The sequence below is a fragment of the Marinobacter mangrovi genome (assembly GCF_016798325.1).
GTDB classification, from domain to species: Bacteria; Pseudomonadota; Gammaproteobacteria; order Pseudomonadales; family Oleiphilaceae; genus Marinobacter_A; species Marinobacter_A mangrovi.
In genome coordinates this window covers 227,308-284,849 of sequence record NZ_JAERVO010000003.1, presented here as the reverse complement: position 1 = coordinate 284,849, position 57,542 = coordinate 227,308, and the positions used below count along the sequence as shown (strand labels likewise).

The window sequence follows — 57,542 nt, the reverse complement described above, 5'->3', positions numbered from 1 at the left end:
CATCCGCGTCTGGTTGATGACGGTGTCGTCCGTCACCGCGTACATCCAGTCATCCAGGCGCACGTCGATGGTGTCGTCGTCATAGGGCACCCGCAGCACGTAATTCATGTGAATCGCATTGCCCTGCCACTGCATCAGCCCCGGCTCCACCACATCGCCGGCGGTCGCTCGATAGCCACCCTCCACCGGCGTCAACGTCCAGGTGCGGGTCTGGATTTCGCCGTCATCAAACCGGAAGGTCTCATCCAGCGTGCCCACGCCCTGCCCGTTCCAGCTGGCCTGGATGTCCGCATCGAAGGTGCGGATCACCTCGCCGCCGAAATCCTTGACGATGCCTCGGGCCGACAGGGTGCCGTCGAAGAACGTGCGCGGCTCCAGGGTCGGCGTGCGATCGCTGTAATCGGTCAGGGACGGACCGGCGCACCCCGCCAGGATAACTCCCATCAAAATTACGCCGATCAGACCCGGGAGGCTACTGCGGGAACGCAACTTCCACCTACTTTGCATGATCTTCCTACCTGTTGTCGGTTAAAACGGGTTACCAGGCTCATACGCCCCGTCGCCACAGACGGACCAGCGCGCAGAAGTTGTCATTCAAGGCCAAGAGATTGAGGTCAACGATTGGCCGCCATGCCCCACATGACCCGGAGGCGGCGGCTCCTGACACCCTTCCGTCATTTCAGCCAATTGGCTAATCCGACAGACCCCCAGGCGCTTTTCGTCAATGGCAGCCTCTGGCGATTGTCGTACAACGTGCAGCAACTGCCGGTCATCCTGACCGTGCCGAGCTTTCGAGCTGTACCGATTCCAGAGGTGATGCTATGCCGACGTACAAGGCGCCCTTGCGCGACATGAAGTTTCTGCTCAACGACGTGTTCGACTACCCGAAGCACTACGCGTCCCTGAAGGCGGGTGAGAACGCCACGCCGGATATTGTCGACGCCATCCTGTCCGAGTGCGGCAAATTCTGTGAGGAAGTCTTGAGCCCGCTGTACCAGAGCGGCGACGAGGAAGGCTGCAAGCTGGAGGACGGCAACGTCACCACGCCCAGCGGCTATAAGGAAGCCTACCAGCAGTACATGATGGGCGGCTGGCAGGGTCTGTCCGCGCCGGAAGAACTGGGTGGCCAGGGCCTGCCCGCATCCATGGGTCTGCTCAAACAGGAAATGATGGGCACCGCCAACTGGCCGTTCAGCATGTACCCGGGTCTCTCCCTGGGCGCGATGAACACCATCCAGTTGCACGGCAGCGACGAGCAAAAGGAAACCTACCTGGTGCCGCTGACCGAAGGCCGCTGGGGCGGCACCATGTGCCTCACCGAGCCCCAGTGCGGTACCGACCTGGGCCAGGTGAAGACCAAAGCTGAGCCCCAGGCCGACGGCTCCTACAAGGTTACCGGCACCAAAATCTTCATCTCCTCCGGCGACCACGACCTGACCGAAAACATCGTCCATGTGGTCCTGGCCCGCCTGCCGGACGCGCCGAAAGGTACCCGGGGCATTTCCCTGTTCATCGTGCCCAAGTTCCTGCCGGACGCCAACGGCGGTGTGGGCGAGCGCAACGGCGTCACCTGCGGCAGTCTCGAGAAGAAGATGGGGATCAAGGCGTCGGCCACCTGCGTGATGAACTTCGACGAGGCCAAAGGCTTCCTGATCGGTCCGGAAAACGAAGGCCTGAACTGCATGTTCACCTTCATGAACACCGCCCGCATCGGCACCGCCATCCAGGGCGTCGGTCCGGCCGAGCTGTCCTATCAATGGGCGCTTGAGTACGCCAAAGAGCGGCGCTCCATGCGCGCGTTGTCCGGCAAGAAGGAACCGGACCAGGTGGCGGACAGCCTGATCCACCACGCCGACGTGCGGCGCATGCTGCTCACCCAGAAGGCCATCGCCGAGGGCGGCCGCGCCATGCTCTATTACTCGGCGCGCCTGGCCGACCATATGGTCGAGGGTCACCTGGAAGGGGACGAGAAAAAGGCCGAGACCTACGACGACAAGCTCGGCTTCCTGACCCCGATCCTCAAGGGGTTCCTGACGGAGATGGGCTACGAGGCGGCCAACCTGGGCGTGCAGGTCTTCGGTGGCCACGGTTACATTCGCGAGCACGGCATGGAACAGATCGTGCGCGACACCAAGATAGCCACGCTGTACGAGGGCACCACCGGCATCCAGGCCCTCGACCTGCTGGGCCGCAAGGTGATGCTGATGACCCAGGGCGGCGCCGTGCGCGAATTCACGCTGCGCATCTCCAACTTCGCGCGCAAGCACGTCACTAACAAGAAGCTGCGCCCCTACGCCTGGGAACTGCTGAAGCTGGCCGCCCAGTGGAACGTGCTGACGGTGCGTCTGATGCTCAACGCCCGCAAGGACCGGGACATGATCAGCGCCGCCGCCCACGACTTCCTGATGTTCAGCGGCTACGTCACCATGGCGTACATGTGGGCCCGCATGGCGGTCGTGGCGGCGGACAAGCTGGAGAACGGCGGCGAGGAATCCGAGGCCTTCTACGAGGCCAAGCTGGCCACCGCGGAGTTCTACTACGACCGTCTGCTGCCGAGAGCGCAGGCCCATGCCACCAGCATGCTCTCGCCCACCCGCAACCTGATGCAGCTGGATGCCGAGCACATGGCCTTTACCGACTGATTTATCGGCTCTTCAGGCCTTTTGATCCCGGCTTCGGCCGGGATTTTTCGTTGTGAAATAGAGAGGTGAAACCTGTTCCTGCGACCGCCGGCTCACTCCGCCCTTTTAGCCCACCTGCCTGGAGCGCCCTCTGCGGTGGTTCGACCGACGCACTCCGGTTATCCACAGCCAGCGTTCGCCCCCTCGAATAAAGCCAGGGTGGTCAGCCCCTCCCCACGCGCGCACCCCGTCCTTCCCTGCTATGCTCGAAAATGTGACCGGTGGTCACGATGGACATCGGCGAATCGCCATAATGATCCTGTAGTGATGTTGACGAGGGCTTTGCCACACCAGCCCCTCATACAGTGCCGAGAGGGATTGGCAGTGACCCGGCAGGCCGGCACAACGCAAATCACAGGATCGGTTTGGCCGGTCCGTTACCGTGCATGTAGGGATACAGACCATGACCAGACTCCGCTCTGTCGCAGCCGCATTAGTGACTCTCTGGGCAACCATTGCCCTGGTCGGCTGTGCATCCTCTCCGCCTCCATCCACCACATCCGTCACCCAGAAAAAAACCGAAGCTCATCCCGAGGGCCACTACGAGGACCTCATCACCCTGGCCGTCACGGCCAACCAGGACTACCGGGTCACCATCGAGCGCACCCTGGCGGAAAAATTGATCGATCGGGGGTTTCAGGTCTCTCGCCTGGCCGACGATGACCTGCCCTGGGGGGATGTGGATAAGTTGACGGCCACCGTCACAGACCTGGCGTCCCGGGCGGGGGCCGACGGTATCCTGGTGACCACGTTGGTGCGCAAGGACGAAGAAAAGAACTACGTGCCCACCCAGGTGATCCAGAAACCGATGGTGGTGGGCGTCGGCGCCCATGCCCAGACCTACATGGATACCACGGTGGCGCCGGGCTACTATGAGGATCGCAAGGTTTATGTGCTCAAGACCACGCTGTTCGACGTACAGAGCGGTAAAGCGGTCTGGGAACTCTACTCCAACACCGTCAACCCGGGCTCCCTGCAGCAGGCCGCCCGGGACTATGCCGTAGCGGTGGCGGAAGTCCTCAACCAAGATATCAGTCACAGCGAGTGAACCGATGATCAACCTGCGTAACGGCGTTCTTTCAATGCTGGCTGCCGGCACCCTGGCCGGCTGTTCCAGCCAGTCCCTGACCCTGGGCAGCAACGATCCCTGTACCGATCTGAAAGCGGTGGTGGCGGATTACCCCAGCGGCTTCTCCGATTTTCGTGGCAAAGCCAATCAATTCAACCTGCTCACGATCTATGCCGCCAAGCGGGAGCTCATCGAAGGCCATTGCGAAATCTGGGCCTGGAACCAGGCCGATGCCGCCTATGTGTGTACCGCCAACGCGCCTAACGTCGAAGTGGCCGACGCCCGCTGGGAGAAAGCCGATCGCGCGGTGAGTCAGTGCCTGGGAGACAGCTGGCAGCGCCAGGAGCAGGCACGTACCCGTGACGAAGACGCCGCCGGTCACCTGGTGCGCTACACCCGCGATGGGACGCCAGCGGTCATTTCCATCCACAGCATTATCCGCAAAGGCGGCCCACGGGATCGCCTCTCCACCAGCCTCTACGTCGGCAGTCCCGCCCGGGTTAATGAACTGACGCAATAAGTCAGTCTCTAAGCTTGGCGCAGCTTGTGGAAAAGTGAAGCAAACCCGCCCCTATAAAGGCGTTCATAGGGTTATCCACAGGGCCAATCGACCGGTTGCGTGCCGTAACCGACACCTCAACGCACACACAAAAAAGGCACCCGAATCGCCCCGGGTGCCTTTATCAACTATAGAGTCGGCTGATCAGAGACCGTACTTGTCCTCGATGGCCTCGTACATGCCGTTCTCGTGAATCTTCTTCAGCCCTTCCTTCATCTTTTCGACGACCGCGTCCGGCGTGGATTTGTTGATCGCCAGGTACAGGTCGGTCTTGTTGAAGGAGTACACCGGCTTCAGATCCTCCACATCCTGCTGGGATGCGAAGTAGGGGCCGGCCAGGCGGTCGGCAATCCACAGGTCGATCTGGCCCAGCTCGAGGCGTTTCGGGTTCAGGTCGTCGCTGTCCAGCTGGGACACGGTGTAACCACGCTTGAGCAGGTACTCGGTCATGACGTCACCCCGGTAGCCGCCGATGGTTTTGCCTTTGGCGTCTTCCAGGCTGTCCATCTTGATGTTGCTGTCGGCGCGGGCAAAGATCGTCCACAAGTTATGGGTGAGTGGTCCGACCCACTTGAACAGGGGCGCACGATCCTCGGTGTAGGTGGTGCAGAAAATACCGTGGTTCTTCTTCTCCAGGACGCGGTTATAGCCATAGTCCCAGTTCCGCAGCTTCATACGGTATTTCAGATCCGTCTGGGCCATCAGGGCCTTGACCATTTCGGCACAAATACCGTCGATGTCCTCACGCTTATGCTCGAAAGCACGACCCGAGGCGCTCATGTTATAGGGAGGGAAGTTCTCGGTGTAGAAATACAGCTTGTCGGGATCTGCCGCCTGGACGCCGGCGGATGACACCAGAGTCAGGGCGAACAGGCACAGGGCGAGCACGTTGCGCATCGGGGAACCTCTCCGTCGATTGTGTTTTTTGGCGAACCGCTCCCGGTCCGTCCGGATTATAAATCGGCGGAAAGTCTACCTTACTCTGGGGTTGCTCTTCGTTGGTTACGCTGTTCGTTTTTGTAAAGCAAACAGAAAATAACCCGCTGAATCAATAAGTGAATTCCGTTTCACGAATGAACCAGCAGGCAGTGCCGTCGCTACAGCCCGTACTTGTCTTCGATGGCCTGGTACATGCCGTTCTCGTGGATGGCTTTCAGGCCGTCCTGCAATTTCTGGACGACGGCATCGGAGGTGTCCGGATTCATCGCCAGGTAGAGTTCCGTCTTGTTGAAGGAATAGGCCGGAATGAGCCCCTCCACATCCTGCTGGGAGGCCACGTACGGACCCGCCAGACGGTCTCCGATCCAGACATCGATCTGCCCCAGCTCCAGGCGCTTGGGATTCAGGTCGTCGCTGTCCAGCTGCGACACTTTGAAGCCGTGCTTTTCCAGGTAGACGGTTTTGACGTCGTTGCGGTAGCCGCCAATGGTCAGACCGCGAATGTCGTCCAGACGGTTGATCTTCAGCTTCGAATTGGCCGCGGTGAAAATGGTCCACAGGTTGTTGGTCAGCGGTCCAACCCACTTGAACAGCGGTTTGCGGTCATCGGTGAGGGTGGTGCAGAACAGGCCGTGATTCTTGTGGTCGAGCACCCGCTTGTAGCCGTAGTCCCAGGTTCTCAGCTTCATGCGGTAATCCAGGTCGGTGTGCGCCATGATCGCCTTGACCATTTCGGTACACAGGCCGTCGATATGGTCCCGATCGTGCTCGAAGGCCCGTCCGGACCCACTCATGTTGTAGGGCGGGAAATTTTCAGTGTAGAGGTACAGCTTGACCGGATCCTTGTCGGCGGCCTGCAGGCCGGCCATTGGCAGGACCAGGGAAAGCAGTAGCGAGCAGAAAGCGAGTATCTTGCCCATGACGTGGTTCTCCAGGGTGCATCACATTCACAAACGCTTTGCACAGACCAAGCCACTTTCAGTGGATTGACGTAACCCCGCCCGGCCACAGGCTTTTTCCGGACACAGGGCCGGTTACACAAGATAACATATTGAATTTATGGGCAATCCTGGTGCCACCCGAGCCATTTGGGGGCACCGGATTAGGGGTCACTTGCCGATGCAGAAGCTGCTGAAAATCTTGCCCAGCAGATCGTCCGGGGTCATGGCGCCGGTGATTTCGCCGAGCGCATCCTGGGCCTGGCGCAAATCCTCGGCCAGCAGCTCGCCGGCACCATAGCCTTCCAGTTGGGCCTGGCCCTGCTGCAGGGACGCCTGGGCCTGCTCCAGCGCCACCAGGTGACGGCGCCGGGCCAGGAAACCGCCTTCAGTGGTGGTGGCGTAGCCCATGCACGCTTTCAGGTGGTCACGCAGGGCCTCGATGCCGTCACCGGACTTGGCCGCAATCCGGACCACCGGCACCGGGCCGTTTTCATCCAGGCCCGTCGCTTCCCCGGACAGGTCCACTTTGTTGCGAATCACGGTCAGGGGTGCGCCAGTGGGTAACCTGTGGATAAAGTCGGGCCAGATGGCCTCCGGATCCACAGCATCGGTGGTGGTCGCGTCCACCATCAACAGGATACGGTCGGCCTGCTCGATCTCCTCCCAGGCGCGGGCGATGCCGATTTTCTCCACTTCGTCGGGGCTGTCCCGCAAACCTGCCGTATCGATGACGTGCAAGGGCATCCCGTCGATGTGGATATGTTCGCGCAGGACATCCCGCGTGGTGCCTTCGATGGCGGTGACGATGGCGGCTTCACGGCCGGCGAGGGTGTTCAGCAGACTCGACTTGCCGGCATTGGGGCGCCCGGCAATCACCACCCGCATACCATCCCGCAGGATCGTGCCCTGCTGGGCCTCGACCAGGATGCGGTCGAGATCGTCCATGATGGTCTGCAGGTCGCCAGCCACCTTGCCGTCGGCCAGGAAATCGATCTCCTCCTCGGGGAAGTCGATCGCGGCTTCCACATAGATCCGCAGGTGGGTGAGGGCCTCGACCAGGACGTCGATCCGCTGGGAGAACGCCCCCTGCAGCGAGCGCATGGCGCAGCGCGCCGCCTGCTCCGAGCTGCTTTCGATCAGGTCGGCGATGGCCTCGGCCTGGGTCAGGTCCATCTTGTCGTTGAGGAACGCCCGTTCCGAGAATTCACCCGGCCGGGCCAGCCGCGCGCCCCGCTCACAGACTTCCCGCAACAGCAGATCGAGAATGACGGTGCCCCCATGCCCCTGCAGTTCCAGCACGTCTTCACCGGTAAACGAATGCGGGTTGGGGAAAAACAGGCCGATGCCTTCGTCGATCACCTGACCGTCGCCGCCGAGAAAGGGTCCGTAGTGGGCATAGCGGGGTTTTGGATCCAGGCCCAGCAGTTGACGGGCAATGGGCCCGGCCAACGGCCCGGAGACCCGGATGATTCCCACACCGGCCCGGCCGGGTGCGGTGGCGATTGCAGCTATGGTGTCGTTTACAGTCATCGGTGCTCTTTCGGCTGGAGACAGGGAAACCGTTTTCAGCATCCTAAACGAAAACAGGGCTCCGTGCGGAGCCCTGTCTCGGTTCAGTGGTGAAGGATCAGGACTTGTTGCCGATCCCTTCCGCCTGGATCTTGCGAGTGATGTAGTACTGCTGGGTAATCGACAGTACGTTGTTCACCAGCCAGTACAGGACCAGACCGGCCGGGAACCACAGGAAGAAGATGGTAAAGACGAACGGCATCGCCTTCATCACCTTGGCCTGCATGGGATCCGGCGGCGTCGGGTTGAGGCTCATCTGTACGAACATGCTGATGCCCATCAGGATCGGCAGCACGAAGTACGGGTCCATCACCGACAGGTCGTGGATCCACAGGAAGAACGGCGCGTGGCGCAGCTGCACACTTTCAAACAGAACCCAGTACAGCGAGATAAACACCGGCATCTGCACCAGGATCGGCAGACAGCCGCCCAACGGATTGATTTTCTCGCGTTTGTACAGCGCCATCATTTCCTGGGACATGCGCTGCCGGTCGTCGCCGTAGGTTTCCTTCAGCCGCTGCAACTGGGGACCGACCGCACGCATGCGCGCCATGGACCGGTAGCTGGTGGCAGACAGCTTGAAGAACAGCGCCTTGACGGTGCAGGTCAGCAGGATGATCGCGATACCCCAGTTGCCGAAGATGCTGTGGAACCAGTTCAGAACGACGAACAGCGGTGTGGCGATGAAGAACAGCCAGCCGAAGTCGACCGTGCGGTCCAGGTTCGGGGCCACGTTTTCCAGGCGATCGATGATCTTAGGGCCGACGTAGGCGCGCGCGCCGATTTTTGCCTGCTCGCCCGGAGCGACCGTTGTGGCGCTGCTGACAAAGCCCATCACATTCAGGTTGTTACGCTGAGTGGTCTGGTACTTGTGCTTGGTGTCCGGATCCGGAATCCAGGCGCTGAGGAAGTAATGCTGCAGGAAAGCGACCCAGCCGCCTTCGGCAGTCTGGCTGATGGGCGTCTCCTTGAGATCGTCCAGGCTGTACTTCTCGTAAGGGTCTTCGTTAGAGCTCAGCACCATACCCAGGAACGAGCGGATGCCAACGCTCTTCTGAGCCGTGGGATCCGGGCTGCTGTCCCTCACGATCTTGCCGGCAAAGTTCGCCTGCCAGGGCTTGTCGGACTGGTTGTCGACCAGGTACCGGACGTCGATCTCATAGCTGTCGCGCTTCAGGGTGTAGCGCTTGGTGATCTTGACGCCTTTGTCGCCGCTGTAGGTCAGGTCGACGGTGAGGGTGTCCGTCCCGTCGGCCAGCGTGTATTGGGTCTGCGCGGCCGAGTAGGTGGGTACCGACCCGTTGCTGGGGGAATCAATCCCGTCGCGACCAATCAGGCTGCTTTCCATCACATAGGTGCGGGTTGCGTTGTTCTGCAGCAGCTCCAGGGGATTGGGCTTGTCCAGGGATTCCTTGTACTTGAGCAGGGACGCACGGGTGATGTTACCGCCCTGGAGGTTGATGCTCAGGTCCAGGACATCGGTCCGGATATCGATCTTCTGGCCGTTATCGGCGGCCTTGACGGCGGAGCCTTCAACCTGGGTCTGGCCCTGATCTTCAGGGGTGGCGAACTCGTTGTCCGCCGCCTGGCTGTTGGCCTGCTGCTGCCCGGAATCCGAGGACAGCGAGGGGGTCGACCCGTCGGTCGCCTGCTGGCTTTGTGCCACCGGCTCAGTGGGCGTCTGGTGATAATCTTCGTTCCAGGCGAGCACCATCATGTAACTGACAATGGCAAGGCCTACCCAGAGGATCGTGCGCTGAATATCCATAGGTTAATGTGTCGGCTGTTTTGTTTGGTAAGAACAATGTGTGTGGTGCTCGTCCTGGCCGTGATCGTGGCCGCACACCGACGGTACCGGATCATATCCTCCCTCGGTCCACGGATGACAGCGCAAGAGCCGTCGAATCGTCAGGTAGCCGCCGCGCAGAATACCATGTCTTTCAATCGCTTCCAGTGCGTAAGCGGAGCAGGTGGGGTAGTGGCGGCAGTGTGATGCCATAAGGGGACTGATGGCATACCGGTAGAACCGGACCGGGAGGAGGACGAGCTGTCGTATCATGAGATCCGGTACCCCTGGTCAGCCGGAGGCAGTATCCGCTCGTTGGGCCTTGCGCCGCAAGCGCTGCCACAGCTCATTGAGAATTCGATGAGTGGCCGGGTTGTCGAGTTCAGCCAATCCCTGCCGCCCGAGGACCACGATGTCCATGGCGGGCAAATCCGTTTGCTGGCGAAACGTTTCGCGCACCAGCCGCTTGATGCGGTTGCGCTGGACGGCCAGCTTCAGGTTTTTCTTGGAAAAAATCAAACCAATCCTGGCGTGCCCGAGAGTGTTGGGCGTCGCCAGGATCAGGAAATGCCGGTGAGGCACTCGGACAGTGACCTGACTGAACACCCCGCTGTAATCACGGGGTTTGAGCAGACGGTCCTGCTTGGTAAATCGCCGGTCCGGCATCGGTACCTGTCAGTCTGAATCAGGCAGACAGGCGGGCACGACCTTTCGCACGACGACGGGCAATAACCTTGCGGCCGTTGGCAGTGGCCATACGGGCACGGAAGCCGTGAACGCGCTTACGCTTCAGGACGCTGGGTTGAAACGTTCTTTTCATGATGTCGATCTCACACTGGTGATGTATGTAAAACGGAATCCGGGTTCTGGCTGCCAATTACCGGTGGCCAGCACCGGTTCCGGGAATCGTTCGATCCCTGGAAACCTGTCAAAAAATGAACAGCCAAAATAGGAGCGGGATTTTAGACAAATGAGTCCGGGAATTCAATCGTTATGGTTCCAGGATGCGGGATTTACTGAGCTGGGTCTCGAGGAGACGGTTAAGCGGAGAGATTCCGGTGTGATCACAGGCGTCACCAACAATAACTTCATAAAGTCTTTTTCTTATTTAAAAGAATTTAAGACAGTTACTGTTACTGTTAGTCACCCGCTTTTCTGTGGAAAACCAATAAATATCCTTTTACATCAGTCAACTGTCAGCTTTAGAAGCCTGGGTGTAACCCACCCTGAGCTCTGGGGAAAACCGGTCGTTGAAATGGGGATAAGTAGTGGTTGCCCTCCGGCATGGAGTTATTCATGGATTCGGACTCAGGTTACTCACAGCGTTGCTGACGGGATAACCACAGACTCTTGTGGAAAACTTTTTTTAAGGGAATTTCTGTACACAAGCCAGTGTGTAAGTTGTTAGTTTGTTGATATTTAAATTAAAAGATATTCACAGGGTGTTTATGGCCTGGTTGGAAGGTCTTTTTTTGGTGGCCTTCAGCGCGTAAAATGAGCGGCTATTCAGGCTTTCCATACGCGTCCATTGCTGTTGCCTCTGGATAACTCGCGCTCGTGCGATGTTGTCAGGGATCGTTTTGTGCATAACAAGATGCTCCAGGTTCCGTCCGGCAACGTGATGACGCGATAAGAAGAAAGCGGTCCGTTTTTTTATCGTCCTTGAATCAGGGATTGGATACGCATTGGAGGCAGGCTTTCGTGCCGCAGAGTATCTGGCATCAGTGTCTTGACGTGCTGAGGGACGAGTTTCCCGCACAACAGTTCAATACCTGGCTTCGTCCCCTGCAGTCTGATCACCGGGAGGACCAGCTGTTGCTGTTCGCCCCGAACCGGTTCGTGATGGACTGGGTCAATGAGAAGTACCTGCGTCGGATCGAGGAGGTGCTCAAGGACCTGCAGGGCGGTCAGGCGCCACGTATCAATATGAAGGTGGGTTCGGCGCCGGTACAGAGTGAACCGGTCAAGCGAGCCGCTTCTCCGCCACCTGTTAACGGTCACGACGAGAATGCAGGTCCGGTCAGTGAAGAAGAGAAAGGTGTCGCGGCGACCGTGGTGGATCGTCCGTCGCTGTCGTCGCCGGCCAGCAGCAGGACCAGACCGGCCGCCGCGCCAACCCCGACACCGGCCGCCCCAGAACGTCGCCGGGTGCAGGTCGAAGGCGATATCAAGCACCAGAGCTTCCTGAACGAGAGCTTCACCTTCGAGACGTTTGTCGAGGGTAAGTCCAACCAGCTGGCGCGGGCGGCGTCGATGCAGGTGGCGGAGAACCCCGGTGGTGCCTACAACCCGCTGTTTCTTTATGGTGGCGTGGGCCTCGGTAAAACCCACCTGATGCATGCGGTGGGGAACGAGATCGTGCGTCGTAACCCGCGGGCCAAGGTGGCTTACCTGCGTTCCGAGCGGTTTGTGGCCGATATGGTCAAGGCGCTTCAGCTGAACGCCATCAATGAGTTCAAGCGCTACTACCGGTCGGTGGATGCGCTGCTGATCGACGATATCCAGTTCTTTGCCCGCAAGGAGCGGTCCCAGGAGGAGTTTTTCCACACCTTTAACGCGCTGCTTGAAGGCGGGCAACAGGTCATCGTCACCTGTGACCGGTTCCCCAAGGAAATTTCCGATATGGAGGAACGGCTCAAGTCGCGGTTTGGCTGGGGCCTGACGGTGATGGTCGAGCCGCCGGAGCTGGAAACCCGGGTGGCGATCCTGATGAAAAAGGCGGAACAGGCGAACGTTCGCCTCAGTAGCGAGGCCGCCTTCTTTATTGCGCAGAAAATTCGATCAAACGTACGGGAGCTTGAAGGCGCGTTGCGTTTGGTGATAGCGAATGCTCACTTCACCGGGCAGGAGATCACCCCGCCGTTTATTCGCGAAAGCCTGAAGGACCTGTTGGCACTGCATGAGAAGCAGGTCAGCATCGACAATATTCAGCGCACCGTGGCAGAGTACTACAAGATCAAGGTGGCAGATCTCCTGTCCAAGCGGCGCACCCGCTCGGTCACCCGTCCCCGTCAGGTGGCGATGTCCCTGGCCAAGGAACTGACCAACCACAGCCTGCCGGAAATCGGCGATGCCTTTGGCGGGCGCGATCACACCACGGTACTGCATGCCTGCAAGAAGATCGTTGAATTGCAGGAATCGGACGCCAATATCCGGGAAGACTACCAGAATTTCATGCGGTTACTGACAACCTGATCCCATTGCGTATCCTATAACTCTCAACCGACAAGCAGAATCCGAGTGCCATGAAACTGACGATCAGCCGAGAATCCCTTCTTACCCCGCTGCAATCCATTGCCGGCGTGGTGGAACGCAAACAGACAATGCCGGTCCTGTCCAACGTGCTGTTGGTAGCCGAGGACAACACGCTGACCCTGACCGGTACCAACATGGAAGTGGAGCTGGTTGCGCGGATTACGCCCGTGCATGTGGATCAGCCGGGGCGTATCACCGTACCCGCCCGCAAGCTCTCGGACATCTGCCGGGCATTGGGTGACGAAGCCCCGATCGAGCTGAACCTGGAAGGGGATCGGCTGCACCTGCGCGCCGGGGCCAGTCACTTCACCCTGTCCACCTTGCCGGCCGAGCACTTCCCCAACGTGGAAGACGATGAGGAAAGCTTCCGGTTGGAGCTGGCCCAGGCGGATCTGCGCAACATGCTGGACGCGACCGCGTTCGCCATGGCTCAGCAGGATGTGCGCTACTACCTCAATGGCCTGCTGCTGGAGGTGGATCCGGAGCACCTGCGGGCGGTGGCGACGGACGGGCACCGTCTGGCGCTGTCCGGGCTGGGTGTGGCCACCGGCATCAGCGAGCCGCGGCAGGTGATCGTGCCGCGCAAGGGCGTACTGGAACTGGCACGACTGCTGGACGATGTGCAGACGCCGGTAACGCTGGTCTTCGGTGACAATCACCTGCGGGCCACGGTTGGCGCTTACACCTTTACCTCCAAGCTGATCGAAGGCAAGTTCCCGGACTACAATCGCGTGATTCCGCGGGGCGGCGACAAGACCGTCATGGCCGATCGCACCACTCTGAAGAATACGCTGCAGCGGGCCGGTATCCTGTCTCACGAGAACATTCGCGGTATCCGGCTGAGTCTGGCCCCGGGTGAACTGCAGATCTTCGCCAATAACCCGGACCAGGAACAGGCCGAAGACGCCATGTCGGTGGACTACCAGGGTGAAGGTTTGCAGATCGGCTTTAATGTCGGCTACCTGGTGGACGTCCTGAACGCACTGGACGAAGAGCAGGTCAAGATCACCCTTTCCAATCCCAACAGCAGTGCCCTGATCGAGGCCCAAAATGACCCCAGCTGTCTGTATGTGGTCATGCCCATGAGGCTGTAAAGTAGAGGCTGGGCACACCGGGGGATTGCAGCCGCGATCCCCTTAGCTTATTAAAGGAGGCAGTCTGCTATGGTGTTGAACGGCATCAAGGGTGCGCTGCGCATCGGTCAGACGCTGACGGTGCTGAGTCGCACAGGCATTAACTGGCTGCGAGGGGATCGACCGCCTACGCCTCGCTTGCTGCGCCAGACGTTCGAGAATCTGGGCGCCACCTACATCAAGCTCGGCCAGTTCATCGCCAGTTCTCCCACCTTCTTTCCTGCCAGCTATGTGGAAGAGTTCCAGCAGTGTCTGGATCGCACACCGGCCCTTCCCTTCAGCGTGATGCGCCGGATCCTGCAAGACGAACTCAAGGTGCCTCTGGAATCCATCTATGCCGAGATCGACCCGGTGCCGCTGGCGTCGGCGTCCATAGCCCAGGTGCATGCGGCGAAGCTCGTTTCCGGTGAGCAGGTGGTGATCAAGATCCAGAAACCGGGTGTGGAAAACATCCTGCTGACGGATCTCAACTTCCTCTACGCGTCGGCGCGGATTCTGGAAACCATTGCGCCGAAGTTGTCCTGGACGTCGCTGTCCGGGATTGTCGAAGAGATCCAGCGCACCATGATGGAGGAATGCGACTTCATCAAGGAAGCCAACAACCTCAAGACGTTCCGTCAGTTTCTGTTGGACACCCACAATACCGATGCGACGGTACCCCAGGTTTATGAACAGTGGAGTACTCGCCGGGTCCTGACCATGGAGCGTTTCTACGGCGTGCCGCTGACGGACCTGGAAACCATCCGTACCGTGACATCGGATCCGGAACGCACATTGATCACGGCAATGAACACCTGGTTCTCCAGCCTGACCCAGTGCGAGTTCTTCCACGCGGATGTGCACGCTGGCAACCTGATGGTCCTGAAAGATGGGCGTGTCGGTTTTATTGATTTCGGTATCGTCGGGCGCATTCGTCCGGATACCTGGCAGGCGGTGTCTGATTTCATATCGGCGGTCATGGTGGGACAGTTTGAAGGGATGGCCGATGCCATGGTGCGAATCGGCGTCACTCACGAAGCCATCGATGTGAATCAGCTGGCCGACGATCTGCGCCGGTTGTACAACCAGATGGACCGGATGGTGCCGGATACGCCGTACGCGGCTGAAGAAGCCGAGGACGAGGTGAATAACATCCTGATGGACATGGTGAAGATCGGCGAATCCCACGGTCTTCATTTCCCGCGGGAATTTGCACTGCTGATCAAACAGTTCCTCTATTTTGATCGCTACGTCCATATCCTGGCGCCCGAGATGGATATGTTTATGGACGAACGACTGAATATGTTGCATTGACGTCTCGGTGCCCCGGCCCGGCCTCCAGAAGTACACAATCTGGATTGACTGATTAAAAGGTTCCACGTGGAACCTTTTTTTATGGGGTAAAGAAAAGCTGGTGATGGTCAGGCACCAGCCGAGCTTTCCCCGTGTTTCTTCGGCTTGCTGTCGGTGGGTTCTCTCAGCCGAGGCGATGCTGCTGCTAAATCCAAACGCATGCGAGAGGTCGTCGTATTCGAAGGCAGCTTTGGTGGAGATCTTTGGGATTCGGACTCGCGTTCAGTTCAGTTGTTTGATGTTGATTGTGAGGGCAAGCCAACTCTATGTGTGAGCCCTTGGAGATAGATTGCTAAGGCAAGCACGCCGACCCGAGATCCCTTAGCAGATCCAGGTCTGGTGGCGGCTCCGAGTTAACGCCGTGCCCCCTGCCCTAAGCGGGCCGTAACCGGTAGACTACTCTTCTGTCTGGCTCATTGATCAGTTGGCCGATCTTCTGAATGTGTTGATCCTGAATGTCCTTGATCGGTGTTGCTCGGTCGTCTGGATGGCATGATGACGACGGCTAAAACGGTCTACGGTTTCAGCGCAAGGATCGGACTCGCCGATTTATGAATGGCTCAGCCGGACACTTATCTCATCCTCAACGGATCCCTGTAGTGCATGGCGCTTCTTAAATTACAAACCCAGCAATTCCGAAACCTCGCACCCGTCGCCCTGTCCTTTTCCCCGTCCGTCAACTTGATTTACGGCGCCAACGGCAGCGGTAAGAGCAGTCTTTTGGAGGCGATCGCGTACCTCGGGTTGGGCCGATCGTTTCGGGTGAACCGGCACGAGGCCGTTGTACACCATGGATCGGAGAGTCTGACCGTATTCGGGGAAATTCTCGAAACGCCGACCAGTACGTCACCTGGGGCCTCGTCGGACATCCACCGGATTGGTCTGTCCCGGGATCTGACCACCAAGGAGACCCGGCTGAAGGTCGATGGGGAGCGGGTGAGGAATCTATCCGCCATTGCCCGTCACCTCCCGGTATCGGTGATCGATCCGGGCACATTTGACATAGTGACCGGCGGACCCGGTAAGCGGCGCCAGTTTTTGGACTGGTCGGTGTTCCACGTGGAACATGGCTTTGCGTCACTGTGGCAGCAGTTCCAGAGAGCGGTTTCCCAGCGGAATAAAATTCTCAGAAATGGTAGAATTGACGAATCGCTGCTCAGGATCTGGGACAGCCAATACATTGCGTTGGCGAACCAGGTGACTGAAGCCCGGCGCCGAGTGTTTGAGCAGTTCCAGCCATTGCTGGAAGCGGTCATCAGCGATGTGGAAGTGGCCTGGAGCGACGAGCTCAAGTTTGAGTTTTTCCCCGGTTGGGACCGGAAGGCGGATCTCGCGGAAGTGCTGATCAACCATCGCGAGCAGGAAGCCAAGATGGGCCATACCCTGTACGGGCCAAACCGGGCGGATGTGCGAGTGAAGTTTCAGGGCCGCCCGGTGGCGGAAACCCTGTCTCGAGGCCAGCAAAAAACCCTGGTTATTTTGATGAAGATCGCGCAGGGCCAGCTCCTTAGAGAGCACGCCCGGCAGTGCACTTTTTTACTGGACGATATCAACGCGGAGCTCGACGAGGCCCATCGACAGATGCTGGCCGGCAAGCTCCGAGACCTCGGCAGCCAGGTGTTCATCACCTCGATCGAGCCACCCCGCCCGGATTTACTGTGGCGGGATCCCATGCCCGATTTCAAAGTGTTCCACGTGGAACATGGCGACTTTACGGAAGAATAAGATCTGCGCTTTAGGAGCGTCCGAATGACTACGTCGACTTATAATTCCTCCAGCATCAAGGTCCTCAAAGGGCTGGATGCCGTCCGCAAGCGTCCCGGTATGTACATCGGCGACACGGACGACGGCACGGGCCTGCATCACATGGTCTTCGAGATCGTGGATAACTCCATCGATGAGGCCCTGGCCGGTTTCTGCAGTGAAATCGGTATTGTCATCCACGCTGACGAGTCCGTGACCGTCCGGGATAACGGGCGGGGTATCCCGGTCGACATGCACGAGGAAGAAGGGGTGTCTGCCGCCGAGGTCATCATGACCGTCCTTCACGCCGGTGGTAAATTCGACGACAACACCTACAAGGTCTCCGGTGGTCTTCACGGCGTGGGGGTTTCGGTGGTTAACGCCCTCTCCTCCCAGCTGCGCCTGACGATCCGTCGGGACGGTACCGTCTGGGAGCAGACCTACCATGACGGCGTCCCCGACGCGCCGCTGTCAGCCAAGGGCGAAACCGACAAGAGCGGCACCGAGGTCCATTTCATCCCCTCGCCCGAGACCTTTACCAACATCGTTTTCCATTACGATATCCTGGCCAAGCGCCTGCGCGAGCTGGCCTTCCTGAACAGCGGCGTCCGTATCCGCCTGCAGGACGAGCGTACCGGCAAGGAAGACCTGTTCGAATACGAGGGTGGTCTGCGGGCCTTTGTGGAGCATCTGAACAACAACAAGACCCCGATCAACCGGGTCTTCCATTTCCTCCACGAGCGTGAAGACGGCATTGCGGTGGAAGTGGCGATGCAGTGGAACGACGCCTTCCAGGAAAACATCTTCTGCTTCACCAACAACATTCCCCAGCGCGATGGCGGTACCCACCTGGCGGGCTTCCGCGCCGCGCTGACCCGCTCCCTGAACAACTACATCGAGCAGGAAGGCCTGGGTAAGAAAGCCAAGGTCTCCACCTCCGGCGACGACGCCCGTGAAGGCCTGACGGCGATTATTTCGGTGAAGGTGCCGGATCCCAAATTCTCCTCCCAGACCAAAGACAAGCTGGTTTCCTCCGAAGTGAAGACCGCGGTGGAACAGGAGATGTACCAGAATCTGGCGGCGTATCTGGTCGAGCAGCCCAACGAAGCCAAGATGATCGTCAATAAGATGCTCGAAGCGGCCCGGGCCCGTGAAGCCGCGCGCAAGGCGCGGGAAATGACCCGCCGCAAAGGCGCGCTGGATATCGCCGGCCTGCCGGGCAAACTGGCGGACTGCCAGGAAAAGGACCCTGCCCTCTCCGAACTCTACATTGTGGAGGGTGATTCTGCGGGTGGCAGCGCCAAGCAGGGTCGCGACCGGAAGACCCAGGCCATCCTGCCGCTGAAAGGTAAGATCCTGAACGTGGAGAAAGCCCGTTTCGACAAGATGCTGTCCTCAGCCGAAGTCGGCACGCTGATCACCGCGCTGGGCTGTGGTATCGGTCGCGAGGAGTTCGATCCGGACAAGCTGCGCTATCACTCCATCATCATCATGACGGACGCCGACGTTGACGGCTCGCACATCCGCACGCTGCTGCTGACCTTCCTGTTCCGTCAGATGCGGGAAATCATCGAGCGTGGCCACGTCTTCATCGCCATGCCGCCACTGTACAAGATCAAACGGGGCAAACAGGAGCAGTACATCAAGGACGAGAAGGCGAAGGAAGCCTACCTCACGCAGACCGCTCTGGAAGGCGCCCAGTTCTATGTGAACCCGGATGCGCCGCCGATCGCCGAGTCCGCGCTCGAATCCCTGGTCAAGGAATACCAGACCGTGATGACCATGGTCGACCGTCTGGCCCGCGCCTACCCGGCCAAGGTGCTGGAGCAGATGATCTACAACAGCACCCTGACAGCCGACGACCTGCACAGCCAGGACGCGGTCACCCAATGGGTCGGTCGCCTGGGCGCGAGCCTGGAGCTGGATACCCGCACCGGCACCAAGTACGTGTTCTCCGTGCATGAGGACACCGAGCGCAAACTGTTCCTGCCCAAGGTGGATGTGTACGTCCACGGCATCCCTCAAAGCCACGTGTTCAATCACGAGTTCTTTGAGTCGGCCTCCTACGCGGCGATCGCCAAGCTGGGCGAGAAGCTGGACGGTCTGATTGAGGATGGGGCCTACATCCAGCGCGGTGAGCGCAAACAGGCGGTGTTGAGCTTCGAAGGCGGCCTGCAGTGGCTGATGAAGGAAGCGCAGCGGGGCCTGAGCATCCAGCGCTATAAGGGACTGGGCGAGATGAACCCGGAACAGCTGTGGGAAACCACCATGGATCCGGAAACCCGTCGGATGATGAAGGTCACCATTGAGGACGCCATCGCGGCAGACCAGATCTTCACGACCCTGATGGGCGACGAAGTGGAACCGCGTCGCGATTTCATCCAGACCAACGCCCTGGCGGTGACCAACCTCGACGTCTGATTCGTCACCGCGCCACGCGGACCGGCTTATCGGTCCCATAAAAAAGCCCGGGTTGTCCCGGGCTTTTTTGTGTCTGGCGATCGGTCTGGGCTGCTGCTACTCACCCGATCACTGTGGGGCTACTGGCGGTTTTTCGATTCCTTTTCCTCATGGGCCGCCACCAGCGCCGGTGACAGCACCTCGTCCAGCTTGAATCCCGTAAGATTGCGGATCGCTCGCCAGAGGTAATAGAAGATGGCGATCATCATCAGCATGGAGGGGATGGCGATCATCGGATAGCTGACCAGCGTCATCTGGCCCAGCTCTTCGTTGAAGGCGGGGGTGCCGGACGGACTGGTGACGATCCATTTGGCCAGTACGTAGTTCATGATCGAGGAAAACAGGAACGTGCCGGCAAAGTAGTAGCTGGCCCGCATCAGTCGGGATTCGAAGACGCCTTCGTTGCCCTTCTCCACCAGGGCATCGTGGATCTTGTCCACATCCAGGACGGTGCGGTTATAGAGCAGGGTGCGGACCAGGGGATAGCGTGTCTTGGTGGATATCAGTACCGCCAGGCCGATGATCAGAGGCACAGCAGCTTCCTTGATGGCGAGCCACTGGGCATCCAGGTGCAGCAGACCGATACCACCGGTCAGCAGGATGCTGATCAAACCCAGCACCGCGATAAAGTTCTTCTTGCCGAACCGGATCAGTTCATACAGCCCCCAACCCAGTGGAAACGCCAGCGCGACCAGGAGTGCGTTGGCGGATCCCAGATCCTGCTCACCGCTGAACTTCATCAGGATGACGGAGGGAATGACAATACTGATCAGCAGGTCGGCCCAGGGGCGCTGTTGTTGCTGGGGCGCTGGTGCGGCGGTCGACGTGGACTTCTGGTTCATAGTGCTTCGGGCCTGATTTCTGGAAGGGAATCGACAGGTCGTTGGAACCCGGTTTGGCTATAAGCAGTATAACGAAGAATGGCCTGAGAGGCGCACGCATGCAAGCCGTAAGGTGATACGGGTGAGGTTATCGTATGAACGAGCTAACTGATTGATCAAGAAGGGAAAAGCGGGAAAATGGTCGGCGTGGCAGGACTTGAACCTGCGACCCCTTCGTCCCGAACGAAGTGCGCTACCAGACTGCGCCACACGCCGAATTTGGGCGGTATTATACTGATGATTCGGAGGATTGCCAGCCCCCTGGGATGACTTTTCGTCTTTCGGTTTCCCGAAGGTCAGTGACCTGCCCCTTCCAGGAAATGATCCACAAACGCGGACAGATTCTTCCAGACCGTTACCGGCCCCAGAGGCGCCGTCTGGAGCTCCTTTTCGGTACGCCGCCCGTTACCCGTACGAACCAGCGCCGCAGCCTGACAACCGGCTGCCAGGCCCGCCTCCAGGTCCTTGCGGCTGTCCCCGACCATTATGGCGTCGTGAAGGTCGGCCAGGCCCAGTTGATCGCGGATATCCTCCAGCAGACCGGTACGGGGTTTGCGGCAGCGGCAGTCTTCGTCGGGGTGATGGGGGCAGTAGACGATGCAGTCCACCCGGCCCCCGAGCGCTTCCACCAACCGTTCCAGCTGTGCGTGCATGGCCTCGAGAATGAGGTGATCGTAGAAACCCCGGGCGATGCCGGACTGGTTGGTGGCCACCGCCACCTGATGCCCTGCCCGGGTCAGTCGCGCGATGGCGTCGATACTGCTGGCAATGGGCAACCACTCCTCGACCGAGCAGATGTATTCTCCGTGGTAACGGTTTATCACACCGTCACGGTCGAGGATGATCAGCACCGTGCGTGCCTAGCCTGTGGGCAGCAATGAAATGTCCGCCACCTGCAGGAACAGGTTGCGCAGACGGTTGAGCAGCGCCAGGCGGTTGTTGCGGATGGCGGTATCGTCGGCCATGACCATCACGTCGTCGAAGAAGCGGTCGACGGTTTCCCGCAGGTCCGCCAGGGACGTCAGCGCCGCGCCGTAGTCACCGCGGGCAAACAGCGGCGTGACCTTGTCCGCCTGGGCGTCAACGGCCTCGGCCAGGGCTTTTTCCGCAGCGTCCTGCAGCAGGCTGCTGTCCACCTGCTCGGAGATGCCTTCACCACCCTGCTTCACCAGGATGTTGGACACCCGCTTGTTGGCGGCAGCCAGGGCCTGGGCGGCCGGCAACTGACGGAAGGCTTCTACCGCGCGGATACGCTGTTCAAAGTCCAGTGGCCGGGTCGGGCGACGGGCATGCACAGCCAGGTAGACTTCGGCCCCGATGCCCTGCTCTTCGTAATGCGCGCGGAACCGGTCGAGCATGTAATCCACCACCGGCGTGACCGGATCGGCCACGGTCAGGCTGGTGAAGTTCGCGGCGGCCCACTCGCAGCAGGTCTGCAGGTCCAGCGGCAATTCCCGCTCGACAATAATGCGCAGCACACCCAGGGCCGACCGGCGCAGGCCGAACGGATCACGCGTGCCTGAGGGCGGCTGGTCGATGCCGAACAGACCCACCAGGGAATCCAGACGATCCGCCAGGGCCACGGCACAGCCGGTCAGCGTCTGCGGTAGGTCGTCGCCGGCGAAGCGCGGCATGTACTGCTCGTTCAGGGCGGCGGCGACATCGTCCGGTTCGCCGTCATTGCGGGCGTAGTACTCGCCCATGATGCCCTGCAGGTCGGTGAACTCGAGCACCATCTCGCTGACCAGGTCGGTCTTGGCCAGCATGGCGGCGCGTTCGGCGTTCTCCGGTTTGCCGTCGATGGCTTCGGCAATCTTTTTGGCCAGCGCCGCCACCCGCACGGACTTGTCGTGCAGACTGCCCAGTTTTTCCTGGAACACGATTGGCTTGAGCGCGTCGATACGGCTTTCCAGCGTGTGCTTGCGGTCGGTGTCGTAGAAGAAGGCCGCGTCCGCCAGGCGCGGTCGGATCACCTTCTCGTTACCAGAGACGACCTGCGACGGGTCCTTGCTTTCCAGGTTGGCCACGGTAATGAACAGCGGCAGCATGCGGCCGTCCCTGTTGACCACGTGGAAATACTTCTGGTGTTCCTTCATGGAGGAAATCAGCGCCTCGGCGGGTACCTCCAGGAAGCGTTCCTCGAAATGGCCCAGCAACGGGACCGGCCATTCGTTGAGGGCGGTGACCTCGTCCAGCAGATCGTCGTCGATCACGGCCTGGGCGTCGCCCTGCTCACGAGCCAGGGCTTCGACGCCGGCGCGGATCTTGTCACGGCGCTCTTCGAAGCTGGCCAGCACGTAGCCTTCCTCGCGCAGGACCACCTCGTAGGCGTCCGGCGTGGGAATGATCAGTTCTTTCGGGCAGTGGAAACGGTGCCCGCGGGTTTCGTTGCCGGTGGGCAGACCCATGATGTTGGCGTCGATGATCTTGTTGCCCAGCAGCAGTACGATCCAGTGTACCGGGCGCACGAATTCCGCCTTGTGGGCACCCCAGCGCATCCGCTTGGGAATGGGCAGGCCGGCTAGCGATTGCTCCACCAACTCCGGGATCAGCTCGGCGGTAGCACGGCCCTGTTCAACCGTACGATACACCACCCAGGCACCCTTCTCGGTTTCCAGCGTGTCCAACTGGTCCGGGGTGACGCCTGCGGAGTTGGCAAAACCGGTGAGCGCACGGGTCGGGTTGCCGGCGTCGTCAAAAGCGGCCTTGACGGCAGGACCGCGTTTTTCCACCGCCTTGTCCGGCTGCGCATCGGCCAGTCCGTGGACGCGAATGGCCAGGCGCCGGGGAGCGGCAAACGACTCCACCTTGCCGTAGCTCAGGCCGGCATCATCCAGCCCCTTGCAGAAGCCGGACGTGAACGCGTCGGACAGTGTCTTGAGGGCCTTGGGCGGCAGCTCCTCGGTGCCGATTTCGACCAGAAAATCCTGTTTTGCCATGATCATGCGTCCCCTTTTTCCGCGTTGGCCAGCATTTCGTTACGCAGCGCTTCCGGTGCCATGGGGAAGCCCAGGGCCTGGCGGCTGTCGAAATAGGCCTTGGCCACGGCCCGGGCCAAGGTCCGGACGCGAAGGATGTAGCGCTGGCGCTCGGTAACGGAAATTGCGTGACGGGCATCCAGCAGGTTAAACGTGTGCGAGGCCTTGAGGACCTGCTCGTAGGCCGGCAGGGCCAGACCCACTTCAATCAGTCGCTGGCTCTCACGCTCGTGGACGTCGAAGCAGTGGAACAGGAACTCGGTATCGGCGTGCTCGAAGTTGTAGGTGGACATCTCCACCTCGTTCTGGTGGAACACGTCGCCGTAGGTGACGACGCCATCCGGGCCGTTGGTCCAGACCAGGTCGTAGACGCTGTCCACGCCCTGCAGGTACATGGCGATGCGTTCCAGACCGTAAGTCAGCTCACCGGTGACCGGATAGCATTCCAGGCCACCCACCTGCTGGAAGTAGGTGAACTGGGTCACTTCCATGCCATTGAGCCAGATTTCCCAACCCAGGCCCCAGGCACCCAGCGTCGGGGATTCCCAGTTGTCTTCAACGAAACGGATATCGTGGACCAGCGGATCCAGGCCCAGCGCCCGCAGGGAATCCAGGTAGAGTTCCTGGATGTTGTCCGGCGATGGTTTGAGCACCACCTGGAACTGGTAGTAATGCTGCAGGCGGTTGGGGTTTTCGCCGTAACGGCCATCGGTGGGGCGTCGGCTGGGCTGTACGTAAGCCGCGTTCCAGGTTTCGGGGCCGATTGCCCGCAGGAAGGTGGACGGGTGGAAAGTACCGGCCCCGACTTCCATATCCAGCGGCTGCTGAACGACACAGCCGTGCCGTGCCCAGAATTGCTGCAGGGCCAGGATAAGGCCCTGGAAAGTCTTGATGTCCGTGTTTGCCATTTCAGTCACGACAATTGCCTGTTGATCCGTTTGGGTGTGGCGCCACTGCGTTCGAAAAATGGGGTTTTCCGGTGGGGAAACAACCCGGGCTGGCGCACGAAGACCGGCATTATACGCTTCTCGCCACGCTATTTCGAAACCTGTTCGCGGATTGTACAAATTACTGACAGGTGCCTGGTGCGGCGGCCTAGCGACGCCAAAACGCGGGGGTAAACAACACCAGCAGGGTGAACACTTCGAGGCGCCCCAAAAGCATGGCGAAGCACAGCACCCACTTGGCCACATCGTTGAGGGTGCCATAATGGTAGGTGACCTCGCCCAGTCCGGGGCCGAGGTTGTTCATGGTGGCGCCCACGGCGGTCCAGGCGGTGACCTGGTCCAATCCGGTGGCCTGGAGAATGACCAGCAGCACCAGGAACATGAACATGTAAACCGAGAAGAAACCCCAGACGGCTTGCAGGACACGATCAGAGACCGGCCGGTTGCCCAGCTTTACCGGCATGACGGCGTTAGGGTGCAGCAGACGTTTCATCTCCCGCGAGCCCTGACGAAAAATCAGCAGCATCCGCACCACCTTGATACCGCCGCCGGTGGATGCCGCGCAGCCCCCCATGAACGACATCACGAACAACAGGAACGGCAGCATCAGCGGCCACACGGAGAAGTCGGCCGTGGCAAAGCCGGTGGTGGTGGCCAGCGAGACGACCTGGAACATCCCCTGCGTTACGGCTTCCAGCGGCGGCAGCGTGTTGGTGAAAATCAGCACCAGGATGGTTACCAGGCTCACCCCCGCCAGGGCGCCGATATAGAGCTTGAATTCGGAGTCGCCCCAGTAGAGCAACACATTGCGCTGGCGCCAGGCCATGAAGTGCAGCGCAAAGTTGGCGCCGGAGAGCACCATGAAGACCACGGCGATCAGTTCGATGGCCGGGCTGTTGAAATAGCCGATGCTGGCATCGTGGGTGGAAAACCCGCCGATGGCGACGGTGGAGAAGCTGTGTCCGATGGCGTCGAACCAGTTCATGCCGGCGATCCAGTAGGCCACCGCACAGGCGATGGTCAGCGACACGTAGATGTACCAGAGCGCCTTGGCCGTCTCGGCGATGCGGGGGGTCAGCTTGTTGTCTTTCACCGGTCCGGGCACTTCCGCCCGATACAGCTGCATGCCCCCGATGCCCAGCATGGGCAGGATGGCCACCGCCAGGACGATGATCCCCATACCACCCAGCCACTGCAGCTGCTGGCGATACCAGAGGATCGAATGCGGCAGCTGGTCAATGCCGGTGATGACCGTGGCGCCGGTGGTGGTCAGGCCGGAGACGGCTTCAAAGAGCGCATCGATGTAGGTGTGCGGGGCGTCGTTACTGAGGTAGAACGGGATGGAACCGGCGACGCTCAGCACCACCCAGAACAGCGTGGTCACCAGGAAGCCGTCGCGCACCCGCAAGTCGCCATGCTCGGAATGAAACGGGGCCCAGACGAACAGACCGCCCACAAACACGATGGCCATGGCATCGGCAAAGCGGTTCCACTGCCCGTCGTCGTAGGCCAGGGAAATCGCCAGTGGCGGCAGCATGGTGAAGCTGAACAGCATCATCAGGATGCCGAGGATCTTCAGGATGACCGGCAGTCGCATAGGATCGGATCCGTCCGATTCAGAAGAAGGTCAGACCCACCTGGAACAGGCGTTCCACGTCGCGGATGCGCGACTTGTCCACCAGGAACAGGATCACGTGGTCGTCCGGCTGCACCCGCAGGTGGTCGTGGGCGATCAGGACCTCGTTGTGGCGCACGATGGCGCCGATGGTGGTGCCTTCGGGCAGCGTGATTTCATCGAGGCGTTTGCCGACCACCTTGGAGGAGCGGTGATCCCCGTGCGCGATCGCCTCGATCGCCTCAGCAGCGCCCCGGCGCAGTGAGTGAACGTTGACGACGTCACCCCGGCGAACGTGCGTCAGCAGGCTGCCGATGGTGGTCTGCTGCGGCGAAATCGCAACATCGATCTCACCGCCCTGGATCAGGTCCACGTAATCCGGGTTGTTGATCAGAGTCAGGACCTTGCGCACGCCCAGCCGCTTGGCCAGCAGCGAGGCCATGATGTTGGCCTCGTCATCGTTGGTGACCGCGCAGAACACATCGGTGCTCTCGATGTTCTCCTCCAGAAGGAGGTCCTTGTTGGCGGCGTTGCCCTGCAGCACGATGGTCTTGCGCAGGTTTTCCGACAGCATCACGCAGCGGTCCCGGTTGCGCTCGATCAGTTTCACCTGATAGCGGTTTTCCAGGTTGTGGGCCAGACGCTGGCCGATGTTGCCGCCGCCGCAGATGAAGATGCGCTTGTAGGGTTTTTCCAGCGGCTGGAGCTCGCTCATGACCGAGCGGATGTGGTCGGTGCCGGCGATGAAGAACACCTCGTCGCCGTCCTCGATCACCGTATCCCCCTGCGGGATGATGGGCCGGTCCTTGCGGAAAATGGCGGCCACGCGGGTATCGATCTTGGGCATGTGGGTGCGCAGGTAGGACAGCTCATGCCCCACCAGCGGCCCGCCGGCGGTGGCCTGGATCGCCACCAGTCGCGCCAGGCCCTTGGAGAATTCCAGCACCTGCAGCGCGCCCGGATATTCGATCAGCCGCGTGATGTGGCGGGTGACCACCTGCTCCGGACTGATCAGCACGTCGATGGGAAAGCCTTCGGCGCTGAACAGTTCCTTGCGGGCGAGATAGGCGTTGGCGCGCACCCGGCTGATCTTGGTGGGCGTCTTGAACAGCGAGTAAGCCACCTGGCAGGCCACCATGTTGGTCTCGTCGCTGTTGGTGACGGCGATCAGCATGTCCGCATCCTCGGCACCGGCCTGGCGCAGGACGCTGGGATAGGAACCATGCCCCTGGACCGTGCGGATGTCGAGCCGGTCCTGGAGTTCCCGCAGGCGGGAGCCGTCGGCGTCGATGATGGTGATATCGTTGGCTTCGTTGGCCAGGTTTTCGGCGAGTGTGCCACCGACCTGACCGGCGCCCAGGATAATGATCTTCATGACGTAGGAGTCCGATTGGCTGCTTGGTCGTCCATCCGGGTCAGGCAGGCATAGAAAAACCCGTCGTGTGATCCGGTCTCCGGGAATAACTGACGCCCCGCCCCGGTATCCAGTCCCCAGGCCAGGTCTTCCGGCAGGGTCAGGGCGGCTTCCTCATGCGCTTTCATAAAACGCTGGATTATACGGTGATTTTCCTGCGGGAACACGGAACAGGTGGCGTATACCAACCGCCCGCCCGGTTTCAGCGTAGACCACAGGCGCTCCAGCAGGTTGAGCTGGACCTGTGCCAGCCCGGCAATGTCCTGTTCGCGGCGCAACAGCTTGATGTCGGGATGCCGTCGGATCACGCCGCTGCCGCTGCAGGGCACATCCAGCAGGATGCGATCGAACGGCTGGCCGTCCCACCAGTTGTCGAGATCGGCCGCGTCGGCAGCGGCCAACTGGGCGTTCAGGCCCAGACGGTCGAGGTTTTCCCGCACGCGATTCAGCCGGTGATCGGATTGATCCAGCGCGACCATCTCCAGGCCCTCGACCGCTTCCAGCATTGCGCAGGTCTTACCGCCCGGTGCGGCACAGGCGTCCAGCACCCGCTGTCCGGGGGCGAGATCCAGCAACTGGGTACACAGCTGGGCGGCTTCGTCCTGAACGCTCACCCGGCCCTCGTCAAACCCGGGCAACTGGTCGACGCCGCAGGGCGTTTCCAGCTGGATGCCCTGTGTCGCAAAGCGAGTGGCTTGAGCCTGGATACCGGTTTCGGCGAGCTGTTGCAGATAGTCGTCCCGGCTGATCTGGCGCCGGTTCACCCGCAGGGTCATCGGCCCCTGCACGTTATTGGCTTCCAGCGCCGCCTGCCAGTGGTCCGGCCAGTTGTGGCGCAGCTTTTCCACCATCCATTCCGGGTGGCTCAGGGCCGCGGCGTCCGACGCGGGTTCTGGCTCCCCGTCCCGCTGGGCCGCGCGCAGGATGGCGTTCACCAGTCCTGCAAGATGGGGTTTGCCGAGTGAGCGGCAGGCCTCGACGGTTTCGTTGACGATGGCGTAATCCGCCTGACCGCTGTGACGCAGCTGGAACAGCGCCACCAGCAATAACGGCACCACGATGCGGTCGCCTTTACGCAGCGGCTTGTGCAGCCGGGTCTGTAGCTCGGCCTGGAGTCGGTGATACCAGCGGCAGGTGCCAAAGCAGAACGCCTGCAGCTGGCTGCGTTCCTCATCGCTGACCTGGGCCAGCGCCGGCGGCAGCGCATCGGACAAGGACTGGCCCTCGCTCACCGCATGGATGACGCGGGCGGCGACGGCGCGAAGGGGAAGATGCTGTCGCGCCATGTCAGTGCAGGACCTCGCCGAGGGCCAGCACGTCGCGGCCGCCGTTGATCAGATCAGAGATGGACTGGGCGCGGCTGCCGGGCAGCTGTACGCGATGCAGACGCAGCACACCCTCGGCGCAGGCCACATCGATGCCGTCCCGTCCCCGGGCGATGAGGGTGCCGGGGGCCTGGTCGCTGGTTTCAGCCAATGCTTCGGCCGCGTGGATGCGCACCCGGTCGCTGTCGGTATCGACGAACGTGCCCGGCCAGGGATTGAAGGCCCGGACCAGCCGTTCCAGTGCGATGGCCGGCTGTTGCCAATCCAGGTGTCCTTCCTGCTTGTTCAGTTTATGGGCGTAACAGGCCTGGCTGTCGTCCTGCGTCTCGGCCTGTAACCCACCGTCGGCCAGTTCCTTCAGTGCGGTCAGGATCGCCTGGCCGCCTAGATCGGCCAGCCGGTCGTGCAGGCTGCCACCGGTGTCGTCACCGGTAATCGGGGTGCTCAGCTTGAGCAGCATGGCACCGGTGTCGAGGCCCGCGTCCATCTGCATGATGGTGATGCCGGTTTCCTCATCGCCGGCGGCGATGGCCCGCTGGATCGGTGCCGCACCGCGCCAGCGCGGCAGCAGGGAGGCGTGGATGTTGAGGCAGCCGCGGGCCGGGATATCCAGCACCGCCTGGGGCAGTATCAGGCCATAGGCGGCGACGATCATGACGTCCGGCTGGAAGGCGGCCAGCTCGGCCTGGGCGTCGGCGGATTTCAGGGATTCGGGCTGGCGTACGGGCAGATCCGCGTCCAGGGCCACCTGTTTGACCGGGCTGGGTGTGAGCTTGCGACCGCGACCGGCGGGCCGGTCGGGCTGGGTGTAGACGGCGACCACTTCGTGGTCCTGTTCCAGCAGCGCTTTGAGTGCGGTGGCGGCAAAATCCGGTGTTCCGGCAAAAACGATGCGCACGCAGCGCCTCCTCGAATCCGTGGTGTGACTGGAATGACCGCGATGGCCTTCTACAAACGAAAAGACCGGGCCTGTTGCCCGGTCCATCGTGTTCTATTGTAAACCACTTGGGGTGGGTCTGTGATCAGGCCCGGATTTTGTGCTGTTTTTCCAGCTTCTTGCGGATCCGCGTGCGCTTGAGCGGACTCAGGTAATCCACGAACAGCTTGCCCTTGAGGTGGTCCATCTCGTGCTGGATGCAGACCGCCAGCAGGCCCTCGGCTTCTTCCTCGAAAGGTTGGCCGTCTCGGCCGATCGCGCGGATGATCACGTGATCCGGGCGGCTGACTTCTTCATAGAAGCCGGGTACGGACAGGCAGCCTTCCTGCATGTCCTGAACATCCTGACCCAGGATTTCCACCTCCGGGTTGATAAAGACCCGTGGCTCGCTCTTGTCCTCCGACAGGTCCATGACGATGATCTGCTCGTGCCAGTTCACCTGCGTCGCCGCCAGCCCGATGCCCGGGGCATCGTACATGGTCTCGAACATGTCATCGATCAGCTTGCGCGTCTCGTCGGTGACCTCCTGGACGGGTTTGGCCACTGTGCGCAGGCGCGGATCGGGAAATTCCAGAATCTCAAGTATCATGGCTATCTATATCGTTCGTTTGACCGCGTGTGTTGATCAAAATGCGACGGCGTACCGCACATCATGATCGGCATGTTGTCTATGATCGTGGCACGGTCGGAAGTTTCAAGATGACAACATCAATAGTGCTGATAGTCTATTATCTATCAACTCCCGGACTGATTACAATCTGACCAGGCTTGCGGATAGCCGCGATCCCGGTTCGGCCGTGTTACGGTCTGAATCCAGAATTTACTGGAAGAACAAAAGATAACATCACAAATAGGCTGACATCTTCTATAGTAGGGGGATGTGGGTATGGGAACCCGTCTGCGGACGCCATCCGGGGTTTCAGGTTCCATTGGATAAAAGTAAAGCAATCAAGGACCCAGACAATGAGGAAACTGCTGTACGTTCTTACGGCTGTGCTGCTGTTTATGCAGGTGGCGCACGCGGCCGGCCCTGAGTTGCGGTCGGATCACCCCGATCGATACACCGTGGTCAAGGGCGATACCCTCTGGGACATCTCATCCCGTTTTCTGGACAACCCCTGGTACTGGCCGGAAATCTGGCACGCCAATCCGCAGGTTGAGAATCCCCACCTGATCTACCCGGGCGATGTGCTGGCGCTGGTGTACATTGACGGCCAGCCCCGTGTGACCAAGGTGGCCCGTTCCAACAACGGCGTGGTCAAGCTGTCGCCCAAAGTGCGCTCTACGCCGATCGACACACCGGTTCCGACCATTCCACTGGACGCGATCGAAGGGTTCCTGAGCGACACCCGCATCGTGGATCCGGAGGTGCTTGATGCCGCACCCTACGTGCTGGAAGGTGAAGACTCCCGCATCGTGACCGGCGCTGGCGACCGTATCTATGCCCGCGGCAAGACCGACGCGGACAGCCTGGGCGTGTTCCGCCGCAACAAGGCCTACCACGATCCGGACACCAACGAGTTCCTGGGCCTGGAAGCCAAGTCCATCGGCGCGGCCGACGTCAAGGAAACCAACGGCGAAGTCCTGACCCTGATGCTCAAACGTACCGACGAGGAAGTCCGCATCGGTGATCGTTTGCTGCCGACCGAAGACCGTCGCATCAGTCCGACCTTCACCCCCAGCGCGCCGGACAGCGACATCGACGGCACCATGATCGCCGTGGAAGGCGGCGTGACCCAGATCGGCCAGTACGATGTGGTGGTGGTCAACCGCGGTACCCGCGAAGGGCTGAAGCCCGGCAATGTGCTGGCCGTGTTCCAGGCCGGCAACACCGTGACCGACCCGTACACCAAGGAAGCCGTCAAACTGCCGGACGAGCGTGCCGGCCTGATGATGATCTTCCAGAGCTACGAAAAAATGAGCTACGGCCTGATCCTCAAGGCCAGCCGTACCCTGGCTGTCGGAGACCGCGTAGGCAATCCGTAACAGCAACGGTAGAATACGAACGGGAGCCGGTTTACGCCGCCTCCCGTTTTTTTATGGCCAAGAGGCCGATTTTGTCGGTACCAGGACGGTGCCGTCCCCGTCGAAGGAATGACAACCCATGACAGACACCACCCTGTCGCCCGCCGACGCGTTTCTGCGGGACCCCTGCAGTCCCTGGTTGCTGCTGGCCCACCTGCCCGGCCTGGGCGAACGCCGCTGGCAGGCCATTCTCGATCACCTGCCGGACCCGTCCGAACTGCTCACGCTCGACCCGGCCAGCCTGAGAACCATTGGTTTGCCGCCGCTGGCCCGTGCCGGCGTGCTGGCCTGGCAGCAGGGGGATCCGGATCACCCGGCCATGCAGGACGCGCAGGCCTGCTGGCATCGTCTGAAAGACCAGGCCATCCAGGTCATCCACTGGGGGCAGCCCGACTACCCGTCGGCCCTGCGCCAGATCCATGGCGCCCCGCCGGTCCTTTATCTCAAAGGTCAGCGCGATCTGCTGTCACGTCCGCAGATCGCGATCGTTGGCAGCCGGAACGCCACCCGCAGCGGCCTGGACCATGCCCGCCAGTTTGCCCGCGCCCTGGCCGAGCGAGGTTTTGTGGTCACCAGCGGCATGGCGCTGGGGATCGATGGCGCGGCGCATCAGGGTGCCCTGGACGTCGGCGGCACCACACTGGCGGTGTTGGGCACCGGTGTCGACGTGGTCTATCCGGCTGCCCATCGCGGGCTCGCCGCCGCCATTCCGGAAAACGGGGCCCTGCTGTCGGAGTTTCCGCCTGGGACCCGCGCCCGGGCCGGCCATTTTCCCCGGCGCAACCGCATCATCAGCGGCATGGCCCAGGGCACGCTGGTGGTCGAAGCCGGCCTGCGCAGCGGTTCGCTGATCACCGCGCGGCTGGCGCTGGAGCAGGGGCGGGAGATCTTTGCCATTCCCGGCTCCATCCACAATCCATTGGCCCGCGGCTGTCACCAGCTGATCCGACAGGGTGCCACGCTGGTGGAGTCGGTGCAGGATATTGAGGAGCAACTGGCGGCCTGGGGATCACCGGCGCCGGCCCCGGCACCTGCCGAGGAAGAGCCCGTCGTGCCGGAACATCTCGGCGCGAAGGCCCAGGCGGTGTTTCGGGCCCTGGCTTTCGATCCCTGCTCTACCGACGATTTGTGCGATCGCACCGGCCTCAGCGCCGACGCCCTCTTACAGGCTATCCTGATGTTGGAGATGGACGGTCTCGTTCTGACGGTTCCGGGGGGGTATCAGCGCGCCTGACAAGGGGCCGTTATTGCGAGCAGATTGAGTGATGGTCATCGCTTCGGTCTGTTCACCCGCCAGAGCAAACGCCATAATGCGAGGCCAACTCCTGGCAGGTCGAGTCATGAACGAATTCCGAAATCCAACAAGCGACTACCCACCGGGCTGGTGGCATGTGCGGGAAAGCGCAGCGGTGATGGACGCCGGGGGCGTGATCGCCTACCCGACCGAAGCGGTCTGGGGCCTGGGCTGCGATCCCTGGGACGGCGCCGCCGTGGACCGGTTGTTGGCGCTGAAGGATCGCCCCCAGTACAAGGGCGTTATCCTGGTGGCGTCCTCTCCCGCGCAGATTGCGTTCCTGCTGGAGCCCCTGGAGCCGGCCCTGCGTGAGCAGGCGCTGTCCCATTGGCCGGGCCCGGTGACCTGCCTCATTCCGGATCTCCTCGACCAGATCCCGGAATGGATCAAGGGCGAACACAGCGCCGTGGCTATCCGCGTCAGCGATCATCCGCTGGTGCGTCGCCTCTGCACGGCGTTCGGCGGCCCGGTGGTCTCCACGTCCTGTAACCCGGCGGGCCGACCGCCAGCGCGCAGCCGCCTGCAGGTGGCCCGCTATTTCGAAGACCGCCTCGACTACATCCTGCCCGGTGCCCTGGGCCGTCAGCGACAGCCCAGTCGTATTATCGACCTGGTGTCCGGCCGCCAGTTGCGTTGAACCGATTCGGAGAAAGCCATGGAACCCAATAGCGCTGAAGTAAAGAAGTACTTACTATCGCTTCAGGAGCGGATATGCGAGACCCTGTCCCGTCTCGACGGGCAAGCCAGTTTCGCAACCGACAGCTGGGACCGGCCGGAAGGCGGTGGTGGTATCAGTCGGGTCATTACCGAAGGCCGGATCTTCGAGAAGGGGGGCGTCAATTTCTCCCACGTCACCGGTGAGCAAATGCCGCCCTCGGCCACGGCCCATCGTCCGGAACTGGCGGGGGCGCCTTGGGAAGCCATGGGCGTATCCCTGGTGATGCATCCCTGCAATCCCTACGTGCCCACCTCCCACGCCAACGTGCGCTTCTTTATCGCCCGACCCGAAGACAAACCCCCGGTTTACTGGTTTGGCGGCGGCTACGACCTGACGCCCTTCTACGGTTTCCGGGACGACTGCGTCCATTGGCACCGCACGGCGCGGGCTGCCTGTGCGCCCTTTGGCGACGAGGTCTACCCGCGCTACAAGCAATGGTGCGACGAGTACTTCCACATCCGCCATCGCCAGGAACCCCGCGGCATCGGTGGCCTGTTCTACGATGACCTGAACAGCGGCGACTTCGACCGGGACTTTGCCTTCATGCAGTCGGTGGGCGACAGCTACCTGACAGCCTACACGCCCATCGTTCAGCGTCGCCAGACCATGGACTATGGCGATCGGGAGCGGAATTTCCAGCTCTATCGCCGCGGACGCTATGTGGAATTCAACCTGGTCTACGATCGCGGTACCCTGTTCGGCCTGCAGTCCGGGGGCCGCACCGAATCGATCCTGATGTCCATGCCGCCCCTGGCCCGCTGGGACTACAATCGCCAGCCCCGGCCGGGCACGCCGGAGTATGAACTGACCGCCTATTTCCTGACCGATCGGGACTGGCTGGCCGAGGAGGACGCCAACGCATGACCCAGGACCTGTACGCCGTGATGGGCAACCCCATCAGTCACAGCAAGTCGCCATTGATTCACAGCCTGTTTGCCACCCAGACCGGGGAGCCGGTGGAGTACACCGCCATCCAGTGCCCGATGGACGGTTTTCAAGGCGCGGTAAACACGTTTTTCGAGCGCGGCGGCAAAGGCCTGAACGTGACGGTGCCATTCAAGGAACAGGCCTGGAAACTGGTGGACGTCCTGAGCCCCGGCGCTGAAGCGGCCGGTGCCGTGAATACCCTGTTTCGGGACAGCGACGGTCGCCTGTGCGGTGAAAACACGGATGGCCTGGGGCTGGTTCGCGATCTGACCGTCAACCAGCGTATCGACCTGAAAGGCGCCCGCATCCTGGTGCTCGGGGCCGGCGGCGCCGTGCGCGGCATCATGGCGCCGCTGTTGAGAGAGCGACCCGCCGAGGTGGTTATTGCCAATCGTACGGTGGCCAAGGCGGAAGCCCTGGCGGACTTGTTTGCCGGCGATGTGCCGGTGACAGGCTGCGGTTTCACCGATCCGAAAGACGCGTTCGATTTGATCATCAACGGCACCAGCGCCAGCTTGCAGGGCGATCTGCCGCCTCTGGACCGCCGCGTGGTGGGTCCGAAAACCATCACCTACGACATGATGTACGGTCCCGATCTGACGCCATTCAACCAATGGGCGCGGGATCACGGCGCACCACGCGTTATCGACGGCCTGGGCATGCTGGTGGAGCAGGCGGCGGAAGCGTTTGCGTGCTGGCGTGGCGTGCGGCCGGAGACCTCGCCGGTGATGGCCGCATTGCGGGACCGCGTGGGTTAGTCGGCTTTAACACCCTCCCTTAACGCTTGGTTACAGGATTGGGGCCGCCAAGTAGGCTATTCTCAGGATTGTGCGAATTGGGGCGAGTTGATTGGAACGATCGACGCCCGCGTATTCCTGAACCAGATAAGGCAATCCATGGATATCCTGACCCTCGTCGGACTGATCGCCGGTGTCGCGATCGTGACCGTGGCGATGCTCGCCGATGCGACCATCAACACCTTCCTCAATATCCCCGGCCTGATGATCGTCGTGGGCGGCACCTTTGCCGTCACCCTGATCAAGTTTCGCCTGCGGTCCGTCGCCAGCTCCTTCCGGCTGGCGCTCAGCACGGTCTTCCGCGAGACCTCGGACCGCCCCATTGAGCTGATCCGCAACGTGTCCGAGCTGGCACGGGTCGTGCGCAAGGAAGGCATCCTGGGTCTGGAATCCCATGAAACCGGCAACGACTTTCTCGCCAAGGCCATCAACCTCTGCGTCGATGGCCACCCCCCGGAACTGATCGAGGAAGCCCTGCTGGAAGACATGCAGCAGCGTATGGAACGCTACGACGTGGCGGAACGTATCTTCCGCGGGATTGGCGACGCGGCCCCGGCCATCGGGATGCTGGGCACCCTGGTGGGCCTGGTGCAAATGCTCAACACCCTCGACGATCCCTCCTCCATCGGGCCGGCAATGGCCATTGCCCTGCTCACCACCCTGTACGGCGCCTTCATCGCCCAGTTGATCGCCCTGCCCCTGGCGGACAAGATCCAGCTCAAGGCCGAAGACGAACAGCGCAACATGGCGCTGATCGTCACCAGCATCCAGAACATCATGAAAGGCCAGAACCCGCGGGTCATCACCGAATTGCTGTCGGCCTACATCACTCCGGAGCAGCAACAGGTCCTGGCGCGGGAACGGGAGGCCTGATCCATGCCGGCATCCCGACTGCCGCGTCAACGCCGGAAGAAACAGGCCGCAGGCGCCCCCAACTGGATCGTCACGTTTGCGGACCTGGCGACCCTGCTGCTGACCTTCTTTATCCTGCTGCTGTCGTATTCCACCATGGACGTGGCCAAGTACAAGGCGATGGCGGGCTCCCTGGCGGGCGCCTTTGGCAGCAGCGTGATCCAGGACGATGCGGTTGGCGGCAGCCCGCTGACCCTGATCGAAAGCGATACCGTCCCTCCAGCGCCCGCCCAGCAACCGGCCGTGATTCCGCCGGACCAGCCCCAGCTGATCGATGACAGTCCCAAGTCCACGGCCGATGTCACCGAAATACCGGAAGGCGTGACCGAACTGGCCAGCCGCTTGATCCGGGAGCTGGAAAGCGAAGTGGCCGAGGGCGCGCTGAACGTGAAGTACGACACCGAGAAGGTGGTCATCCGCTTTGCCGAGGACGCCACGTTCCAATCCGGCAGTGCCGAGCTGAAACCGGATATGGAACCGATCCTGGCGCGGGTGGTGGATGTGCTGGCGGAATGCCAGGGCGATGTGGTGGTGGCAGGCTATACTGATGATCGGCCGATAGTAAGTACCCGCTATCGATCCAACTGGGACCTGTCGGCGGCACGGGCGGTGTCGGTGGTCCATGAACTGGTGATGAACCGCAAGGTGCCGGCCAAACGGGTCGTCGCCGCCGGCCGGGCCGAGACCAATCCGCTGGTGCCCAACAATTCACCCGAGAACCGGGCCAAGAACCGCCGGGTGGAAATCAGCATTCGCGACCCGCAGTGCACGGCCAGGGCGAACACGGCGGACTTACCGGTGGAGATCAATCCCTGATTTCAACGTAAACCAAGCCTTCAATCCCGTGCCGGAACAGCGAATGGATACCCTTGCCTGCGCTGCATTAGACGGCCGTCCCTGGCCGGCTGATGCGACCGGGACGTCCTTGTCCCTCCTCCGGCAAGTGTATCCATTCGCTGTCCTTAAACGTTGGGTGTTACCGCAATCTACAGATGCTCTTATGACGCCACGCCAGAACCTCATGCGCTATTCATATAACGTTTAAGCGCCAACCCCGTTATACTGTCGCCCCTCCAGGGGCACACGCCGGCCTCCTGTGGGTGTCGGAAAAATACTAAAGCATTGATGAGGGTAGCTATGAGTGGACCGGATAAGCCGAAGGTCATTGGGGAAGAATGGAGTGATGAGCGGGTCAAGAGCTTCCTGTTCATAACCCCGTATGACACTGCCCTGAACCCGGACTACCAGGTGCTCATCAAGGCCTACCAGGCCATGCGGGCCGGGGATTTCGAGCGGTTCCTGGGCTTCTTCACCGAAGCCGGCCGCGACCTGAATGCAAAGAGCGAAAGCGGCCAGACCATCCTCGACCACATCAGCGAGCATCGTCGCAGCGTCGAGTACGTGGCATCGCTCAAGAAGTTCGGGGCCAAAGGCGCAGCCGAAGTCTGATCCTACGGATGGCTGACATGGGTGGGCTTAGACGCCCACCTTCTGATCCTCTTCCCTAATCGGTCAGCCCGAACAACGAGCCATAACGCAGGCCGATATAGGCGTGCTCGCGCATGAGCATCTCCGCCCGGGCGCCCTCGCCCTCCCGCAACGCCTGAAAGACCAGCCAATGCTGCTGGTGCGCCATGAAGAGCTTGCGGTATTCCCCATCCAGGCAGCGTTTATCGATGATGATGGATTCCGCTGAGGCAAACGGCAGGTGGTCATTACGGCGGATGGCATCGGCGATCACCCGGGTGCCGGTGGCTTCGATGATGGTGCGGTGAAAATCACCATTGAGCCGGCTCCAGTCGGTAATGTCCGCGTCTTCCAGATACCCTTTGCTGAACAGCCGGTCGCCTTCGGCCAGGTAGCGTTCAAGTTGCTCGCGAACCGGATCCGTCAGTCCCGCCTCGGCCAGTCGGCGTGCCGCCAGTCCTTCCAGGACCCCGCGCACCTCCACCGCAACCTGGACGTCCCGCTCGGAGAACTCCCGCACCACAAAGCCGCGCTTACCGGTACGCTCCAGCAGACCTTCCTGCTCCAGTGTCCGAAAGGCCAGGCGCACCGGCGTGCGTGACACGCCGAGGTCTTCCGCCACGCGCACTTCACCGATCCGTTCACCCTGATGGTATGCGCCTTCGCTGATCATCTTGCGCAGCTGGGTGACCACGCTCCTGTTTTCACTTGCCACAGACTACCTGCCTCATGCGTTGCTGTTGTGTTGTGCGGCATTGCTTTTCCGCTGGATTCAGGGGCTTCCCTGAAACAACCGTTTTGGATCCAGAAACGTCGCCATTATGACGACAAACGGTCGTAATCCCTAATCAGTCCCGAGTCACCTCCTGTCTCGCCCGGCCCATCTCCGTGGACTATGTCATCCGGAATTATTGGATCCAAAAAATTGGTTTTTGTTTGACATTGACCTCTAAAACTTATTTATTGGATCCATAACCTGAAGTACCCACACAATGACAACACTGAACTGAGGGTTTGATATGTATCCCAAGAACACCTGGTACGTCGCCTGTACCCCTGATGAAATCGATGGTCTGCCCCTGGGCCGTCGTGTCTGTAATGAATCCATTGTGTTCTTCCGTGGCGAGAACGACCGGGTCGCCGCCGTAGAAGACTTCTGTCCCCACCGCGGAGCGCCGCTGTCGTTGGGTTTTGTCCGCGATGGCCAATTGGTCTGCGGCTACCATGGCCTGGAAATGGGCTGCGATGGCAAATGCTCCAGCATGCCGGGACAGCGGGTGCACGGCTTTCCCGCCATTCGTACCTACCCGGTGGTGGAGCGTCACGGCTTCATCTGGGTGTGGCCGGGCGAGGCCGACAAGGCGGATACGGCGGACATTCCCCACCTGCACTGGGCCGAGAGCGACGACTGGGCCTACGGCGGCGGTCTTTACCATATCCAGTGCGACTACCGGCTGATGATCGACAACCTGATGGACCTGACCCACGAAACCTACGTGCACGCCTCCAGCATTGGCCAGAAGGAAATCGATGAAGCGGCTCCGGAGACCAAGGTCAACGGGCAGGAAGTCACCACCAGCCGGCACATGTACGACATTCCGGCGCCGCCGTTCTGGCAGAACGCGCTGCGCGGTAATGACCTGGATCCGGATGTGCCGGTGGATCGCTGGCAGATCTGCCGGTTCACGCCACCCAGCCATGTCATGATCGAAGTCGGCGTGGCCCACGCCGGCAAAGGCGGTTACGACGCAGCGCCGGAAGACAAGGCCGCCAGCATCGTGGTGGATTTCATCACTCCGGAAACCGACACCTCCATCTGGTACTTCTGGGGTATGGCCCGCAACTTCAAACCGCAAGACGAGGCGCTCACCGAGAGCATTCGCGAAGGCCAGGGCAAGATCTTTTCCGAGGACCTGGAGGTGCTCGAACGCCAGCAACTCAATCTGCTCCAGCATCCACAGCGCAAGCTGCTCAAGCTCAACATCGACGCCGGTGGCGTCCAGGCCCGCAAGATCATTGATCGGCTGATTGATCAGGAGCGTGCTGCCGAGAACTCCACGGAAACCGCCCGGGCCGTCTGAGACGGACGACCGTTTTACCGACGCGCGGTCGTCCGGACCGCCAGGGGGAAATCATGATTGATGTTGTTGTTATTTCCGTCCGTCAGGAGGCGACCGATATCCGCAGCTTTGAGCTGGCCCGGGCGGATGGCGCCGAGCTGCCGCCGTTCGAAGCCGGCGCCCATATCGATGTGCATTTGCCGGATGGGCTGATCCGCCAGTATTCACTGTGCAATCCCGGCGCGGTCTCGGGCTACTACCAGATCGGCGTGCTGCTTGAACCCGGATCGCGGGGCGGCTCCCGAGCCATGCACGCACTGCAGGTGGGCGACCGGCTGCAAATCAGTGAGCCCCGCAACCTGTTTGCATTGGCGCCCGAGGGGCGTCGAAGCCTGCTGTTTGCCGGCGGCATCGGCATTACGCCGATCCTTGCCATGGCTGAGGCGTTGGCGCAATCCGGCCGGGCGTTCGAATGTCATTACAGCGTTCGGTCACCGGACCGGACCGCATTCCGGGAGCGGTTACGGCAACCGGTGCTGGACGGCCGGGTGCATGTGTACAGGGACGAAGGCGGCGATGCCCGACTGGATGCTGAGAGCGTCCTGGCGTCGCCGGCCTCGGATACCCACCTTTATGTCTGCGGGCCGCCGGGCTACATCGACTATGTCCTCGGTATGGCCAGAACACTGGGTTGGCCCGACGCCAACCTGCACCGGGAATACTTCAGTGCCGGCGACGATCCGGCCCACAAGGCGGACGATGGCCGCTTTGACGTGAAGATCGCCAGCACCGGACAGGTCATCGCCATACCGGCCGACCAGACCGTCGCCGAAGCCCTGGAGCGTGAGGGCATCGATATTCCCCTGTCCTGTGAACAGGGTATCTGCGGTACTTGCCTGACCCGGGTTCTGGACGGCGTACCCGATCACCGGGACCTGTTCCTCAGCGAAGCCGAGCAGGCGGCCAATGATCAGTTTACCCCTTGCTGCTCAAGGTCGTTGAGCAAACAGCTGGTCATCGATCTGTAGGCCAGGCGCCAACCGCAGGAAAAGAGTGAATGCCCCCCGCCCGGAAGGCGAGGGGCAAACCGATGGGATCGGCTTATTCGACCTGCACTTCAATGGAGCGGGGTTGAGCCGGCTCCACTTTCTTCAGGGTCAGGGACAGCACACCATCCTTGAAGTTGGCGTTGATCTCGTTTTCCGAGACGTTGTCCGGCAGGGTGAAGCGGCGCATGAACGAGCCGTAGACCCGCTCGACCCGGTGGGTCTTGCCTTCGCCGGACTCTTCCTTCTTCTGGCGCTCACCCTGCAGGGTCAACACGCCGTCGTGCACGGTGACTTTCACGTCTTCTTTCTTGATGCCCGGCAGTTCCGCGTGGATTTCGAAGGCCTCGGGCGTTTCGTGGATATCCACGGCCGGGGCCCAGTCGCTGCGGCGGAACAGGTCGCGGTTTTCGCGATCGCCCTGGGTGCTCGGGAGTCCGAAATGACGGTTGTAGCGATCCAGCAAATCCTCGAATTCGCTGATGGGGTTCCAACGTGTGAGATTGCTCATGAGAGTTTCCTCCAAACGAACCTGAGATCATGTTTGAGTGCCCCCTGATTCGATCAGGAGGCAACGACTTCAGACCCGTTCAAGGAAGATCCCGACACAGTGGCGCCAACTGGCTGGGCTTTCCTGAACTGGTTATTTCCGTATCTAAGAGCGCTTCGACGGATTTCAAGGGCTCATTTTTTGATCTGGATCAGCAAAATCGCCAGGTCTACTGACCGGCCTCCGCCCGGTATTCGTCCTTGAGCTTCACGTAGTTGGCTGCGGTGTACTTGAAGAATCCGCGTTCCTTGTCGCTCAACGGGCGCGCCTGCTTGCAGGGGCTGCCCACATACAGGTGACCGGATTCCAGCGTCTTGCCCGGCGGCACCAGGCAGCCGGCGGCGACGATCACCTCGTCCTCCACCACGGCGCCGTCCATGATGATCGACCCCATGCCCACCAGCACCCGGCTGCCGACGGTGCAGCCATGCAGCAGTGCCTTGTGGCCGATGGTGACGTCGTCGCCGATGGTCAGCGGGTAGCCGCCCGGGTTGTAGTCGCTGGCGTGGGTGATGTGCAGGACCGAGCCGTCCTGGACGCTGCAGCGGGCGCCGATGCGGATCCGATGCATGTCACCACGGATGACCGTCAGCGGCCAGACGGAACAGTCGTCTCCCAGTTCCACGTCACCGATCACCTGGGCACTGGGATCGATCCACACCCGTTCGCCGGTTTTTGGGCTAAACCCCTTGTGAGAACGTACTTGAGCCATTACATAAGTCCTATACAGATCCGCGTGCGGGCGGCATTGGCGTATGATGAGTCATACAGTAGAGCACCGGTCCCGTGCCTGTCACGGACCACCACCGCCCGCAACAGCCCGTCATTGATCCGGTATCAGTGACTTTAATTCGGCGAGTAAGGAGCCCCATGAACAATCCGCTGCTGAGTGACGACCTGCTTCCCCGCTTCGACCATGTCCGGGTGGAGCACATGGAACCGGCGATCGACCAGATCCTGAGCGACAATCGCATGCAGATCCAGGAACTGGCTGCCCAGTCCGAACCGACCTGGGAAACCCTGTTCCAGCCGATGCAGGCGCTGGACGATCGGCTGAACAACGCCTGGTCGGTGATCTCCCACCTCAACGGGGTGATGAACAGCGACGAGCTGCGCGATGTCTACAAGCGCTGCCTGGAAAAGCTGACCGAGTACGGCACCGAGCTGAGCCAGAACACCGAACTGTGCAACGCCTACAAACGGCTGGCGGATAGTCCTGCGTTCCAGGAACTGGACGAAGCCCAGCAGAAGGCCATCAACAACACCCTGCGGGATTTTCACCTGGGCGGCGTCGACCTGCCCGAGGACCAGAAAAAGCAGTTTGCCGACCTGTCCCGGGAACTGGCCGAACTGACCAACCGCTTCAGCGACAACGTGCTGGACGCCACCCAGCACTGGTTCAAGCACATCACCGATGAAGCCGAACTGGCCGGCCTGCCCCAGAGCGCACTGGACGGTGCCCGCCAGGCGGCCCAGCAGCGGGACCTGGATGGCTTCGTGATCACCCTGGATTTCCCCAGCTTCTTCCCGGTCATGACTTATGGCGACAATCGTGAGCTGCGCCGCGAGGTGTACGAGGCCTTCGTCACCCGCGCCTCCGATGTGGGTCCGGATGGTGGCCACTGGGACAACACCCCGGTGATGGCGGAAATCCTCAAGCGCCGGCACCAGCAGTCCCAATTGCTGGGCTTCGACAACTACGCCGAACGTTCCCTGGCCACCAAGATGGCCCGCAGCGTCGATGAGGTGATGCACTTCCTGCAGGAACTGGCTGCCAAGTCGCGTCCGGTCGCGGTGCAGGAATTCGACGACCTCAAGGCCTTCGCGAAAGACGAGTTTGGCGTGGACGAGCTGGAAGCCTGGGACATCGGCTACTACAGCGAGAAGATGCGTCAGGCGCGCTACGACATTTCCCCGGAAACCCTGCGCCCCTGGTTCCCGGCGGAGACGGTGGTTAACGGCCTGTTCCGCGTCGCCGAACGCCTGTTCGATCTGACCATCGAACCGGACACCAGCGTCGAGACCTGGCACAAGGATGTCACCGCCTACCGCATCCGCCGCGGCGACGAGACCATCGCCTGGTTCTACCTCGACATGTACGCCCGCAAGGGCAAGCGTGGCGGCGCCTGGATGGCCGACTGCCGGGTCCGCTGGCGCAATCTGCGGGGCAGCCTGCAGTTGCCGGTCGCGTTCCTGACCTGCAACTTCACGCCGCCGGTGGGCGACAAGCCGGCACTGCTGACCCACGACGAGGTCACCACCCTGTTCCACGAATTCGGTCACGGTCTGCACCACATGCTGACGCAGGTGGAAGTGGCGGATGTGTCCGGCATCAACGGCGTGGCCTGGGATGCCGTCGAGCTGCCCAGCCAGTTCCTGGAGAACTGGTGCTGGAACCCGGAATCCCTGGGTCTGATCGCCAAGCACCACGAAACCGGCGAACCGCTGCCCCAGGACCTGCTCGACAAGCTGCTGGCCGCGAAGAACTTCCAGTCCGGCATGCAGATGGTGCGTCAGCTGGAATTCTCGCTGTTCGATTTCCGCCTGCACTCCGAGTTCACGCCGGAAACGCCGGTGAACCCGCTCGACATGTACCGTCAGGTGCGCTCAGAAATCGCCGTTACCGAGACGCCCGAGTTCAACCGCTTCCCCAACAGCTTCTCGCACATCTTCGCGGGCGGCTACGCGGCCGGTTACTACAGCTATAAGTGGGCGGAAGTGCTGGCGGCAGACGCTTTCTCGCTGTTCGAGGAGAACGGCATCTTCGATCCTGAGACCGGCCACGCGTTCCTGCACAACATCCTGGAACGGGGCGGTTCCCGCGAGCCGATGGAACTGTTCAAGGCCTTCCGCGGGCGCGAGCCGGAAGTGGACGCCCTGCTGCGGCAAACCGGCATCACCGACGACGCGGCCTGATCGATTGATGGCGGGGCCCGAGTGCCCCGCCGAACACAACCCCTGGAGAGCCGATGGCGACCCCCAAACGATTCATCGCCGGCGCAGTTTGTCCCCGCTGCGGCGAGATGGACAAGCTCATGATGCAACAGACCGAGGAAGGCCAATTCCGCGAATGCGTGGCCTGCGGTTTTGAAGACGCCCAGACCCCGGACGGCCAGCCCCTCGGCGAGCTGGAAACCCGCGTGAACAAACGCCGCAATGAGGACGACCACACCGTGAAACAGGTGGTGTTTTTCAAGGCGGCGGCGGATGAAGACGGCGAGGATTGAGCCCAACGCCGGAGGAGCTTGAGCATTGATCTTCAATGTAGCCGACGCTTCAGCTTCGGAGCCGACCAGCGGTCGGCCGGAGATCTTCCTACGGTTTTGATAGATCTCAATTCCATGTAGGTTGGGCTGACGCAGGAAGCCCAACAGACCGGGTTTGCGGCCGAGCCCACTCAATCTCATGGCCGCCGAGCCGGCTTTCGAGAGCCCATGCTTGAGGTGTGTCCGCTTATTGTTGGGCTTCCTGCGTCAGCCCAACCTACGGCTCTCTCCCCCGGCCCCTCTCCCGCAAGGGGCGAGGGGAGCTCATGGATGTAGTTCGAGTTGAAGGCCTCATGAACCTCTCTCCCCTGGAGGGAGAGAGGTTTGGAGAGAGGGGGACGAGGCGATAGCCTCGCCGCATCTGTGCCATCAGAAGTAAAAAGGCCCAACCAATCGGTTGGGCCTTTTTCGTTCGCCGTTGCGGTACGTATTACAGCACCATCGCCGCAATCCAGCCAAACACCAACAGCGGCAGGTTGTAGTGCAGGAACGTCGGCACCACCGTGTCCCAGATGTGGTTGTGCTGACCGTCCGCGTTCAGGCCGGCGGTGGGCCCGAGGGTCGAGTCCGAAGCGGGCGACCCCGCATCCCCCAGTGCCCCGGCCGTGCCCACCAGCGCCACGATGGCCAGCGGGCTGAAGCCCAGCTGCACCGCCAGCGGCACGTAGATCGCCGCAATGATGGGAATGGTGGAGAACGACGAGCCGATGCCCATGGTGATCAGCAAACCCACCACCAGCATCAGTAGCGCCGCCAGCGCCTGGTTGTCGCCGATGGCACCGACCGAGCTTTCCACCAGCGTCTTGATGTCGCCGGTCTCGCGCATGACTTCCGCGAAGCCGGAGGCCGCGATCATGATGAAGCCGATCATCGCCAGCATCTTCATGCCTTCGGTGAACAGGTCGTCGGCTTCCTTCCACTTCACCACGCCGGACAGGTTGAACAGCACGAAGCCCGCCAATGCCCCGAGGATCATGGAGTCCAGCGTCAGCTGCACCACGAACGCCACCAGGATCGCCACCAGCGCCATGATCAGCGTCCACTTGTTGTAGGCGATGTCCACCCGCTCGGCGCGCTCGATCGGCGCGAGGTCGTAGGTGCGGTCCTTGCGGTAGCTGAAGAACACCGCCACCAGCAGACCGATCAGCATGCCCAGTGCCGGCAGTGCCATGGCGTGCATGACGTTGAGACCGTCCACGGCCACGCCGTTGGTTTCCACCTTGGCCAGCAGGATTTCGTGCAGGTAGATGCTGCCGAAGCCGATCGGCAGGAACATGTACGGCGTGATCAACCCGAAGGTCAGCACGCAGGCCACCAGCCGGCGATCCAGCTTCAGCTTGGCCATGACGTACAGCAGCGGCGGCACCACCAGCGGGATGAAGGCAATGTGGATCGGCAGGATGTTCTGGGAGGAAATGGCAATCGCCAGCAGCAGGCCGATCATCACGAACTTGATGGCCCGGCCGCCGCCGTTGCCCGCCGATTCCTGACGACCGACCATGGCCAGCGCCTTGTCCGCCAGGGCATGGGCCAGGCCGGATTTGCCGATAGCAACGGCGAACGCCCCCAAGGTGGCGTAGGACAGAGCCACGGTGGCTCCGCCGCCGAGACCGTTGTTGAAGGCGGCAATGGTGGCATCGAGGGACAATCCGCTGATCAGGCCACCGGCAACGGCACCGATAATCAGGGCAACAACGACGTGGATCCGGCACAGGCTCAGGACGAGCATGATACCGACGGCGGCGACAACAGCATTCATGGCGCTTTTCCTTGGGGGAGGTTCAGAAAAGCGCGCTAATGTGCAGGAAACGACCAGCGGAGTCAAAGCGGATTACCGAAGTCGCCCACGCCATCGGTAAAGGCGTTATCCGACGAAGCTGAAGCGCGGAACGGTTTCTCCGGCGACCTCGACGTTCTCGCGGAACATGCTCAGCGGGCGGACCCAGAGGCTGTGGTCCCCGTACAGGCAACGGTAAACCACCAGTTCTTCCTCGGTTTCGCTGTGGCGGGCCACGCCGATGACCTCGTAGTCCTTGCCCTTGTAGTGCCGGTAGCGGCCGGGTTTGAGGGGATGTGTCATGGTGTCTGCTCAGGCGTGCATGTAACGTTTATTCTACCCGGAAACGGTGCCGGACACCGCTTCCGGGTGAGGGTATCAGGAGTGCAGCTTGTAACGCCCCGGCCCAAGGAAAACCACGCCCAGTGCAATAAACAGGTAGAAACCCTGCAGTTCCAGCGCCCAGCCGCCACTCTGGCTCAGAGTCAGCAACTGCCCCATGTGCACCAGTGCGAAGGCGACGATCATGTTCACGACGATGATCATCGCGCCGATGCGGGTGTGGTAGCCCAGGATGACCATCAGCGGCGCCAGGATTTCACCGATATAGACCCCGTAGGCCAGGACCGTCGGCAGCCCATGGCTGGCCAGCTGCGACTCCACGAAACCCACCCCGTGAAACAGTTTGGCAATCCCGTGAAACAGGATAAGGCCGCCCAGGGTGAGGCGCACAATCAGTTTGCCCAGATCCGCATTTTCCAACATCAATCGGTCCTTTCGTGAGTTAAAGCAGCAGCTTAGCGCGTTGGCCCGCCACGTCAATGTGTCGTTGGTCGGGCTTCCGGAATCCGCACGACCTGATCGTGCAGCCGTGCCAGCCGATTCAGCAACCGGTTCTGTGCGGAAACCGGCACCTGGTTCTGTTCCATGGCGAGAATCAGGTCTTCCACCAGGGCGTTGAAATCCGTCTCGTCGATCCCGAGTCCGGCGTGGGCTTCGGTCATGCTGCGGCCGTTGTAGGTACACGGGCCGTTGGCGAGGTGGCAGATCTGGTCGGTCAGGTTGCGGTGCAGACTGGCGATATCGACGCCTCTGAAGGTTTCCGCAATCCGGTCGTCCTCCACGACGATATACAGCATGTCCTTCACGAACCGGGCGATCCCGTGGCGTTCGCCCAGGTCGTTGTACAGCGTGTCCTGGCTTGCGGGCGGTGCGCTTTGGCAGCCGGCCAGCATGGTCAGCAATCCAACGATGAGAAACGTCTTGCGAGCGGACAAACGGCGTAACATCAGAAACTCCCCTGCAGCGACAGGTAGGCACCCTGCTGGTCATCCAGCCCGGCGATGCTGCCCAGGTTGACCCAGGCGGCGGTGACCGCCAGATGCCTCTCGGGCACCCAGGCAACGAACAGGTCGTACCCGTCCTCTTCCCGGGCAAAGCCCAGGTTGTCGGGCTTCTGCCGATATTCAGTACCAACCAGCCATTGCCGATCGATGAAGACACCGGCGCTACCCTCCAGCACCGCGTCGTAGCTGTCGTTTTTGTCGCCGCCAAACCCCAGCAGTCCGCCCTGGTTGGCTTTGGTGCCGCGAACCACGCCATTGACCAGCACGTTGCGGCCGAACAGGCCCGCCAGGAACACTTTGGTGCCGGCCAGGTAAACGTCCGTGCCCCTGACGTCACGGGCGCCCACCGCATCGGGCACCGTGAAGGTCCGGTTGTGCTTGTACTGGACGCCCAACGACCACTGGCCGTAGGGCGAATAGAGGACATCGCCGGTCAGGCGCAGCTTGGCCCCCAGGATGTCCTGCTGCAGATCGTCCTGATTGAGGGCAGCGCCAAGGGTGTCCAGGTCCAGGGTCTGGCGGGCGGCGCTGATTTCAATACGGTTGTGCCAGTTCAGGGCACCGGCCACCACGTCCACGGTGTAGTCGTCGAGGGGCGCATGGGACAGGGCCACGGAGCCGCCCCACTCCCGGTCGCTGGCGTAGCCGGTGAGCACGGCCATAGGCACCAGGCCACCGCCAGCCGCGCCTTCGATGGTGGTGACGCCCCCGGTGGCCCAGAGCCGGCTGCCAGGCTCGGCCACGGCTGGCGGAGCGGATGCCAGGGCGACGAGCAGCCAGGGCAGGAATCGGGTGAAAGGCACATCAGGCTCCTTGCGCTATGGATCGATCGTGGAGGTGTCGGCGGCGAGTGCGCGGGCCTGCTCGGCGCGGTCCCGATGCCATGCCGCCAGTTGAGACGGACGCATCGGCCTGCCCAGCAGGTAGCCCTGACCCAGGTCGCAGCCCCAGGCCTGCAACAGCCGCCAGCTGAGTTCGTTCTCGATGCCCTCGGCCACGACGCCCAGCCCCAGGCTGTGGGCCATGTCGATGGTGGAGCGCACAATCAGCTGGTCCTGTTGGGTGGAATCCAGGCTGAGAACGAACGACTTGTCGATTTTCAGCTCGTGAACCGGCAGCTGACGCATCTGGGCCAGCGAACTGTAGCCGGTACCGAAGTCGTCCACCGACAGCTTGGCGCCCAGGTCCCGCAGCCGGTTGAGGGTGCGCAGCGCCGTCTGGGTATCCGCCATGGCCACGCTCTCGGTGATCTCGAAGGTCAGCCTGTTCAGGGGCAGCGCGCCGTCGGCAAACACGGTGGAGATCAGGTTGGGCAGACTGTGATTGAGGAGGTCCAGCGCCGACAGATTGATGGCTACACCCAGGTCTGACAGCCCGGCGCCTGCCCAGTCATGGCTATCCCGGGCCACGCGCCGGAGGATATAGTCGGTCAGTTCATGGATCTGACCGGACCGCTCTGCCAGCCCGATGAACTCGTCGGGACTGATCGGCCCCAACGCCGGATGGGCCCAGCGCACCAGCGCTTCCACCTGCACCGGGTGAGCGGTGTCGAAGCGCACCTTGGGCTGGTACAGCATCTCCAGCTGGTCGTCTGCCAGGGCCTTTTGCAGGTCACGGATGATCTGCAGCTCGCGCAAATGATGCTCGTCGCCGCCCTCAAGATAGAACGCGGTGCGGGTGTCGTCGTGGCGGGCCCGCTCCAGCGTCAGGCTGACCCGGCGGCGGATGTCGTCGAGAGAGCGGGCATCCTGCGGCAGCTGCAGAACGGCCGCCGACAGCTCCACCGTGACTGGCGTGTCCCGGATCACCACCGGTTCTTCAGCCGCGGCCCGCAGTCGGCCCAACACCGCATGGAAATGGCTTTCGTCCAGCCCGGGGATGACGGTCATGAATTCGTTGCCGCCTGTCCGCGCCAACAGGCAGTGTGCATCGAGCACGCCGCGCATGCGCAGGGCAGCGGCGATAAGGATCTGGTCGCCCAGGTCGTAGCCCAGGGTTTCACTCAGTTCCTTGAGACCATTGATACTGAGGCTCAACAGGAAAGCGGGCTGCTGCTGCGTCAGCATCGGCCGCAACACCTGTTGCATCGCCTTGCGGTTGGGCAGACCGGTCAGGCTGTCGTGGTTGGCGTCGTGGCGGATCCGGTGTTCCCGCCGGCGGATCCGATGGGCCATGTCGCCCAGCGCGTTCTGCAATTGGCCCAGCTCGTCCTGCCCGGACAAACCCGGAGACGGCGTCGCGGGATCGCTGCCCAGGTCACTGGCGAAGCGCGCCAGCAGCAAGACCGGGCGGCCCAGGGCGCGGGCCAGGCCAAACGCCAGCAAGCCGGCAATGGCGAGGCAGGCGAGCACGATCAGACCCAGCTCCAGCGCCAGCTTGTAATAGTGGGCCAGCGCGGTTTGCCGATCGAGCAGCAACAACGCGTTGACCGGCGCTTCCTCGCCATTGCGGGACAGCGACGCCACGCGGGTGAAATAGCGATGATCGCCGGTCATCTTGCTGCGGGACGCCAGGGCCCCCTGCCCAACGACATCGTCGATGGCGTCGTCCGACAGACTGCGGCCGTAATAGGCGGTCTCGGGTGCCACAGCGGTAAACACCACGTCCACGCCGGTCAGCTCGCTGATCATCCGGGCGAAAGCGTCGTCCAGGTTGAACCCCATCACCAGCCAGGCCCGTAATCCGGGCGCCTGCACCGGCACCAGCAAAGCCTGGAATGCCTGCCCCTGCCAGGTCAGCAGGCCGGTGGCCGCGCCCTGGCGTTCCGCCCGCTGGAGCAGGTCGTTGAAGGGCAGCTGGGTGCCGTTGGGCAATCCCTGAAGGTTGGCCAGCAGGCGGCCGTTGCGGTCGGCCAGCATGGCTATGTCCGCCTTGAAGCGCTGGCTCTGGTTTTCCAGGGCGCTGGTGATGGTGGGTTCGTCCTTAGAGGCGACGGCCGAGCGGAAGCCGAAGTCGTCCACCAGCACGCTCAGCGTGTCGATCAGCAGCTGAGTGCGGCGGGCCAGGAGTTCGCGCATGACATCGCTGGCCACGTCGAGACGTTCCCGCGCGCGGTATTCCTCATCCTGGAAGGTGGACAGCATGAAGATGGCCGCGATGGTCACGCTGGTCACCAGGGCCAGTGCGAGCATGGCAATCAGAAGGCGACCGCGGAATCCGGGGAGTCTCGGGCGCAGGGTCACAGGTTATCGAACCGCCGTTGCAGATCAGCGAAGGGGTCGGCCTCGACCTTTTTCGGGGTGAGGTCGAGGGAAATCGCACGGGGCTCTCCTTCGGAAGCGGGAATCGTCAGCGTCACCGGCTGGCTGTTGTCGCGCAGGCGTTCGTGCCAGACCTTGACCGTGACCGGTGCTGCGGTGGAAGGCTCTATCCGGGCGACGCCATCGGGCCCGGTCGTGACCGTCTGCGCGGCATCGGTGACGTAGATAAACGCCTGCATGTTGTCGTGGATGTTGCAGCCCAGTTCCACCACGCCGGCGGTATCGAACGTGACCGGTGCCTCGGGCCGCTTGGCGTACAGCTCAATGTTGAACGTCTTGGCCGGGGAGAAGGAATAGACGTGATGCTGGGTGTTGTCGTGATTGGGAAACTCCACCATCGACCCGGCCGGGATAACCAGCAGGTGCGGTTCGAACGTCCGGTTTTCCTGCGCCATGACGGCCGGACTGGCCAGAGGGGGCGCCGGTCCGCTGGCCGGCAGGCTGACCACGGCATGAGGTACCGGATCGCCATTGGCGGCATCGCGAATGGTCAGAGTCAGGGCCTGGCTGTGGCTGCTTAGCGCAAACAACAGTGCCAGTGTGGCCAAAAATGGGCGTAGCAGTCGCATCATGGTTTGTCATTATAGATGATCGCGCAGTACCACGTGGCTGCGGCGATTGTCCACGGTTTCTTGGCGATTCATGACCGTGTTACGTCAATAGTCAGGGCCCGGTTCAGCTCAAGCCAAGGCCCGGGTTCAGGGTGAAGGCAATCTGGTTGCGCGTCAGCAGTTTCTCCCAGTAATCGCGCATCCAGTCCCAGGCGGCATCCTGGGCCTGTTCCACAAAGGGGGTCAGGTTCAGGCGATAGTATTTGGGCGTTCCGGCGATCTGCACCACGGTGATGGCGATGGACTGGTCGAGCTCGTTGGCGAACGGCTCACCGATCAGGTAGTGGGTTACCAGGTTGGCCTGGATGGCTTCCAGGTCCACCAGGCGGCTGGCACGAATGGAGTAGTTGTTCTCGTACATCTCCTCCATCAGCCGGTGACACAGATAGGCCTTGATCAGCAGGCCGTCGAGTCCGTCGTACTGCGCCAGCAGGATGGATGGCCGGGTGAAATAACGGATGGCGGCGTCGACGAACGGTTCGAACAGGGCTTCGTTGCCGGAGTCCCGGGCACAGGTGGTGACGCACTCGATCAGCCGCGGCGCCATCTCGATGTATTCGATCGCAAACTGGAACAGGCAGGTGGCCGGATTCGGTCCCTCGACGGTAATGCTGTCCGGCAGACCGGCGGCACGTTCCGCCATCTGCCCCAGGAAGGTCCCGGAGCGGGCCTCCTGTCGACGTGCCTGGTCGATGATGTGAAGTACTGCGTTGGGTGTCATCACAGGGACTGCTCGTGTAGCTCCAGGATCGGGTCGCAAGACGCCTCCCCACTGCGTGGCAGGCGGGTCTTGACGGCGTCGCCTGCGGTTGTCTGTTAAAAACCAATATCAGTGTAGTTGAGAATCAGACGTATCGCGGCATTGTTAATTTTTTGGACATGATCCAGGTTGTGTCGCTATGGGACGCATATTCGGTGACTCAGTTCCCTGCGAACCAGCGATCCTCTCGCGTGTGGCGTAGGAAGAGCCACCCCATACTGGCGGCGCGGGCCAGCATCAGGCTGGTGATGGCCAGCCACAGGCCGTGGTTGCCCCAACCCTGGCTGAGCCACCACACCGGCAGATAGACCGCCAGCACCGAGAACAGCATGGTGTTCTGCATGTCCCGGGTACGGGTGGCGCCGATGAAGATGCCGTCCAGCAGGTAGCTCCAGACCGCGGCAAACGGCAACAGCCAGATCCACGGCAGGAACTCGCGAGCTGTGCCGGCCACTTCGGGAAGGCTGGTCAGCAGGCTGATGATCCAGCCGCCGGCCACCAGGAACAGCAGCGTGAACAGTCCGGCGCCCCACACCGACCAACGCAGCGCGGTGCGGCAGACCGCGCGAAAGTGCTCCCGGTCGCGTTGGCCGACGGACTCGCCCACCAGGGCCTCGGCGCCGTTGGCGAAGCCATCCAGCCCGTTGGAAATCAGCATCAGGAAGGTGAGCAATACGGCATTGGCGGCCAGAATGGTGTCACCCTGTTGCGCCCCCTGGGCGGTGAAGAACGCCAGCGACAACAGCAGCAGGATGGTGCGCACCATGATATAGCGGTTCACCTTCAGGATGGCCAGGTAGTCCGCCAACCGACCCAGCAGACGGCGGTCGAACACCAGGTCCGCCGGGCGCCGGGTCCACACCAGCCAGAAGCCCAGCCCCGCCGCGGCGTATTCGGCGATCGCGGTGGCGGCGGCCACCCCCCGGCTGTTCCAGCCGAACACCGTGACGAACAGCAGGTCGAGCCCGATGTTGAGCGTGTTGGCCAGGATCAGCATCAGCATGGGGCCGCGCGGGTACTGGGTGCCGATCAGCCAGCCCACCAGCGTGTACTGGCACAGTACCGCCGGCGCACTCCAGATGCGGATTTCGGTATACCCACGGGCGAGTTCCGTCACGTTCTCGCTGGCCCCCATCAGTTGCAGACCGAGGCTCACCAGCGGCGCGCGCAGCAGGATCAGCAGCAGGCCGATGCCGATGGCCAGCAGCAGCGAACGTACCAGCAGCGCGCTCTGGGCAAAGTCGTCGCGCCGGCCGAACGCCTGGGCGGCCAGGCCGGTGGTCCCCATGCGCATGAAGCCGAAGGTCCAGTACAGGATGCTGAACAGGTTGCCGCCCACGGCGACGGCACCCAGGTAGTCCGGCTGGTCCAGGTGGCCGAGCACGGCAGTGTCCACCAGACCCAGCAGGGGAACGGTGATGTTGGTCAGCATCAGGGGCCAGGCCAGATGCCAGAGACGGCGGTCGAGCGGGTTCAGGGTCACGGGCGACTCAGCTTTTCGGAGGCTACTTATTCAAAAATGCACTAAATACGATGTTTTAAGATGTCTAAATTTTAAACAGCTTTTTGAGGGATTCCGGAACCTCTGTCTATACTCCAATCGGGTCTGTCGATTTTGGCAACCCAGGAATCCGTGAAAAGACTTCCTTCCCGGGACAGATGCGCTGGTGCGAAGTCGCACCGGGAAAAGGGACGGGAAGCACGCGCTTCCCGATGGAAGTGTCACGCAGAAAAAGCTGATCGACCCGAGTTGGCAAGGATCTGCCTCACTGTTCTCAGGGCTGGGTCTCACCGTCGCCACAGGGTCGTATCCACGACAAGAATAAGGGGCTTCGTGCGAAGCGCCAGAACTCTGTGGAGACACGGTATGCGCATGACGGCATTACGAGTCGGCACTCTGTTGGCCGGGCTCCCGGTTTGCCAGTCGGTTTTCGCCGACTGGACCGTCAATATGACCCCCGGTGTCACCAGTGTCAGTCGTGACATCTACGGTCTCCACATGACCATTTTCTGGGTCTGCGTGGTGATCGGCATCGTGGTGTTCGGTGTCATGTTCTGGTCGATCTTCGCGCACCGCCGATCCAAGGGCTACAAGCCGGCCAATTTCCACGAGCATACCTGGGTCGAGATTCTCTGGACCATTATTCCCTTCCTGATCCTGGTGGTCATGGCCATCCCGGCTACCGCCACCCTGCTGCGTATGTACGACACGAAAGAGGCGGACATCGACGTCAAGATCACCGGCTACCAGTGGAAATGGCACTACGACTTCCTCAACGAGAAGTTCGGCTACTTCTCCAATCTCGCCACGCCCCAGGAAGAAATCCACAACCTGGCCAACAAGAACGAACATTACCTGCTGCAGGTGGATGAACCGCTGGTGCTGCCGGTGGGCAAGAAGATCCGCTTCCTGGTCACTTCCAGCGACGTGATCCACTCCTGGTGGGTGCCGGCGCTGGGCGTGAAGAAAGATGCCATACCCGGCTACATCAATGAAACCTGGGCAAAAATCGACGAGCCGGGCATCTATCGCGGTCAGTGTACCGAGCTGTGCGGGACGAATCATGGGTTCATGCCGATTGTGGTGAAAGCCGTGCCGGAAGACGAATACCAGGGCTGGGTCCAGGATCAGGTGGCCCAGGCCGAGAAGCTGCGCGAACTGACCAGCAAGGACTGGACGAAGGACGAGCTGATCGCCCGCGGCGAAAAAGCCTACAACACCACCTGCGCCGCCTGTCACCAGCCGGACGGCTCGGGTGCGCCGCCCACCTTCCCGGCGCTCAAGGGCAGCCCGGTTGCTACCGGGCCCATGGAGAAGCATCTGCACACCGTGGTCTTCGGGGTGCAGGGAACGGCGATGCAGGCCTTCGGCAAACAGCTCAGCGAAGTCGATCTGGCGGCGATCATCACCTACGAACGTAATGCCTGGGGCAACAACACTGGCGACATGGTCACGCCCAAACAGGTACTCGACTTCAAGCAGTCACAGCAATAGAACAGACGGCATCCGGCCCGGCCGGGTGCCCCACGATCACAGTGAGGCCAGCGCCGGCTGACGGCGCCAACGGGGGTTCACCATGAGTGCGGTCATCGACACCCACGACACCGAACACGCCCACCACGGGCCCGCCAAGGGCATCCGCCGATGGCTGTTCGCCACCAACCACAAGGACATCGGGACCATGTACCTGGTGTTCAGCTTCACCATGTTCCTGCTGGGTGGGTCGATGGCGATGGTCATCCGCTCGGAGCTGTTCCAGCCCGGGCTTCAGATCGTCGAACCCGAGTTCTTCAACCAGATGACCACCATGCACGGGCTGATCATGGTGTTCGGCGCGGTGATGCCGGCCTTCGTCGGGCTGGCCAACTGGATGATCCCGCTGATGATCGGCGCGCCGGACATGGCCCTGCCGCGGATGAACAACTGGAGCTTCTGGATCCTGCCGGCGGCCTTCGCCCTGCTGGTCTCCACCCTGTTCATGGACGGCGGCGCCCCCAACTTCGGCTGGACCTTCTACGCGCCGTTATCGACCACCTACGGGCCACCGAGCACCACCTTCTTTATCTTCGCCATCCACATGATGGGGATCTCGTCGATCATGGGCGGCATCAACGTCATCGCCACCATCCTCAACCTGCGGGCACCGGGCATGACGCTGATGAAAATGCCCCTGTTCGTGTGGACCTGGCTGATCACCGCCTTCCTGCTGATCGCCGTCATGCCGGTGCTGGCTGGCGTGGTCACCATGATGCTGATGGACATCCACTTCGGCACCAGCTTCTTCAACGCCGGCGGCGGCGGGGATCCGGTGCTGTTCCAGCACGTGTTCTGGTTCTTCGGCCATCCCGAGGTGTACATCATGATCCTGCCGGCGTTCGGCGCCGTGTCCGAGATCATTCCCGCGTTCTCCCGCAAACCGCTGTTCGGCTACGCCTCCATGGTGTACGCGGTGGGCGCCATTGCCCTGCTCTCCTTCGTGGTCTGGGCGCACCACATGTTTACCGTGGGCATGCCGGTGGCCGGGCAGCTGTTCTTCATGTACTGCACCATGCTGATCGCCGTCCCCACCGGGGTGAAAGTGTTCAACTGGGTCGCGACCATGTTCCGCGGCTCACTGACCTTTGAGGCACCGATGCTGTTCGCGGTGGCGTTCATCATCCTGTTCACCATCGGCGGCTTCTCCGGGCTGATGCTGGCCATCGCCCCGGCGGACTTCCAGTACCACGACACCTACTTCGTGGTGGCCCACTTCCATTACGTGCTGGTGCCGGGCGCCATCTTCGGCATCTTCGCCTCGGCCTATTTCTGGCTGCCCAAGTGGACCGGCCACATGTACGACGAGACGCTGGCCAAGACGCATTTCTGGATGTCGTTCATCGGCATGAACATGGCCTTCTTCCCCATGCACTTCCTGGGGCTGGCGGGCATGCCGCGGCGGATTCCCGATTACGCCCTGCAGTTCGCCGACTTCAACATGATCTCCAGCATCGGCGCGTTCCTGTTCGGGGCGACCCAGTTGCTGTTCCTGTACATCGTGGTCAAGTGCGTGCGCGGCGGCGAAAAGGCGCCGGCGAAACCCTGGGATGGCGCCCGGGGCCTGGAGTGGACAGTGCCGTCACCGGCGCCGTTCCATACCTTTGCCACCCCGCCGGAAGTGAAATGAGCCGGCGAGAGTCTGGATTTCTGAAGCGCGGCATTGCCGTCGGAGGCTGCCATGGCAACTGAAAACAGCTATTACGTCCCGGAGCAGAGCAAGTGGCCCATCATCGCCACCATCGGCCTGCTGACCACCCTGGCGGGCACCGGCTCGATCATGGTCAACGCCGACCAGGGCGAGTCCACCACCGCCTCCTGGGTGGTGTTCTTCATCGGTGCGATGATCATGGCCTACATGCTGTTCGGCTGGTTCGGCAACGTCATCCAGGAAAGCCGGGCGGGGCTGTACAGCGCCAAGATGGACCGCTCCTACCGCTGGGGCATGAGCTGGTTCATCTTCTCCGAGGTGATGTTCTTTGCCGCCTTCTTCGGCACCCTGTTCTACGCCCGCCACTTTGCCGTGCCCTGGCTGGGCGGCGAAGGCGACCGCGGCTCCAGCCACATGCTCTGGGAGGGCTTCGAGGCCACCTGGCCGCTGCTGAGCACGCCGGATACCGAGACCTAC

The 57,542-nt window shown here is 61.6% G+C and carries 52 protein-coding genes and 1 tRNA gene (2 of these 53 only partly in view); 23 read left to right on the top strand and 30 right to left on the bottom strand.

Going from position 1 to position 57,542, the window contains the following annotated elements; all coding sequences use genetic code 11:
- Positions 1 to 444 carry the 5' portion of a DUF3833 domain-containing protein gene (locus JL474_RS10960; protein WP_236012193.1) on the bottom strand. The gene continues 69 nt to the left of window position 1, outside the view, so only the first 444 of its 513 coding nucleotides appear in the window; its start codon is at positions 442 to 444; its stop codon lies off the left edge, out of view.
- Positions 445 to 821: 377 nt separating this feature from the next.
- Here JL474_RS10960 and JL474_RS10955 point away from each other — a divergent pair, with 377 nt between their 5' ends.
- From JL474_RS10955 to JL474_RS10945, 3 genes are all read left to right on the top strand, one after another.
- Positions 822 to 2,642 carry an acyl-CoA dehydrogenase C-terminal domain-containing protein gene (locus JL474_RS10955; protein ID WP_203142101.1) on the top strand — a complete coding sequence of 607 codons (1,821 nt, stop codon included), beginning with the start codon at positions 822 to 824 and terminating at the stop codon, positions 2,640 to 2,642.
- A 442-nt stretch (positions 2,643 to 3,084) separates the two neighbouring features.
- Positions 3,085 to 3,729, top strand: a complete 645-nt coding sequence (locus JL474_RS10950; protein WP_203142100.1) for a YajG family lipoprotein — start codon at positions 3,085 to 3,087, stop codon at positions 3,727 to 3,729.
- A gap of 4 nt (positions 3,730 to 3,733) precedes the next feature.
- The gene (locus JL474_RS10945; protein WP_203142099.1) at positions 3,734 to 4,270 is read left to right on the top strand and encodes a hypothetical protein; all 537 of its coding nucleotides are present in this window, start codon (positions 3,734 to 3,736) and stop codon (positions 4,268 to 4,270) included.
- 183 nt (positions 4,271 to 4,453) lie between these two features.
- On the opposite strand, the gene JL474_RS10940 is transcribed toward JL474_RS10945, so the two are convergent.
- From JL474_RS10940 to rpmH, 7 genes are all read right to left on the bottom strand, one after another.
- Positions 4,454 to 5,206 carry a substrate-binding periplasmic protein gene (locus JL474_RS10940; protein ID WP_203142098.1) on the bottom strand — a complete coding sequence of 251 codons (753 nt, stop codon included), beginning with the start codon at positions 5,204 to 5,206 and terminating at the stop codon, positions 4,454 to 4,456.
- A gap of 200 nt (positions 5,207 to 5,406) precedes the next feature.
- On the bottom strand, positions 5,407 to 6,168 hold the full coding sequence (locus JL474_RS10935; protein ID WP_203142097.1) for a substrate-binding periplasmic protein: 762 nt from the start codon (positions 6,166 to 6,168) through the stop codon (positions 5,407 to 5,409).
- 189 nt (positions 6,169 to 6,357) lie between these two features.
- A complete protein-coding gene (mnmE, locus tag JL474_RS10930) occupies positions 6,358 to 7,719 on the bottom strand; it encodes a tRNA uridine-5-carboxymethylaminomethyl(34) synthesis GTPase MnmE (protein WP_203142096.1) in 1,362 nt (453 codons plus the stop codon).
- A 97-nt stretch (positions 7,720 to 7,816) separates the two neighbouring features.
- Entirely contained in the window at positions 7,817 to 9,526 is a 1,710-nt protein-coding gene (yidC, locus tag JL474_RS10925; RefSeq protein ID WP_123633879.1) for a membrane protein insertase YidC, read from the bottom strand.
- A 3-nt stretch (positions 9,527 to 9,529) separates the two neighbouring features.
- A complete protein-coding gene (yidD, locus tag JL474_RS10920) occupies positions 9,530 to 9,814 on the bottom strand; it encodes a membrane protein insertion efficiency factor YidD (protein ID WP_203142382.1) in 285 nt (94 codons plus the stop codon).
- Between the two features lie 21 nt (positions 9,815 to 9,835).
- A complete protein-coding gene (gene rnpA, locus JL474_RS10915; RefSeq protein WP_123633880.1) occupies positions 9,836 to 10,210 on the bottom strand; it encodes a ribonuclease P protein component in 375 nt (124 codons plus the stop codon).
- Between the two features lie 19 nt (positions 10,211 to 10,229).
- Positions 10,230 to 10,364: a 50S ribosomal protein L34 gene (gene rpmH / locus JL474_RS10910; protein WP_004579611.1), complete on the bottom strand. Its 135-nt coding sequence runs from the start codon at positions 10,362 to 10,364 to the stop codon at positions 10,230 to 10,232.
- Positions 10,365 to 11,245: 881 nt separating this feature from the next.
- On the opposite strand from rpmH, the gene dnaA reads away from it, so the two are divergent.
- The 5 genes from dnaA (at position 11,246) to gyrB (ending at position 19,428) form a co-directional block, all read left to right on the top strand.
- Positions 11,246 to 12,739: a chromosomal replication initiator protein DnaA gene (gene dnaA / locus JL474_RS10905; RefSeq protein ID WP_203142095.1), complete on the top strand. Its 1,494-nt coding sequence runs from the start codon at positions 11,246 to 11,248 to the stop codon at positions 12,737 to 12,739.
- Positions 12,740 to 12,789: 50 nt separating this feature from the next.
- A complete protein-coding gene (dnaN, locus tag JL474_RS10900; protein WP_203142094.1) occupies positions 12,790 to 13,893 on the top strand; it encodes a DNA polymerase III subunit beta in 1,104 nt (367 codons plus the stop codon).
- A 69-nt stretch (positions 13,894 to 13,962) separates the two neighbouring features.
- Positions 13,963 to 15,225: an ABC1 kinase family protein gene (locus JL474_RS10895; protein ID WP_203142093.1), complete on the top strand. Its 1,263-nt coding sequence runs from the start codon at positions 13,963 to 13,965 to the stop codon at positions 15,223 to 15,225.
- A 642-nt stretch (positions 15,226 to 15,867) separates the two neighbouring features.
- Positions 15,868 to 16,989 carry a DNA replication/repair protein RecF gene (recF, locus tag JL474_RS10890; protein WP_203142092.1) on the top strand — a complete coding sequence of 374 codons (1,122 nt, stop codon included), beginning with the start codon at positions 15,868 to 15,870 and terminating at the stop codon, positions 16,987 to 16,989.
- 24 nt (positions 16,990 to 17,013) lie between these two features.
- Positions 17,014 to 19,428 carry a DNA topoisomerase (ATP-hydrolyzing) subunit B gene (gyrB, locus tag JL474_RS10885; protein WP_123633884.1) on the top strand — a complete coding sequence of 805 codons (2,415 nt, stop codon included), beginning with the start codon at positions 17,014 to 17,016 and terminating at the stop codon, positions 19,426 to 19,428.
- Between the two features lie 119 nt (positions 19,429 to 19,547).
- Here the strand turns inward: gyrB and JL474_RS10880 are convergent, their stop codons facing one another.
- From JL474_RS10880 to def, 10 genes are all read right to left on the bottom strand, one after another.
- Positions 19,548 to 20,309 carry a VC0807 family protein gene (locus tag JL474_RS10880; RefSeq protein ID WP_203142091.1) on the bottom strand — a complete coding sequence of 254 codons (762 nt, stop codon included), beginning with the start codon at positions 20,307 to 20,309 and terminating at the stop codon, positions 19,548 to 19,550.
- Between the two features lie 178 nt (positions 20,310 to 20,487).
- A tRNA-Pro gene (locus tag JL474_RS10875) sits at positions 20,488 to 20,564 on the bottom strand.
- A gap of 80 nt (positions 20,565 to 20,644) precedes the next feature.
- Positions 20,645 to 21,199: a D-glycero-beta-D-manno-heptose 1,7-bisphosphate 7-phosphatase gene (gene gmhB / locus JL474_RS10870; protein ID WP_123633886.1), complete on the bottom strand. Its 555-nt coding sequence runs from the start codon at positions 21,197 to 21,199 to the stop codon at positions 20,645 to 20,647.
- A gap of 9 nt (positions 21,200 to 21,208) precedes the next feature.
- Positions 21,209 to 23,287 (bottom strand): glycine--tRNA ligase subunit beta, encoded by a 2,079-nt coding sequence (gene glyS / locus JL474_RS10865; protein WP_203142090.1) that lies wholly within the window; start codon positions 23,285 to 23,287, stop codon positions 21,209 to 21,211.
- 2 nt (positions 23,288 to 23,289) lie between these two features.
- Positions 23,290 to 24,234, bottom strand: a complete 945-nt coding sequence (glyQ, locus tag JL474_RS10860; RefSeq protein ID WP_203142381.1) for a glycine--tRNA ligase subunit alpha — start codon at positions 24,232 to 24,234, stop codon at positions 23,290 to 23,292.
- A 187-nt stretch (positions 24,235 to 24,421) separates the two neighbouring features.
- Positions 24,422 to 25,870, bottom strand: a complete 1,449-nt coding sequence (locus JL474_RS10855) for a TrkH family potassium uptake protein (RefSeq protein ID WP_203142089.1) — start codon at positions 25,868 to 25,870, stop codon at positions 24,422 to 24,424.
- 19 nt (positions 25,871 to 25,889) lie between these two features.
- A complete protein-coding gene (gene trkA, locus JL474_RS10850; protein ID WP_123633889.1) occupies positions 25,890 to 27,263 on the bottom strand; it encodes a Trk system potassium transporter TrkA in 1,374 nt (457 codons plus the stop codon).
- Positions 27,260 to 28,588, bottom strand: a complete 1,329-nt coding sequence (gene rsmB / locus JL474_RS10845) for a 16S rRNA (cytosine(967)-C(5))-methyltransferase RsmB (protein WP_203142088.1) — start codon at positions 28,586 to 28,588, stop codon at positions 27,260 to 27,262. Before rsmB ends, trkA begins: the two co-directional genes overlap by 4 nt.
- Before the next feature lies 1 nt (position 28,589).
- A complete protein-coding gene (gene fmt, locus JL474_RS10840) occupies positions 28,590 to 29,525 on the bottom strand; it encodes a methionyl-tRNA formyltransferase (RefSeq protein ID WP_203142087.1) in 936 nt (311 codons plus the stop codon).
- A 124-nt stretch (positions 29,526 to 29,649) separates the two neighbouring features.
- The gene (gene def, locus JL474_RS10835; protein ID WP_123633892.1) at positions 29,650 to 30,153 is read right to left on the bottom strand and encodes a peptide deformylase; all 504 of its coding nucleotides are present in this window, start codon (positions 30,151 to 30,153) and stop codon (positions 29,650 to 29,652) included.
- Positions 30,154 to 30,527: 374 nt separating this feature from the next.
- Between def and JL474_RS10830 the strand changes: the two genes are divergently transcribed.
- From JL474_RS10830 to JL474_RS10795, 8 genes are all read left to right on the top strand, one after another.
- The gene (locus tag JL474_RS10830) at positions 30,528 to 31,550 is read left to right on the top strand and encodes a LysM peptidoglycan-binding domain-containing protein (protein WP_123633893.1); all 1,023 of its coding nucleotides are present in this window, start codon (positions 30,528 to 30,530) and stop codon (positions 31,548 to 31,550) included.
- A 118-nt stretch (positions 31,551 to 31,668) separates the two neighbouring features.
- Positions 31,669 to 32,823, top strand: coding sequence for a DNA-processing protein DprA (dprA, locus tag JL474_RS10825; RefSeq protein WP_203142086.1), 1,155 nt, complete (start codon positions 31,669 to 31,671; stop codon positions 32,821 to 32,823).
- 106 nt (positions 32,824 to 32,929) lie between these two features.
- Complete coding sequence (locus JL474_RS10820) at positions 32,930 to 33,520, top strand: L-threonylcarbamoyladenylate synthase (RefSeq protein WP_203142085.1); 591 nt, start codon at positions 32,930 to 32,932, stop codon at positions 33,518 to 33,520.
- 18 nt (positions 33,521 to 33,538) lie between these two features.
- A complete protein-coding gene (gene hemF, locus JL474_RS10815; protein WP_203142084.1) occupies positions 33,539 to 34,465 on the top strand; it encodes an oxygen-dependent coproporphyrinogen oxidase in 927 nt (308 codons plus the stop codon).
- A complete protein-coding gene (gene aroE / locus JL474_RS10810; RefSeq protein WP_203142083.1) occupies positions 34,462 to 35,286 on the top strand; it encodes a shikimate dehydrogenase in 825 nt (274 codons plus the stop codon). The genes hemF and aroE overlap by 4 nt, the downstream gene beginning before the upstream one ends.
- A 138-nt stretch (positions 35,287 to 35,424) precedes the next feature.
- On the top strand, positions 35,425 to 36,198 hold the full coding sequence (locus tag JL474_RS10805) for a motility protein A (RefSeq protein ID WP_123633898.1): 774 nt from the start codon (positions 35,425 to 35,427) through the stop codon (positions 36,196 to 36,198).
- Positions 36,199 to 36,201: 3 nt separating this feature from the next.
- Positions 36,202 to 37,053: a flagellar motor protein MotB gene (locus tag JL474_RS10800; protein WP_203142082.1), complete on the top strand. Its 852-nt coding sequence runs from the start codon at positions 36,202 to 36,204 to the stop codon at positions 37,051 to 37,053.
- 321 nt (positions 37,054 to 37,374) lie between these two features.
- Positions 37,375 to 37,686, top strand: a complete 312-nt coding sequence (locus tag JL474_RS10795; protein ID WP_123633900.1) for a PA4642 family protein — start codon at positions 37,375 to 37,377, stop codon at positions 37,684 to 37,686.
- A gap of 55 nt (positions 37,687 to 37,741) precedes the next feature.
- Here JL474_RS10795 and JL474_RS10790 read toward each other — a convergent pair whose 3' ends face one another.
- Positions 37,742 to 38,419, bottom strand: a complete 678-nt coding sequence (locus JL474_RS10790; protein ID WP_123633901.1) for a GntR family transcriptional regulator — start codon at positions 38,417 to 38,419, stop codon at positions 37,742 to 37,744.
- Between the two features lie 304 nt (positions 38,420 to 38,723).
- Here JL474_RS10790 and JL474_RS10785 point away from each other — a divergent pair, with 304 nt between their 5' ends.
- Complete coding sequence (locus tag JL474_RS10785; protein ID WP_203142081.1) at positions 38,724 to 39,785, top strand: aromatic ring-hydroxylating oxygenase subunit alpha; 1,062 nt, start codon at positions 38,724 to 38,726, stop codon at positions 39,783 to 39,785.
- A gap of 53 nt (positions 39,786 to 39,838) precedes the next feature.
- A complete protein-coding gene (locus tag JL474_RS10780; protein ID WP_203142080.1) occupies positions 39,839 to 40,792 on the top strand; it encodes a PDR/VanB family oxidoreductase in 954 nt (317 codons plus the stop codon).
- Positions 40,793 to 40,865: 73 nt separating this feature from the next.
- Here JL474_RS10780 and JL474_RS10775 read toward each other — a convergent pair whose 3' ends face one another.
- Positions 40,866 to 41,321: an Hsp20/alpha crystallin family protein gene (locus JL474_RS10775; protein WP_123633904.1), complete on the bottom strand. Its 456-nt coding sequence runs from the start codon at positions 41,319 to 41,321 to the stop codon at positions 40,866 to 40,868.
- 208 nt (positions 41,322 to 41,529) lie between these two features.
- Complete coding sequence (locus JL474_RS10770) at positions 41,530 to 42,072, bottom strand: gamma carbonic anhydrase family protein (protein ID WP_203142079.1); 543 nt, start codon at positions 42,070 to 42,072, stop codon at positions 41,530 to 41,532.
- A gap of 158 nt (positions 42,073 to 42,230) precedes the next feature.
- On the opposite strand from JL474_RS10770, the gene prlC reads away from it, so the two are divergent.
- Positions 42,231 to 44,276, top strand: coding sequence for an oligopeptidase A (gene prlC / locus JL474_RS10765; RefSeq protein WP_123633906.1), 2,046 nt, complete (start codon positions 42,231 to 42,233; stop codon positions 44,274 to 44,276).
- 53 nt (positions 44,277 to 44,329) lie between these two features.
- The gene (locus JL474_RS10760) at positions 44,330 to 44,587 is read left to right on the top strand and encodes a YheV family putative zinc ribbon protein (protein WP_123633907.1); all 258 of its coding nucleotides are present in this window, start codon (positions 44,330 to 44,332) and stop codon (positions 44,585 to 44,587) included.
- Between the two features lie 469 nt (positions 44,588 to 45,056).
- On the opposite strand, the gene JL474_RS10755 is transcribed toward JL474_RS10760, so the two are convergent.
- The 9 genes from JL474_RS10755 to JL474_RS10715 all read right to left on the bottom strand — a co-directional run bounded on the left by JL474_RS10755 (position 45,057) and on the right by JL474_RS10715 (position 53,812).
- Positions 45,057 to 46,385: a Na+/H+ antiporter family protein gene (locus JL474_RS10755; RefSeq protein WP_203142078.1), complete on the bottom strand. Its 1,329-nt coding sequence runs from the start codon at positions 46,383 to 46,385 to the stop codon at positions 45,057 to 45,059.
- 105 nt (positions 46,386 to 46,490) lie between these two features.
- On the bottom strand, positions 46,491 to 46,706 hold the full coding sequence (locus JL474_RS10750) for a DUF1653 domain-containing protein (protein WP_123636522.1): 216 nt from the start codon (positions 46,704 to 46,706) through the stop codon (positions 46,491 to 46,493).
- A gap of 75 nt (positions 46,707 to 46,781) precedes the next feature.
- Positions 46,782 to 47,168 carry a DoxX family protein gene (locus JL474_RS10745; protein ID WP_123636523.1) on the bottom strand — a complete coding sequence of 129 codons (387 nt, stop codon included), beginning with the start codon at positions 47,166 to 47,168 and terminating at the stop codon, positions 46,782 to 46,784.
- 53 nt (positions 47,169 to 47,221) lie between these two features.
- Positions 47,222 to 47,692: a group I truncated hemoglobin gene (locus JL474_RS10740; RefSeq protein ID WP_203142077.1), complete on the bottom strand. Its 471-nt coding sequence runs from the start codon at positions 47,690 to 47,692 to the stop codon at positions 47,222 to 47,224.
- Positions 47,692 to 48,552, bottom strand: coding sequence for a DUF3034 family protein (locus JL474_RS10735; protein WP_328797813.1), 861 nt, complete (start codon positions 48,550 to 48,552; stop codon positions 47,692 to 47,694). The genes JL474_RS10740 and JL474_RS10735 overlap by 1 nt, the downstream gene beginning before the upstream one ends.
- 15 nt (positions 48,553 to 48,567) lie before the next feature.
- Positions 48,568 to 50,880, bottom strand: coding sequence for a putative bifunctional diguanylate cyclase/phosphodiesterase (locus JL474_RS10730; protein WP_203142076.1), 2,313 nt, complete (start codon positions 50,878 to 50,880; stop codon positions 48,568 to 48,570).
- A 47-nt stretch (positions 50,881 to 50,927) separates the two neighbouring features.
- Complete coding sequence (locus tag JL474_RS10725) at positions 50,928 to 51,581, bottom strand: methylamine utilization protein (RefSeq protein ID WP_236012190.1); 654 nt, start codon at positions 51,579 to 51,581, stop codon at positions 50,928 to 50,930.
- A gap of 103 nt (positions 51,582 to 51,684) precedes the next feature.
- Positions 51,685 to 52,341, bottom strand: a complete 657-nt coding sequence (locus JL474_RS10720; protein WP_203142075.1) for a hypothetical protein — start codon at positions 52,339 to 52,341, stop codon at positions 51,685 to 51,687.
- Between the two features lie 199 nt (positions 52,342 to 52,540).
- On the bottom strand, positions 52,541 to 53,812 hold the full coding sequence (locus JL474_RS10715; protein ID WP_203142378.1) for an MATE family efflux transporter: 1,272 nt from the start codon (positions 53,810 to 53,812) through the stop codon (positions 52,541 to 52,543).
- A 435-nt stretch (positions 53,813 to 54,247) separates the two neighbouring features.
- Here JL474_RS10715 and coxB point away from each other — a divergent pair, with 435 nt between their 5' ends.
- The 3 genes from coxB to JL474_RS10700 all read left to right on the top strand — a co-directional run.
- Positions 54,248 to 55,375 carry a cytochrome c oxidase subunit II gene (gene coxB / locus JL474_RS10710; RefSeq protein WP_203142074.1) on the top strand — a complete coding sequence of 376 codons (1,128 nt, stop codon included), beginning with the start codon at positions 54,248 to 54,250 and terminating at the stop codon, positions 55,373 to 55,375.
- A gap of 82 nt (positions 55,376 to 55,457) precedes the next feature.
- Positions 55,458 to 57,044 (top strand): cytochrome c oxidase subunit I, encoded by a 1,587-nt coding sequence (gene ctaD, locus JL474_RS10705; RefSeq protein ID WP_123636526.1) that lies wholly within the window; start codon positions 55,458 to 55,460, stop codon positions 57,042 to 57,044.
- 51 nt (positions 57,045 to 57,095) lie between these two features.
- On the top strand, positions 57,096 to 57,542 hold the 5' portion of the coding sequence (locus JL474_RS10700; protein ID WP_123636527.1) for a cytochrome c oxidase subunit 3. 441 nt of this gene lie beyond the right edge of the window; only the first 447 of its 888 coding nucleotides appear in the window; its start codon is at positions 57,096 to 57,098; its stop codon lies off the right edge, out of view.

Bases quoted from the DNA above. Each gene is read 5' to 3' on its own strand.
- JL474_RS10955 (WP_203142101.1), top strand. From the start codon at position 822: ATGCCGACGTACAAGGCGCCCTTGCGCGACATGAAGTTTCTGCTCAAC.
- JL474_RS10950 (WP_203142100.1), top strand. From the start codon at position 3,085: ATGACCAGACTCCGCTCTGTCGCAGCCGCATTAGTGACTCTCTGGGCA.
- JL474_RS10945 (WP_203142099.1), top strand. From the start codon at position 3,734: ATGATCAACCTGCGTAACGGCGTTCTTTCAATGCTGGCTGCCGGCACC.
- JL474_RS10940 (WP_203142098.1), bottom strand. From the start codon at position 5,206: ATGCGCAACGTGCTCGCCCTGTGCCTGTTCGCCCTGACTCTGGTGTCA.
- JL474_RS10935 (WP_203142097.1), bottom strand. From the start codon at position 6,168: ATGGGCAAGATACTCGCTTTCTGCTCGCTACTGCTTTCCCTGGTCCTG.
- mnmE (WP_203142096.1), bottom strand. From the start codon at position 7,719: ATGACTGTAAACGACACCATAGCTGCAATCGCCACCGCACCCGGCCGG.
- yidC (WP_123633879.1), bottom strand. From the start codon at position 9,526: ATGGATATTCAGCGCACGATCCTCTGGGTAGGCCTTGCCATTGTCAGT.
- rnpA (WP_123633880.1), bottom strand. From the start codon at position 10,210: ATGCCGGACCGGCGATTTACCAAGCAGGACCGTCTGCTCAAACCCCGT.
- rpmH (WP_004579611.1), bottom strand. From the start codon at position 10,364: ATGAAAAGAACGTTTCAACCCAGCGTCCTGAAGCGTAAGCGCGTTCAC.
- dnaN (WP_203142094.1), top strand. From the start codon at position 12,790: ATGAAACTGACGATCAGCCGAGAATCCCTTCTTACCCCGCTGCAATCC.
- JL474_RS10895 (WP_203142093.1), top strand. From the start codon at position 13,963: ATGGTGTTGAACGGCATCAAGGGTGCGCTGCGCATCGGTCAGACGCTG.
- recF (WP_203142092.1), top strand. From the start codon at position 15,868: ATGGCGCTTCTTAAATTACAAACCCAGCAATTCCGAAACCTCGCACCC.
- gyrB (WP_123633884.1), top strand. From the start codon at position 17,014: ATGACTACGTCGACTTATAATTCCTCCAGCATCAAGGTCCTCAAAGGG.
- JL474_RS10880 (WP_203142091.1), bottom strand. From the start codon at position 20,309: ATGAACCAGAAGTCCACGTCGACCGCCGCACCAGCGCCCCAGCAACAA.
- glyS (WP_203142090.1), bottom strand. From the start codon at position 23,287: ATGGCAAAACAGGATTTTCTGGTCGAAATCGGCACCGAGGAGCTGCCG.
- glyQ (WP_203142381.1), bottom strand. From the start codon at position 24,234: ATGGCAAACACGGACATCAAGACTTTCCAGGGCCTTATCCTGGCCCTG.
- JL474_RS10855 (WP_203142089.1), bottom strand. From the start codon at position 25,870: ATGCGACTGCCGGTCATCCTGAAGATCCTCGGCATCCTGATGATGCTG.
- trkA (WP_123633889.1), bottom strand. From the start codon at position 27,263: ATGAAGATCATTATCCTGGGCGCCGGTCAGGTCGGTGGCACACTCGCC.
- rsmB (WP_203142088.1), bottom strand. From the start codon at position 28,588: ATGGCGCGACAGCATCTTCCCCTTCGCGCCGTCGCCGCCCGCGTCATC.
- def (WP_123633892.1), bottom strand. From the start codon at position 30,153: ATGATACTTGAGATTCTGGAATTTCCCGATCCGCGCCTGCGCACAGTG.
- JL474_RS10830 (WP_123633893.1), top strand. From the start codon at position 30,528: ATGAGGAAACTGCTGTACGTTCTTACGGCTGTGCTGCTGTTTATGCAG.
- dprA (WP_203142086.1), top strand. From the start codon at position 31,669: ATGACAGACACCACCCTGTCGCCCGCCGACGCGTTTCTGCGGGACCCC.
- JL474_RS10820 (WP_203142085.1), top strand. From the start codon at position 32,930: ATGAACGAATTCCGAAATCCAACAAGCGACTACCCACCGGGCTGGTGG.
- hemF (WP_203142084.1), top strand. From the start codon at position 33,539: ATGGAACCCAATAGCGCTGAAGTAAAGAAGTACTTACTATCGCTTCAG.
- aroE (WP_203142083.1), top strand. From the start codon at position 34,462: ATGACCCAGGACCTGTACGCCGTGATGGGCAACCCCATCAGTCACAGC.
- JL474_RS10805 (WP_123633898.1), top strand. From the start codon at position 35,425: ATGGATATCCTGACCCTCGTCGGACTGATCGCCGGTGTCGCGATCGTG.
- JL474_RS10800 (WP_203142082.1), top strand. From the start codon at position 36,202: ATGCCGGCATCCCGACTGCCGCGTCAACGCCGGAAGAAACAGGCCGCA.
- JL474_RS10795 (WP_123633900.1), top strand. From the start codon at position 37,375: ATGAGTGGACCGGATAAGCCGAAGGTCATTGGGGAAGAATGGAGTGAT.
- JL474_RS10785 (WP_203142081.1), top strand. From the start codon at position 38,724: ATGTATCCCAAGAACACCTGGTACGTCGCCTGTACCCCTGATGAAATC.
- JL474_RS10780 (WP_203142080.1), top strand. From the start codon at position 39,839: ATGATTGATGTTGTTGTTATTTCCGTCCGTCAGGAGGCGACCGATATC.
- JL474_RS10775 (WP_123633904.1), bottom strand. From the start codon at position 41,321: ATGAGCAATCTCACACGTTGGAACCCCATCAGCGAATTCGAGGATTTG.
- JL474_RS10770 (WP_203142079.1), bottom strand. From the start codon at position 42,072: ATGGCTCAAGTACGTTCTCACAAGGGGTTTAGCCCAAAAACCGGCGAA.
- prlC (WP_123633906.1), top strand. From the start codon at position 42,231: ATGAACAATCCGCTGCTGAGTGACGACCTGCTTCCCCGCTTCGACCAT.
- JL474_RS10760 (WP_123633907.1), top strand. From the start codon at position 44,330: ATGGCGACCCCCAAACGATTCATCGCCGGCGCAGTTTGTCCCCGCTGC.
- JL474_RS10755 (WP_203142078.1), bottom strand. From the start codon at position 46,385: ATGAATGCTGTTGTCGCCGCCGTCGGTATCATGCTCGTCCTGAGCCTG.
- JL474_RS10750 (WP_123636522.1), bottom strand. From the start codon at position 46,706: ATGACACATCCCCTCAAACCCGGCCGCTACCGGCACTACAAGGGCAAG.
- JL474_RS10745 (WP_123636523.1), bottom strand. From the start codon at position 47,168: ATGTTGGAAAATGCGGATCTGGGCAAACTGATTGTGCGCCTCACCCTG.
- JL474_RS10740 (WP_203142077.1), bottom strand. From the start codon at position 47,692: ATGTTACGCCGTTTGTCCGCTCGCAAGACGTTTCTCATCGTTGGATTG.
- JL474_RS10730 (WP_203142076.1), bottom strand. From the start codon at position 50,880: ATGCTCGCACTGGCCCTGGTGACCAGCGTGACCATCGCGGCCATCTTC.
- JL474_RS10725 (WP_236012190.1), bottom strand. From the start codon at position 51,581: ATGATGCGACTGCTACGCCCATTTTTGGCCACACTGGCACTGTTGTTT.
- JL474_RS10720 (WP_203142075.1), bottom strand. From the start codon at position 52,341: ATGACACCCAACGCAGTACTTCACATCATCGACCAGGCACGTCGACAG.
- JL474_RS10715 (WP_203142378.1), bottom strand. From the start codon at position 53,812: ATGCTGACCAACATCACCGTTCCCCTGCTGGGTCTGGTGGACACTGCC.
- coxB (WP_203142074.1), top strand. From the start codon at position 54,248: ATGCGCATGACGGCATTACGAGTCGGCACTCTGTTGGCCGGGCTCCCG.
- ctaD (WP_123636526.1), top strand. From the start codon at position 55,458: ATGAGTGCGGTCATCGACACCCACGACACCGAACACGCCCACCACGGG.